The 57671-nt window shown below is 48.5% G+C and carries 56 protein-coding genes (2 of these 56 cut by a window edge); 22 read left to right on the forward strand and 34 right to left on the reverse strand.

Annotation, left to right across the window (positions count from 1 at the left end; translation table 11 throughout):
• The 10 genes from ABJO30_11665 to urtA all read right to left on the reverse strand — a co-directional run.
• Nucleotides 1-1452: the 5' portion of an ABC transporter ATP-binding protein gene (locus ABJO30_11665; protein ID MEP3233475.1), read on the reverse strand. Its footprint begins 96 nt before the window's first position; 1452 of the gene's 1548 nt are visible here — the first part of the coding sequence; its start codon is at nt 1450-1452; the stop codon falls past the left edge of the window.
• A complete protein-coding gene (locus ABJO30_11670) occupies nt 1442-2134 on the reverse strand; it encodes a glutathione S-transferase family protein (GenBank protein MEP3233476.1) in 693 nt (230 codons plus the stop codon). The genes ABJO30_11665 and ABJO30_11670 overlap by 11 nt, the downstream gene beginning before the upstream one ends.
• Nucleotides 2131-2973, reverse strand: a complete 843-nt coding sequence (locus ABJO30_11675) for an aromatic ring-hydroxylating dioxygenase subunit alpha (GenBank protein ID MEP3233477.1) — start codon at nt 2971-2973, stop codon at nt 2131-2133. Before ABJO30_11675 ends, ABJO30_11670 begins: the two co-directional genes overlap by 4 nt.
• Nucleotides 2970-3629 (reverse strand): Rieske 2Fe-2S domain-containing protein, encoded by a 660-nt coding sequence (locus ABJO30_11680; protein MEP3233478.1) that lies wholly within the window; start codon nt 3627-3629, stop codon nt 2970-2972. Before ABJO30_11680 ends, ABJO30_11675 begins: the two co-directional genes overlap by 4 nt.
• Nucleotides 3630-3705: 76 nt before the next feature.
• Nucleotides 3706-3996 (reverse strand): acylphosphatase, encoded by a 291-nt coding sequence (locus ABJO30_11685; protein ID MEP3233479.1) that lies wholly within the window; start codon nt 3994-3996, stop codon nt 3706-3708.
• 111 nt (nt 3997-4107) lie between these two features.
• Nucleotides 4108-4803 (reverse strand): urea ABC transporter ATP-binding subunit UrtE, encoded by a 696-nt coding sequence (gene urtE, locus ABJO30_11690; GenBank protein MEP3233480.1) that lies wholly within the window; start codon nt 4801-4803, stop codon nt 4108-4110.
• Nucleotides 4804-4806: 3 nt separating this feature from the next.
• Nucleotides 4807-5547: an urea ABC transporter ATP-binding protein UrtD gene (gene urtD / locus ABJO30_11695; GenBank protein ID MEP3233481.1), complete on the reverse strand. Its 741-nt coding sequence runs from the start codon at nt 5545-5547 to the stop codon at nt 4807-4809.
• Nucleotides 5544-6713, reverse strand: coding sequence for an urea ABC transporter permease subunit UrtC (urtC, locus tag ABJO30_11700; GenBank protein MEP3233482.1), 1170 nt, complete (start codon nt 6711-6713; stop codon nt 5544-5546). Before urtC ends, urtD begins: the two co-directional genes overlap by 4 nt.
• A 2-nt stretch (nt 6714-6715) precedes the next feature.
• The gene (gene urtB, locus ABJO30_11705) at nt 6716-8659 is read right to left on the reverse strand and encodes an urea ABC transporter permease subunit UrtB (protein MEP3233483.1); all 1944 of its coding nucleotides are present in this window, start codon (nt 8657-8659) and stop codon (nt 6716-6718) included.
• Between the two features lie 71 nt (nt 8660-8730).
• On the reverse strand, nt 8731-10020 hold the full coding sequence (gene urtA / locus ABJO30_11710; protein MEP3233484.1) for an urea ABC transporter substrate-binding protein: 1290 nt from the start codon (nt 10018-10020) through the stop codon (nt 8731-8733).
• 499 nt (nt 10021-10519) lie between these two features.
• Here urtA and ABJO30_11715 point away from each other — a divergent pair, with 499 nt between their 5' ends.
• Genes ABJO30_11715 through ureG form a run of 7 tightly spaced genes read left to right on the forward strand, consistent with a single transcriptional unit; the run spans nt 10520 to nt 15392 of the window.
• Entirely contained in the window at nt 10520-11356 is an 837-nt protein-coding gene (locus ABJO30_11715; protein MEP3233485.1) for an urease accessory protein UreD, read from the forward strand.
• A gap of 3 nt (nt 11357-11359) precedes the next feature.
• Complete coding sequence (locus ABJO30_11720) at nt 11360-11662, forward strand: urease subunit gamma (protein MEP3233486.1); 303 nt, start codon at nt 11360-11362, stop codon at nt 11660-11662.
• Nucleotides 11663-11671: 9 nt separating this feature from the next.
• On the forward strand, nt 11672-11977 hold the full coding sequence (locus tag ABJO30_11725; protein ID MEP3233487.1) for an urease subunit beta: 306 nt from the start codon (nt 11672-11674) through the stop codon (nt 11975-11977).
• A complete protein-coding gene (gene ureC, locus ABJO30_11730; protein ID MEP3233488.1) occupies nt 11977-13689 on the forward strand; it encodes an urease subunit alpha in 1713 nt (570 codons plus the stop codon). The genes ABJO30_11725 and ureC overlap by 1 nt, the downstream gene beginning before the upstream one ends.
• Before the next feature lie 2 nt (nt 13690-13691).
• Complete coding sequence (locus tag ABJO30_11735) at nt 13692-14135, forward strand: urease accessory protein UreE (GenBank protein ID MEP3233489.1); 444 nt, start codon at nt 13692-13694, stop codon at nt 14133-14135.
• On the forward strand, nt 14104-14784 hold the full coding sequence (locus ABJO30_11740; GenBank protein ID MEP3233490.1) for an urease accessory protein UreF: 681 nt from the start codon (nt 14104-14106) through the stop codon (nt 14782-14784). Before ABJO30_11735 ends, ABJO30_11740 begins: the two co-directional genes overlap by 32 nt.
• Complete coding sequence (gene ureG / locus ABJO30_11745; GenBank protein MEP3233491.1) at nt 14781-15392, forward strand: urease accessory protein UreG; 612 nt, start codon at nt 14781-14783, stop codon at nt 15390-15392. Before ABJO30_11740 ends, ureG begins: the two co-directional genes overlap by 4 nt.
• A gap of 128 nt (nt 15393-15520) precedes the next feature.
• Here the strand turns inward: ureG and ABJO30_11750 are convergent, their stop codons facing one another.
• Both ABJO30_11750 and guaD read right to left on the reverse strand, forming a co-directional pair.
• Entirely contained in the window at nt 15521-18313 is a 2793-nt protein-coding gene (locus ABJO30_11750; GenBank protein ID MEP3233492.1) for a bifunctional aconitate hydratase 2/2-methylisocitrate dehydratase, read from the reverse strand.
• Nucleotides 18314-18531: 218 nt separating this feature from the next.
• Nucleotides 18532-19908, reverse strand: a complete 1377-nt coding sequence (gene guaD, locus ABJO30_11755; protein MEP3233493.1) for a guanine deaminase — start codon at nt 19906-19908, stop codon at nt 18532-18534.
• Between the two features lie 208 nt (nt 19909-20116).
• Here guaD and ABJO30_11760 point away from each other — a divergent pair, with 208 nt between their 5' ends.
• The 3 genes from ABJO30_11760 to ABJO30_11770 all read left to right on the forward strand — a co-directional run bounded on the left by ABJO30_11760 (nt 20117) and on the right by ABJO30_11770 (nt 23503).
• Complete coding sequence (locus tag ABJO30_11760; GenBank protein MEP3233494.1) at nt 20117-21289, forward strand: CaiB/BaiF CoA-transferase family protein; 1173 nt, start codon at nt 20117-20119, stop codon at nt 21287-21289.
• Between the two features lie 5 nt (nt 21290-21294).
• Nucleotides 21295-22455 (forward strand): acyl-CoA dehydrogenase family protein, encoded by a 1161-nt coding sequence (locus tag ABJO30_11765; GenBank protein ID MEP3233495.1) that lies wholly within the window; start codon nt 21295-21297, stop codon nt 22453-22455.
• Nucleotides 22456-22516: 61 nt separating this feature from the next.
• A complete protein-coding gene (locus ABJO30_11770) occupies nt 22517-23503 on the forward strand; it encodes an SDR family NAD(P)-dependent oxidoreductase (GenBank protein ID MEP3233496.1) in 987 nt (328 codons plus the stop codon).
• Here ABJO30_11770 and ABJO30_11775 read toward each other — a convergent pair.
• The 7 genes from ABJO30_11775 to ABJO30_11805 all read right to left on the reverse strand — a co-directional run bounded on the left by ABJO30_11775 (nt 23500) and on the right by ABJO30_11805 (nt 32417).
• The gene (locus ABJO30_11775) at nt 23500-24831 is read right to left on the reverse strand and encodes a hypothetical protein (protein MEP3233497.1); all 1332 of its coding nucleotides are present in this window, start codon (nt 24829-24831) and stop codon (nt 23500-23502) included. The genes ABJO30_11770 and ABJO30_11775 overlap by 4 nt on opposite strands.
• A 130-nt stretch (nt 24832-24961) precedes the next feature.
• A complete protein-coding gene (locus ABJO30_11780; protein MEP3233498.1) occupies nt 24962-26020 on the reverse strand; it encodes a hypothetical protein in 1059 nt (352 codons plus the stop codon).
• A gap of 141 nt (nt 26021-26161) precedes the next feature.
• Entirely contained in the window at nt 26162-27016 is an 855-nt protein-coding gene (gene xdhC, locus ABJO30_11785; GenBank protein ID MEP3233499.1) for a xanthine dehydrogenase accessory protein XdhC, read from the reverse strand.
• A gap of 3 nt (nt 27017-27019) precedes the next feature.
• Complete coding sequence (gene xdhB / locus ABJO30_11790; protein ID MEP3233500.1) at nt 27020-29326, reverse strand: xanthine dehydrogenase molybdopterin binding subunit; 2307 nt, start codon at nt 29324-29326, stop codon at nt 27020-27022.
• Nucleotides 29327-29336: 10 nt separating this feature from the next.
• Nucleotides 29337-30809, reverse strand: coding sequence for a xanthine dehydrogenase small subunit (gene xdhA / locus ABJO30_11795; protein MEP3233501.1), 1473 nt, complete (start codon nt 30807-30809; stop codon nt 29337-29339).
• 4 nt (nt 30810-30813) lie between these two features.
• A complete protein-coding gene (gene uraH, locus ABJO30_11800) occupies nt 30814-31173 on the reverse strand; it encodes a hydroxyisourate hydrolase (GenBank protein MEP3233502.1) in 360 nt (119 codons plus the stop codon).
• Nucleotides 31173-32417 (reverse strand): urate hydroxylase PuuD, encoded by a 1245-nt coding sequence (locus ABJO30_11805; protein ID MEP3233503.1) that lies wholly within the window; start codon nt 32415-32417, stop codon nt 31173-31175. The genes uraH and ABJO30_11805 overlap by 1 nt, the downstream gene beginning before the upstream one ends.
• A gap of 120 nt (nt 32418-32537) precedes the next feature.
• On the opposite strand from ABJO30_11805, the gene ABJO30_11810 reads away from it, so the two are divergent.
• From ABJO30_11810 to ABJO30_11825, 4 genes are all read left to right on the forward strand, one after another.
• Nucleotides 32538-33440, forward strand: a complete 903-nt coding sequence (locus ABJO30_11810; protein ID MEP3233504.1) for a LysR family transcriptional regulator — start codon at nt 32538-32540, stop codon at nt 33438-33440.
• A gap of 91 nt (nt 33441-33531) precedes the next feature.
• A complete protein-coding gene (gene puuE / locus ABJO30_11815) occupies nt 33532-34959 on the forward strand; it encodes an allantoinase PuuE (protein ID MEP3233505.1) in 1428 nt (475 codons plus the stop codon).
• A 10-nt stretch (nt 34960-34969) separates the two neighbouring features.
• Entirely contained in the window at nt 34970-35803 is an 834-nt protein-coding gene (locus ABJO30_11820) for a bifunctional allantoicase/(S)-ureidoglycine aminohydrolase (GenBank protein MEP3233506.1), read from the forward strand.
• Nucleotides 35803-36309, forward strand: a complete 507-nt coding sequence (locus tag ABJO30_11825) for an ureidoglycolate lyase (protein ID MEP3233507.1) — start codon at nt 35803-35805, stop codon at nt 36307-36309. Before ABJO30_11820 ends, ABJO30_11825 begins: the two co-directional genes overlap by 1 nt.
• Nucleotides 36310-36315: 6 nt before the next feature.
• Here ABJO30_11825 and ABJO30_11830 read toward each other — a convergent pair whose 3' ends face one another.
• The 5 genes from ABJO30_11830 to ABJO30_11850 form a co-directional block, all read right to left on the reverse strand.
• On the reverse strand, nt 36316-37155 hold the full coding sequence (locus tag ABJO30_11830; protein MEP3233508.1) for a fumarylacetoacetate hydrolase family protein: 840 nt from the start codon (nt 37153-37155) through the stop codon (nt 36316-36318).
• Between the two features lie 12 nt (nt 37156-37167).
• Nucleotides 37168-37878 carry an SDR family oxidoreductase gene (locus ABJO30_11835; GenBank protein ID MEP3233509.1) on the reverse strand — a complete coding sequence of 237 codons (711 nt, stop codon included), beginning with the start codon at nt 37876-37878 and terminating at the stop codon, nt 37168-37170.
• 85 nt (nt 37879-37963) lie between these two features.
• On the reverse strand, nt 37964-38788 hold the full coding sequence (locus ABJO30_11840) for a phosphoenolpyruvate hydrolase family protein (GenBank protein ID MEP3233510.1): 825 nt from the start codon (nt 38786-38788) through the stop codon (nt 37964-37966).
• Nucleotides 38789-39079: 291 nt separating this feature from the next.
• The gene (locus tag ABJO30_11845; GenBank protein MEP3233511.1) at nt 39080-39700 is read right to left on the reverse strand and encodes a LysE/ArgO family amino acid transporter; all 621 of its coding nucleotides are present in this window, start codon (nt 39698-39700) and stop codon (nt 39080-39082) included.
• Nucleotides 39701-39754: 54 nt separating this feature from the next.
• A complete protein-coding gene (locus ABJO30_11850; protein ID MEP3233512.1) occupies nt 39755-40480 on the reverse strand; it encodes an SOS response-associated peptidase in 726 nt (241 codons plus the stop codon).
• An 81-nt stretch (nt 40481-40561) separates the two neighbouring features.
• Between ABJO30_11850 and ABJO30_11855 the strand changes: the two genes are divergently transcribed.
• The 8 genes from ABJO30_11855 (at nt 40562) to ABJO30_11890 (ending at nt 45261) form a co-directional block, all read left to right on the forward strand.
• Nucleotides 40562-41062 (forward strand): hypothetical protein, encoded by a 501-nt coding sequence (locus ABJO30_11855; GenBank protein ID MEP3233513.1) that lies wholly within the window; start codon nt 40562-40564, stop codon nt 41060-41062.
• A gap of 30 nt (nt 41063-41092) precedes the next feature.
• Complete coding sequence (locus ABJO30_11860) at nt 41093-41506, forward strand: NUDIX domain-containing protein (protein ID MEP3233514.1); 414 nt, start codon at nt 41093-41095, stop codon at nt 41504-41506.
• 33 nt (nt 41507-41539) lie between these two features.
• The gene (locus tag ABJO30_11865) at nt 41540-41938 is read left to right on the forward strand and encodes a TIGR02301 family protein (GenBank protein ID MEP3233515.1); all 399 of its coding nucleotides are present in this window, start codon (nt 41540-41542) and stop codon (nt 41936-41938) included.
• Nucleotides 41939-42090: 152 nt separating this feature from the next.
• Complete coding sequence (locus ABJO30_11870; GenBank protein MEP3233516.1) at nt 42091-42363, forward strand: hypothetical protein; 273 nt, start codon at nt 42091-42093, stop codon at nt 42361-42363.
• Nucleotides 42364-42477: 114 nt separating this feature from the next.
• On the forward strand, nt 42478-43284 hold the full coding sequence (locus tag ABJO30_11875) for a hypothetical protein (GenBank protein MEP3233517.1): 807 nt from the start codon (nt 42478-42480) through the stop codon (nt 43282-43284).
• Between the two features lie 23 nt (nt 43285-43307).
• Complete coding sequence (locus ABJO30_11880) at nt 43308-44123, forward strand: folate-binding protein (protein MEP3233518.1); 816 nt, start codon at nt 43308-43310, stop codon at nt 44121-44123.
• A 9-nt stretch (nt 44124-44132) separates the two neighbouring features.
• Nucleotides 44133-44747: an HD family hydrolase gene (locus ABJO30_11885; GenBank protein MEP3233519.1), complete on the forward strand. Its 615-nt coding sequence runs from the start codon at nt 44133-44135 to the stop codon at nt 44745-44747.
• Nucleotide 44748: 1 nt separating this feature from the next.
• On the forward strand, nt 44749-45261 hold the full coding sequence (locus ABJO30_11890) for a tyrosine protein phosphatase (protein MEP3233520.1): 513 nt from the start codon (nt 44749-44751) through the stop codon (nt 45259-45261).
• Here the strand turns inward: ABJO30_11890 and ABJO30_11895 are convergent.
• From ABJO30_11895 to ABJO30_11940, 10 genes are all read right to left on the reverse strand, one after another.
• The gene (locus tag ABJO30_11895; GenBank protein MEP3233521.1) at nt 45258-46469 is read right to left on the reverse strand and encodes an MFS transporter; all 1212 of its coding nucleotides are present in this window, start codon (nt 46467-46469) and stop codon (nt 45258-45260) included. The genes ABJO30_11890 and ABJO30_11895 overlap by 4 nt on opposite strands.
• Nucleotides 46470-46619: 150 nt before the next feature.
• A complete protein-coding gene (locus ABJO30_11900; protein ID MEP3233522.1) occupies nt 46620-48032 on the reverse strand; it encodes a cell wall hydrolase in 1413 nt (470 codons plus the stop codon).
• Nucleotides 48033-48256: 224 nt separating this feature from the next.
• Nucleotides 48257-50827, reverse strand: a complete 2571-nt coding sequence (locus ABJO30_11905; protein ID MEP3233523.1) for a putative PEP-binding protein — start codon at nt 50825-50827, stop codon at nt 48257-48259.
• 150 nt (nt 50828-50977) lie between these two features.
• On the reverse strand, nt 50978-53026 hold the full coding sequence (gene glyS, locus ABJO30_11910) for a glycine--tRNA ligase subunit beta (GenBank protein MEP3233524.1): 2049 nt from the start codon (nt 53024-53026) through the stop codon (nt 50978-50980).
• Between the two features lie 147 nt (nt 53027-53173).
• A complete protein-coding gene (locus tag ABJO30_11915) occupies nt 53174-53422 on the reverse strand; it encodes a CDGSH iron-sulfur domain-containing protein (protein MEP3233525.1) in 249 nt (82 codons plus the stop codon).
• Nucleotides 53423-53471: 49 nt separating this feature from the next.
• Entirely contained in the window at nt 53472-55133 is a 1662-nt protein-coding gene (locus tag ABJO30_11920) for a hypothetical protein (protein MEP3233526.1), read from the reverse strand.
• 126 nt (nt 55134-55259) lie between these two features.
• Nucleotides 55260-56207, reverse strand: a complete 948-nt coding sequence (locus ABJO30_11925) for a glycine--tRNA ligase subunit alpha (protein ID MEP3233527.1) — start codon at nt 56205-56207, stop codon at nt 55260-55262.
• An 88-nt stretch (nt 56208-56295) separates the two neighbouring features.
• Nucleotides 56296-56502, reverse strand: coding sequence for a hypothetical protein (locus tag ABJO30_11930; GenBank protein ID MEP3233528.1), 207 nt, complete (start codon nt 56500-56502; stop codon nt 56296-56298).
• A 5-nt stretch (nt 56503-56507) separates the two neighbouring features.
• Entirely contained in the window at nt 56508-57374 is an 867-nt protein-coding gene (locus tag ABJO30_11935; protein ID MEP3233529.1) for a S49 family peptidase, read from the reverse strand.
• 60 nt (nt 57375-57434) lie between these two features.
• Nucleotides 57435-57671: the end of a methyltransferase gene (locus ABJO30_11940; GenBank protein ID MEP3233530.1), read on the reverse strand. It continues 564 nt past the right edge of the window; only the last 237 of its 801 coding nucleotides appear in the window; the start codon falls outside the window, past its right edge — the gene reads right to left on this strand; its stop codon occupies nt 57435-57437.

Below are 57671 nucleotides of genomic sequence, written 5' to 3' on the forward strand. Positions count from 1 at the left end.
GTCAACAGACGGCGACAGGCGGCCACGGAAGATTACGTGAAGACGGTCGCAAACTTCTAACAGCTCACTTAATTCTTCTGAGATAATGATGAGAGCGACGCCTTCGTTTTTCAATTCCAAAAGCCGTTGACGGATGGCAGCCGCCGCCCCAACATCAACGCCCCAAGTGGGTTGTGATACAATCAGCACTCTTGGTTTCAGGCTGATCTCACGCCCAACGATGAACTTTTGCAAGTTACCACCAGAAAGACTACGTGCGTCACTCGCCTCCCCGCCACACCGCACATCATAGTCTTCAATGACCGATTTGGCGAAGCGCTTCATGGCGCCAAAATTCAAAAAGCCCTTCGAAGTCAGGCCAGCGTTATAGCCCGTCAAAACGCCATTGTTTGAAAGCGAAAGCCCCTGCACGGCACCGCGCCCGATGCGCTCTTCGGGAATAAGATGCAAACCACGTTTGCGCCGTTCTGCTGGGCCGAGCGAGCTGATCCCTTCGCCGTCCAATGTAATAAATTCATTGTGCGCTGTTGGCAGTTTGGTTTCACCTGAAAGCAGAGCCGCCAGCGTTTGTTGGCCATTACCAGACACGCCCGCGATACCGACAACCTCTCCTGCTTTAACCGACATATCAACTTGATCAAGCGAGGTCGCAAAGGGGTCTTCGGGCTTATAGGTCAACGCATTAAGGCGGATCATTTCCTTAGCCGTGGTCTTATCATCGCCCCGATCAATAATCGGGATGTCGTGGCCAATCATCAAACGAGTGAGCGATTCATTCGTCTCTTCTCTCGGGTTGACCCGCCCCATCAATTTACCACCACGCAAGATCGTCGCGACATCACAAAGCTCTCGAATTTCGTCGAGCTTATGGGAAATGAAAATGATGCCATACCCCTCTTTGGCAAATGCTCGGAGCGTATCAAACAACTGCTCAATGCCCTGCGGCGACAAAACAGAAGTCGGCTCATCCAGCACTAACAATTTGGGTTTACGCAAAATACTGCGCAAAATTTCAACCCGTTGACGCTCGCCCACAGTGAGTGACTGCACCTTTGCATCAGGGTTTATATCAAGTCCAAAGCGGCTTGCAGCTTCTTCGATGTTCTTCGTGAGTTCAGGTATTGAACCAGGCACGGCGAGCGAAATGTTTTCGACGACACTCAATGTTTCAAACAGCGAGAAATGCTGAAAAACCATCCCGATACCGACCGAACGCGCATGGGCAGGATTACGAATTTTGATCGACTGACCCTGCCATTTCATCTCGCCTTTATCGGGCGGGTGAACACCATAGATGGTCTTCATCAAGGTTGATTTGCCAGCCCCATTCTCACCCAAGACGGCGTGGATTTCACCATTATAAACGGTCAAATCAATATCATCATTGGCGACAACCGACGGGTAGATTTTCGTGACGCCTTTAAGTTCTAGCAATGGCACTTTACTCGTCATCAGCCCGCTCCAACTCTTTTTGCACCGAAGGAAGTGGCTTATCTGGGCTTTCGTGGATCGGATGAATTCCAGGCATTTCGATAAAACGATCAAGCTTGCGCAAGGTCACCATCCATCGGTTGATCGCAGGATAATCATCAAGCATCACACCACCATCCGGTGCGAGGGCCACGTAAGGAAAACAAGCAATATCCGCAATGGTGAGGTGCTCACCAACGAGGAAAGGTGAGCCATCAAACTCTTGTTCGCTCAAACGTTCCTCCAACAATCTAAGCGCTTGGTACGCGCCTGTCTGTGCGGCTTGAAGGTCCGTTTTGATGTCCAGCATTTCATGAACCCGCGCGGCACCTGCTGTCTTGGTGATCGCATTTGAAAACGACAACCAGTTCATCACCTCGCCCAAAAGAGCGCTTGGTTGCTTTGGAAAGAAACGTCCGCTTTGGTCGAACTTATCGGCGATATAAACCAGTATCGCAGAGGTTTCAGTGAGCACGAGATCACCATGCGTCAAAACCGGAATAGTGCCCGCCGGATTGATCTTCAAGAAAGCTTGGCTCTTATGCTCTTTACCCGGATAAAAATCGACGGGAACAGCGTCATATTCAACCGCCAAAAACGAAAGCAGCAAGCGCACCTTATAGCAATTGCCAGACAAGATATAATCATAGAGGCGAAGCGTCATGCGGCCTCCGTTTCTGCGCCATAATAAAGGCCACGTTTTTTCAACCAACGACGATAAGCAATAGAGGTTAGATCCGCTTTTGTTGGCACTTCAGATTTTGGATCAAGCGGCAGCAACTTGGGTATTTGGTTTTCCAAAATTGAACGATCTTGCAGAAAAATCGTCTGCTGAAAGTGGATCAGGTCAGTGTGACCATTTTCATCATCATAAAGCGACATCCAAGGCCAAACCGCGCATTCTTGTTCGCCAGTTGGTTGGACAAACAAAGTGATAATGTCCCACTCATCTTCCTTGGCTGGGCAGGTTTTATAAAGCACGGCAACCGTTGGCGCTGGTACGCGGTACATGTAATCCGTGATAATACCACCTTCAGCAGAAACGGCTGCTTGAGGTTGGAAGAATTGAACCTTCCTAGCCCAAATTTCGTTGTCTTCTTCGCTCACTTTATAAGCCCGCACTTCGGGATGATCTTCCTCGCCCAAAATGCCCGTATGCACATAGGGAAAATGCGCGATATCGAGGAAGTTCTCAACGGCACGAAGAGGTGAGCATCTCACCTTGATACATCCACACGGCACGTGTCTGCGTCCATCATGTAAGGCCTCAGGCATTTCGAATACATCGTGTACTGGTTTGCCGAGCGACGTCCATAGATGGTCAAAGCGGGTGCATGATGAAAGCTTCGAGCCATCAGGGCCAATGACCTCGGCATTCCCCTCATCCAATCGGGTGATGGTAATTTCCTGCCCCATCAAAACCGTCTCGCGCGGGGCATTTAACTCAAGCCCACCAAACCAAGCAACGGGATACCATTCATCAATAGAAGCCTGAGTGATCATGTCGTACCCTGCTCTAATTCAATTTCACGACGCGCCTGTTCAGCCCACCGCGATAGAACTTTCTTTTGTTCAGGTTCCATTGGTTCTTGTGACAAAATATGGAGATTAGTTTTGTTATCTGAAAGGGCCTGCAAGGCCAATATGGATGGAATTTTCTCAACATTAACCTTGGATGAAATAGCATCATCCATGCCAAGTGCTGATCTAACATTTTGTAAGGGCGCATTGATCACTAAACTGCGCACCCCATGACCTTCTGGGCCATTTAAAGCCGCTTTATTTGCATCTTCCTTTCCAACCCAGATTAATCCACCTTTTTGCACGCAATTAAATGCGGTCGCTTGGATTGTATCTGGCGGTGTTAATTCTGGATGCGCAGGGATGTATCGACACACAGTGTCTTCGCCGTAATGCCAACCGTGATAGATACAGGCCAGCATTTCACCGCGCACAAAGCCATAAGATAAGCGCATTCCACGATGGGGACAGCGATTTAACCACGCATGAACTTTACCTGAAAACGACCGCCATAATGCAATGTCATGGTCGCCGACAAAACTTCGAACAACCGCGCCTGCCTTTAAAAAATCATCAAGATAGACGGGCGTCCAATCATTCATCCCTTGTGTCTTGCTTTGAGTGGTCTGACCGGACATTTTACGCTCTTAAAAAATTACGGGCCGAGTTAACCACCTGCTTAAAGAACATACAAGCGAGCGAGTGCTAATAAGTTTAGCAGGCTGCCCTGATATTAAACTCTTCACATTTTTCTACGTCATCAGGTCCCACATAGGGGGTACGATTGATCTCCTCGACGGTCGAACTGAAAGGGCCAAGGCTACAGGCGACTTCCATCGCATCTATCAACTCTGGTTCACCGCAAACCGCTACTTCCACTTTTTGTTGCGATATTGCCCGAACCCAGCCAACAAGCCCCAAGCGGTCAGCTCGGTGTCTCACCCACTCGCAAAATTCGTTGGATGAAAAATCACCTACAAACTCTAATTGTTCTGCAATTTTCAAAATCAAACCTCATGGGCTTTAGCTGGATGAAACCAACATTAAAGCTTTGAACTGATTTATTGCAACACATTGGCATAGTATGATCGCAGTGCTTTCAACGGACGCCTTACATTACACCGAGACGCTGGCCAAAAGGTCTTTCTTATCGAGCGTTTGTTTCGACCCTGAAAGCTCAATGGCTCCGCGTTTCATAACGTAGAACTCATCCGCCAAACCGTAAGCAAATTCGAAATACTGCTCGACCAGCACAATTGCCATTGTACCTTGATCACGCAAATATTCGATCACTCGGCCAATCTGCTGGATGATGTTCGGTTGAATGCCTTCTGTCGGTTCATCCAGAAGCAAGAGCTTTGGTTTTGTCACCAATGCACGCCCAATAGAAAGTTGCTGTTGTTGCCCACCAGACAAATCCCCGCCGCGACGGTTTTCCATCTCTTTCAAGACGGGAAAAAGTTCGAAAATTTCGTCTGGAATAATCCGATCATTTCGCGGCAAGCAGGCAAAACCGGTTTCCAGATTTTCGCGCACCGTAAGAAGTGGAAAAATTTCACGCCCCTGCGGCACATAGGCAACGCCCTTTTGGGCCAACAATCGCGCCGGAGTTTTGCCGAGCGTCTCTCCATCCAGCGACATATCCCCACCTGAGCGTTGATGCACGCCAGCAATCGCTTTCAACAAGCTCGTTTTACCAACGCCATTGGTCCCCATAATACAGGTAACGGCACCGCGCTCTGCTTCAACGGAAACATCATAGAGAATTTGTGACTGCCCATAATGCAAAGTAAGATTATCGATATTCAACATGATTTAACGCCCTAGATAAACTTCAATTACGGATTCATTTGCGGTCACATGATCGAGGCTTCCTTCCGCCAAAACAGAACCCTCATGCAGAACCGTCACCTTGCAATCAAGGCGGCGCACAAATTCCATGTCATGCTCCACGACGATGACGGCGCGGGTTTCAGCTGCTTTTTTCAAAATGTCTGTCGTCTTTTCGCGCTCCCCAACCGTCATGCCTGCGGCTGGCTCATCGACCAACAAAACCTTCGGATCTTGGGCGAGCAGCATGCCGATTTCGAGCCATTGTTTTTGCCCATGGGAGAGTTCGCCAGACGCGCGGCGTAATTGGTCTGCAAGGCCAACTTGTTCTGCCAGCGCTTCAATCTTTTCCATGTCGTTTGATGAGCGTTTGTAAAACAACACATCCAAGGGACCACGTTGATTTGCGAGCGCCATTTGTAGGTTTTCAAGAACCGTTTGGTTTTCAAACACAGTGGGGCGCTGAAATTTGCGGCCAATACCAAGCCTTGCAATGGCACTCTCATTTTCGCGCAATAAATCACGCGGCGGCGAGCCATAGGAAACCACGCCTTCATCTGGTTTGGTTTTGCCCGTTACGATATCCATAAAGGTTGTTTTACCCGCACCATTTGGCCCGATAACCGCGCGTAGTTCGGCTTCATTGATTGAGAACGAAAGGTTGTTGATTGCCTTAAACCCATCAAAGGAAACGGATACGCCAGAAACTTCTAAAAGCGCACTCATGATGCTTCCTTTCTAACGAGTTTATCAATCAACCCACCGATGCCAGATGGCGCATAAAGCGTGACGGCGACAAAACCGAAGCCAAGCAGAACAAGCCACCAATCCACCCATTTGATTGTGTAGAACCCAAGCGGCACATCAGGGGCTTGGCCGCCAGTGAACCAACTTGAAAGGAGCGACACCAGCGCTGCTCCAATCACCGCACCATAAAGCTTGCCGCGCCCACCAATGGCGACCCAGACGGCCAGATAAATTGATGCAATAGGTGCTACTTCAGCAGGGTTGATGATACCCGCCTGCGGGTAATAGAGAGCGCCTGCAACAGCGGCAATGACAGCGGTGATGGTGAAGACGAAAAGTTTGTAACCTTCGACAGAATAACCCAAGAACCGCACCCGCGTTTCATCATCACGAATGCCTTCCACCACAGATCCAAATTTACCTGATGTGATGAAGGCTGCACCAATATAAACAAGGCCAAGCGTGACGGCGGATGCCCAGAAGAAAATGATAGAAATCGTCGCTTGAGGCACGGCGTCGAACCCTGGAATATTTTGCAAACCAGAAAGCCCATTATTGCCACGCAAGCCGCTATCATTTTGGAAGAGGTAAAGCGATAGCGCCAATGTCATGGCTTGTGTCAAAATGGAGAGATAAACACCTGTCACGCGAGAGCGAAAAGCAAGCCAGCCGAATACAAACGCCAACAAGCTAGGCACGAGTACGACCAGCAATAATTGCATCAACAGACTATCTGCGAAAAACCAAATTAGCGGTATGTCTGCGCCGCCAACAACACCAAAAATCTGCGTCCCAATCGCATCACTGACTTCTTGTGCCGTCGGTGGCAATTCGGCATTTTCAAAAGACGTAACAACGATGTCTTTCGTGCGCTCATACATCAACCACATACCAATCATGTAACCGCCAAGGCCAAAGAAAGCGAAGTGGCCCAGCGATAAAATACCGCAATAGCCCCAGACCAAATCCATGGCGATTGCGATGAGACAGAGGCACAATGTTTTGCCAAGCGTCTTGACGAAGCTCGTCGATAAGAACGCAACGCCAAAGGCTTCCGACATAATAGTCACGGCTACTGTGAAGACAGCGAGCAACGCGATGAAGATGAGGACCGAAGGGTTTTGAGAAATGAAACTTTTTTGCACGATCAATCTCCCGCCGCGCGACCTTTGAGGGCAATAATGCCTTTAGGTCGGAATTGAATGAAAATGATGATGAAGATGATCATATAGGTCTGGGCTGCCAGCGTGTTTGATGGGTTCAACCATTCCACCGCTTTTTGGAATGACCCAATCATGCCCGCCCCTGCAAGCGTGCCCCAGATGTTACCAACACCGCCGACCACAACGGTCATAAAACTCTGCACGATGTAGCTGGACCCAAGCTCGGATGTGACCTGCGCAAACAAACCAATGGCAACACCAGCAATGCCCGCAATGCCTGAGCCAAGACCAAAGGTCAGCATGTTGACGCGGTCTGTGTTGATGCCCATGGAACTTGCCATGCGTGGGTTCTGCGTGACAGCACGGACCTCAAGGCCGAGGCGGGTTTTGTTCAAGATGAAAAGCAAGAGGAACAGGAACAAGACGGCAAGCACGAAAATAGCGATGCGAATATAGCTGATCGAAATCACATCATTCACCACCCACGATCCATCCAACCATGCTGGTGATGTAAGGGGGCGCGCTTGTGTGCCGAAGATGTTTTTCGCAATTTGTTGAAGCGCCACCGATATGCCGAAGGTTGCAAGCAGCGTTTCAAGCGGGCGATGCATAAGATGCCGGATCACCAAACGTTCCAACGCCACACCAGCTGCTGCAGCAATAATAAAAGCAAGCGGCAAAGCGATGATGATGGAGGCGGTATAATTGGGCACATATTGCTGCACCACATAGCCTGTGTAAGCGCCAATCATAATGAACTCACCATGAGCCATATTGATGACACCCATCACGCCAAAGGTAATGGCAAGACCGATGGCTGCGAGAAAATAAATCGACGCAAGCGAAAGACCATCAAGGGATAGGTCAAGGAAGCTGAAGAAGCCCACTGTGTTTTCAATATCTTTAAGAGCCGTCGATGCTGCATCTGTAACGGCTTTGTTTGGCTCTTGATACGCAGCGTAAAAAACATGAGAAGCTAAAATCGCTGACTGCTCTTTTGTCGTTAGCAGAGCTGGAACCAGTTTTTGTTCTGCCAGCGTGTTATAAGCTTTGTCGCGTGCTGCTTGGTCTGCTAAATCGGCCACAGGAATACCCGCGACAGCGCCGTTTGAAATGTTAGCAATCAGCGCCTTTTTGCGGGCTTCAATGTCGGGGATTGCTTTGGCTAAATTAGCGGTCACGAGAAGTTCGTAAGCAGCTTCTCTCTCTATGTCTTCGCCGACCTTCAAAACCTTCGCGACATTAGCGTTCTTGTCGAGGGTTTTGGCAGCCTTCGTTTGTGATGTCAGAATGGTGTTCAGCATGGCGCGAACATCCACAGACACGTCATCTTCAAAGCTCTCAATAGCTTTCACTCGTGCAGCATTATCTTTATCAAAACGAGCTGTCAAAAGACGTTCCAGCCGCTCTTTGCGAACTTTCAAATCAGCTCGTGGTTCGCCATCAATAGAAGCGCGCAATGCGGTTAGTTGTGATGCTTCTGGGTCTCGCTCAATCGCGGTGAGTGCAGCAATGCGGCGCTGATCATTGGGATCGGATAATTGGAATTGCACGAGTGCAGCAGCGATCACGCCGCGCACGCCGCTGTTTGGTTTTAGTTGCTTGATGTCGCGCTTGCCGGCGGTTGCAGTGGTTTTTCCCGTTTCAATATCGATCAGTGCAAATGTCTTGGCATCTTGCTTATCTGCAAAGAAGAAAAGACGGTCCTCCTTACGCATATAGACTTCCTTATTGCGCCACTTTTCCAGAAAAGATGCAAGATTTGGATTGCCGCTCACAATAAGTCGATCAAGAACTGAGCCAACCGTTTTACGAGAAGCACGCTCTATCTTTTTGCTGTCTTCTTGCAGGAGGGTTTGCAGCGATTGTGCGCCAACTTGCGGTGTCCACACGAATAGCGCGAAAACGAAAATAAGATATCGAAGCATGAAATTTCAACTTGTACAGGGCATAAAAAGAGAGGCCCGAAACGGGCCTCTCTATCTTGCTTGGGAGGGGCTTAGTAGATTGATTTAATCTGAACGCAAGACTTCGTTTCGGTGTTGTACATACCGCAACCAAGGTCTTTCCAATCTGATTTCAAGATTTTTGATTCAGGAAGGAAGTCAGTCCATGCATCGCCAGCAACTTCTTTAGTTTGGCTGATAATATCAAACTGACCGTCTTCTTGAATTTCACCAATCAACACAGGTTTAGCAAGGTGGTGGTTTGGCAACATAACGGCTTTGCCGCCTGTTAGGTTTTCAAACTCTTGTCCGTACATGGCAGTGCGAACAGCGTCGACATCTGTTGTGCCTGCTTTTTCAACAGCATTCACCCACATGTTGAAACCGATGAAATGTGCTTCCATCGGATCGTTCGTCACGCGCTTTTCGCCCATGCGTGCTTTCCATGTTTTCACAAATTCAGCGTTCACTTCGGTATCTGCTGATTGGAAGTAATTCCAAGCCGCAAGGTGACCAACAAGGTTTGCTGTATCAAGACCAGAGAGCTCTTCTTCACCCACAGAGAATGCGACAACAGGAATGTCATCTGCTGAAATGCCTGCGGCTGCTAGTTCTTTGTAGAAGCCCACATTTGCATCGCCATTGATGGTAGAGATCACGCCAACTTTTTTGCCATCTGCGCCAAGAGCCACAACGTCTGCTACAATCTTAGACCAATCAGAATGACCGAATGGTGTGTAGTTGACGAAAATATCTTCTTTCTTGATGCCTTTGTCTTGAAGGTATTGATCAAGAATTTTGTTTGTTGTGCGTGGGTAGACATAATCTGTTCCAAGAAGCGCGAATTTTTCAACGCCTAGCTCTTCGAGGAAGTAATCTGTCGCAGGGATCGCCTGTTGGTTTGGCGCTGCACCTGTGTAGAAAACATTCTTTGAAGATTCTTCACCTTCATATTGAACAGGGTAGAACAAAAGACCGTTGAGCTCTTCGATCACAGGAAGAACTGATTTGCGAGACACAGAAGTCCAGTTACCAAAAGTAACATCCACTTTGTGAACGGATAAAAGTTCGCGTGCTTTTTCTGCAAAGAGCGGCCAATCTGACGCTGGATCGACAACAACAGCTTCTAGCTGCTTGCCAAGAACGCCGCCCTTTTTGTTCTGCTGCTCGATGAGCATCAGCATTGTGTCTTTTAGTGTTGTCTCTGAAATAGCCATAGTGCCAGACAAAGAATGAAGCACGCCAACTTTAATCGTGTCGGCTGCATGCGCTGCGAATGTAGCCATGGCAGTGGATGCCATTACCGCGCCAGCGATGAGAGATTTGCTTGGGAGTTTGAACATGATAATCCTCGTAATTTACTAAACGTTAAGGACTTAGCAGATTTCATGCCAGTTTCATTTTTCTTCATAAATCATTGTTCTATAATAGAAAAATTAATTTGTACAAATTCAGACTTCTTGCTTTTGCTTAAAAATTAATCGAGCCTATTTTTTGGGCGCTTATTTTTAGCGCACATCAAAACTCTGCTTCACCCCACATAGGGTGATCAGGATTTTTCAAATTTTTTACGTATAATTTTTGCCAAACAAACTTTGGGCTAAGGACAATAATACCAGCCAATGCCCCGCATTTGGTCGCTGCAATCCATGCTCAAAATATAGGCATTAGAGTAAGGGTGAGGCAGTTTTCGGCGTTTATTTTCTATACAATCAGGGAGTGCGATTATATTTTAGCACGTAGAAGGTCGATAAATGGTCTAGGCAAAAATGGTGTAGGAACTTTAATGCACCGCCATCGTCTACGCGCATTCATTCAATTCTAAATTGAGGAGTGACCACGTTGAATATTGCAGAAAATCCGGCAAGCTTCCAACAACAATCACGCCATCAGCGCGTTTCGGCATCCGCATCGATTTCATTTCATCATCGTGACACGCAAACGAGATTGGACACCTTGTATCAACAAGGAAGTGCCAAAATTCGATTTCCAAAAAACTATGATGACCAACTGGAAGCCGTTCTCATCAATACAGCTGGCGGCCTTACTGGTGGCGATCAAATTGATTGGGATTTACACCTAAAACCAAATTCAAATGTCGTGGTAACGACACAAGCCTGCGAGAAGGCTTATAAAGCCTCCGCAGATAGCGCTCATGTCACCACAACCATGCGGCTTGATCAAAACAGTGTTCTACATTGGTTGCCGCAAGAAACGATTTTGTATGATCGCTCATCGTTGAAAAGACGCTTTGATGTGGAGCTGGAAGCATCGGCAACACTGTTTGCTGTTGAGTGTCTTCAACTGGGCCGTGACGCCATGGGGGAGACAATCGAGCATCTTACCTTCCATGATCGCTGGCGCATCGAACAGGATGGAAAGCTCATCTTCGCTGATGATCTGCGTTTGAGCGACCATGAAGCATCCAATGCAAAATTGGGAAACAACCATGCTCTTGCAAGCTTGGTGCTTATCTCCCCGCTCGACACTGAACAACTCAATGGGCTGGCGGAAAAACTTCGCGAAATATGCCCTGCGGAAATGTCCGGCTTTAGTGTCTCAGGCAGCAGATTAACAGGGCGCATCTTGGCGCAAGATAGCTATCTGCTCAGACAAGCCCTCACCCCCATTTTAAAAGAAATTCGTGGCCGTGAATTGCCGCGTGTTTGGAGGATTTAAACCATGCATCTTACCCCCCGTGAAAAAGATAAACTGCTAATCGCCATGGCAGCAGAAGTTGCCAGAAAGAGGCTTGCGCGTGGCGTGGTGCTCAACCACCCTGAAGCCATCGCGCTGATTACAGATTTTGTGGTTGAAGGCGCGCGGGATGGGCGTTCGGTTGCTGACCTCATGGAGGCTGGCGCCCATGTCATTACCCGTGATCAAGTCATGGAAGGCATCGCAGAAATGATCCACGACATACAGGTTGAAGCGACGTTCCCTGATGGCGTGAAGCTTGTCACCGTGCACGAGCCAATTAGATAGGAGAATGTCATGATCCCTGGAGAAATCATCACCCAAGACGGTGACATCACCTTAAACGACGGCGCATCGACTGTGACGTTGAAAGTGTCAAACACTGGTGATCGGCCCGTGCAAGTGGGTAGCCACTATCATTTTTATGAGACTAATGAAGGCCTCTCGTTTGATCGCGAGAAAGCACGTGGCATGCGGTTGAATATTGCGGCTGGAACGGCTGTTCGGTTCGAACCGGGCCAAGCGCGCGATGTAACGTTAGTGCCTCTTGCGGGAAGCCGTAGAGTGTTTGGCTTCAATCAAAAAGTTATGGGAGACCTATAATGTCAGCCAAAATTTCCCGCGCTGCTTATGCAGACATGTTCGGACCGACCACAGGCGACAAAGTGCGTTTGGCCGATACTGAGCTTTTCATCGAAGTTGAAAAAGACTTCACCACTTACGGTGAAGAAGTGAAATTTGGCGGCGGCAAAGTCATCCGCGACGGCATGGGCCAAAGCCAGACGACGCGTGCAGATGGTGCTGTTGATACAGTCATCACCAACGCGTTGATTGTTGATTACACAGGCATCTACAAAGCTGACATCGGCCTTAAAGACGGCGAGATTATCGCGATTGGCAAGGCAGGAAATCCAGATACGCAGCCCAATGTCGACATCATTATTGGCCCCGGCACAGAAGTCATTGCGGCGGAAGGTAAGATCGTAACGGCTGGCGGATTTGATAGCCACATCCATTACATCTGTCCGCAGCAAATTGACGAAGCGCTAATGTCTGGCGTCACCACCATGCTCGGCGGTGGCACAGGACCAGCGCACGGAACTTTAGCGACAACCTGTACACCCGGCCCGTGGCACATAGGCCGTATGATCCAATCTGCGGACGCCTTCCCAATGAACCTTGCGTTCTCTGGCAAAGGCAATGCGTCGCAACCTGCAGCCTTAGAGGAAATGGTCAAGGGTGGCGCTTGTGCGCTGAAGCTGCATGAAGACTGGGGCACCACGCCTGCCGCGATTGATTGCTGTTTATCTGTTGCTGACGACTATGATGTTCAGGTGATGATCCACACCGATACATTGAACGAATCTGGTTTTGTAGAAAACACGATCAACGCCATTGCAGGCCGTACAATCCACGCCTTCCATACAGAGGGTGCGGGCGGCGGTCATGCGCCGGATATTATCAAGGTCTGCGGCCTTCCCAATATCCTTCCCTCATCAACCAACCCGACCCGCCCTTACACGGTGAACACGCTTGATGAGCATTTGGATATGTTGATGGTCTGCCATCACCTTGATAACAACATTCCCGAAGACATCGCTTTTGCTGAAAGCCGCATTCGCAAAGAGACAATTGCCGCAGAAGATATTCTGCATGATATGGGCGCGTTCTCGATCATTGCATCTGACAGTCAGGCCATGGGCCGTGTGGGTGAAGTTTTGATCCGCACATGGCAAACGGCTGACAAAATGAAACGCCAGCGCGGGAGCCTTTCAGAAGAAACAGGCGAGAATGATAATTTTCGTGTGCGCCGTTATATCGCGAAATATACGATCAACCCAGCAATCGCTCATGGCATTGATGAACACATTGGGTCGGTTGAAGTTGGCAAACGTGCTGACCTCGTCATGTGGTCGCCAGCCTTCTTTGGTGTGAAGCCCGATATGGTTTTGATCGGCGGCTCTATCGCCGCAGCTCCTATGGGTGATCCCAACGCATCGATCCCAACACCGCAACCCGTCCACATGCGACCTATGTTTGGAGCCTTCGGCAAAGCGCTCACCAATTCGTCTGTTACCTTTGTTTCCAAAGCAGCACATGATGCAAACCTTGCAGCCGCATTGGGAACGGAAAAAAAGATGGTTGCCGTTAGCAATACGCGCGGCGGAATCGGGAAATCATCGATGCGCTTAAACCATGCAACGCCTGAGATTGAGGTCCATCCAGAAACTTATGAAGTGCGGGCAAACGGCGAATTGCTCACCTGCGAACCTGCTGACGTGGTGCCAATGGCGCAACGCTACTTCTTGTTCTAGCCATGCTGACCGCAAACCGCATTCTTTCTCACACGCATCATCCAGCGGACACAATCACGCTGGATGAAACCGCGCGCCACCGTCGTCGTATCAAGCTGACGTCAGACAATGGTATCGCATTCCTCCTTGATCTTCCCGCTGCGCGTTTGTTGTTGCACGGCGAAGGGATCGAGCTTGAAGATGGGCGCGTGATTGAGGTGATTGCTGAGCCTGAACCGCTTTATGAAATACGCGCAAAGGATGCTCACCACCTGTTGCAACTCTCTTGGCAATTGGGAAACCGACACTTGCCGACACAAATTTTGCAAGACCATCTACGCATTCGGCAAGATCATGTTATCCGCGAGATGCTCTTAGGGTTGGGCGCAGAAGTGACTGACGTTGTCGCATCATTCAATCCTGAAGGCGGTGCTTATGGCAATCATCACGGGCATTCGCATGACTGATCTCAAATCCATGATCCGCCTGCAAACATGGCTATCACCCGCCTTTCCCATCGGTGCGTTCAGCTATAGCGGCGGCTTGGAAGCGGCAATTGATGAGGGCTACGTGGATGACGCAAAGAGTTTGACCACGTGGCTCACCGACATTCTGGAAAACGGCACGGTTTGGAATGATGCGGTTTTACTGGCTGAAGCGTGGCGATCAGCAACGGATAAAGAGGCGCTTAGTGAATTGGTTGATTTAGCGCAAGCGATGAGTTTTTCATCTGAGCGTTATTTGGAAACCATGGACCAAGGCAGCGCGTTTCTTTTGGCCTCTAAAGCGTGGCAGGAAAATGATCTATTGCCCGCAAAGTGCCCATTGCCAATTGCAATAGGTGTATTGGCAGCCCGCATGGATGTGGCACTTGAAGATACAGTGGCAGCTTCTCTTCATGCTGTTTTATCAAACCAGATTCAAGCAGCCCTTCGGTTGATGAAGCTTGGTCAACAAGGCGCACTAGACGTGCTTGCAAGCTTAGAAGGCAACATTCTCCAAGCAGCAGCCAAAGCCGCTAACTCTACCCTCGACGACCTTGGCAGCTGCGCCATCATTGCAGACATTGCCGCCATGAAACACGAAACAATGCAAAGCAGGATTTTCCGCTCATGAGTATAAATGGCCCTCTACGTGTTGGTATCGGTGGCCCTGTTGGGTCTGGCAAAACAACAATCACGGCAGCTTTGTGCAAGGCCATGCGTGATGAATATTCGCTCGGTGTTGTGACCAATGACATCTACACCCAAGAAGACCGCGATGCGCTGGTGCGTATGCAGGCGTTGCCGTCTGATCGAGTGATTGGAGTGGAGACAGGCGGTTGTCCGCATACGGCAATTCGCGAAGATGCCTCGATCAATCTTCGGGCCATTGCCGACTTAAACGAACAGCATCCTGATTTGGACGTGGTGTTTATCGAATCTGGTGGTGATAATTTGGCTGCGACCTTCTCACCAGAACTTGCCGACATCACGCTTTATGTGATTTCCGTTTGCCAAGGCGAAGAAATCCCGCGCAAAGGTGGGCCCGGCATTACGCGGTCAGATTTACTCATCATCAACAAGCAAGACCTAGCGCCCTATGTAGGGGCTGATTTGAGCGTCATGGACCGCGATGCAACGAAACAAAGAGCGGGAAAACCCTTCGTCTTTTCAGATGCCAAACACGGGCATAACTGTGCGGACATCGTCACTTTTCTAAAGGAGAGTGGTGGGCTTGTCTAAGAGTTAGCAGCCCTAATCAAGACGGAACGAACGCGCGTACGCCGCCCTCACTTTCACCAGCCCATAAAAAAACTCCCAACCATCACGATTATGAAGATTGGGAGTTTGTTTGTTTCAGACCTACCAAATTAGTAGTGAGTAGATCGAGCGCCTGCTGCTTTTTGAAGCGGTGGAGAGAACTTCGTTAGGTCAATTCCTTCCACAGCGTCTTTATATTCCTCAATTGTCGGCGTACGGCCTAGAATTGCGGACAAGACAACAACCGGTGTTGAAGCAAGCAAAGACTCACCTTTTTTCTCAGCGGAGTCTTCCACAACACGACCTTGGAAAAGGCGCGTTGATGTTGCAAGAACGGTGTCGCCTTTTTCAGCTTTCTCTTGGTTACCCATACAAAGGTTACAACCAGGACGCTCAAGATAGAGGATGTTTTCATACTCCAAACGCGCGTCATTTTTTGGCGAAACGTCATCAAACTCAAAACCAGAGTATTTCTGCAAGACGGCCCAGTCGCCTTCTTCCTTCAACTCATCAATGATGTTGTAAGTAGGCGCTGCAACAACCAACGGTGCTTTGAACTCTACGTTGCCAGATTCTTTTTCAAGGTTTTTGAGCATTTGAGAGACGATCTTCATGTCACCCTTGTGCACCATGCAAGAACCGACGAAACCAAGGTCAACTTTCTTATCAGCGTTGTAGTAAGAAATTGGACGGATGGTGTCGTGCGTATAACGTTTTGAAACGTCGATATTGTTTACGTCAGGGTCGGCAATCATTGGTTCGTTGATTGCACTAAGGTCGACGACCACTTCAGCAAAATATTTCGCATTGTCGTCTGGCACCAATGCTGGCTTTTCGCCGGACTTAATTTCATTAATCCGATTATCAGCAATATCAATCAAGCCCTGAAGCGTTTGAGCCTTATTGTCCATGCCTTTTTCAATCATGATTGCAATGCGGTGTTTCGCGATTTCCAATGATTCAATCAGGGTTGCATCTTCTGAAATACAGATCGACGCTTTCGCCTTCATTTCCGCTGTCCAGTCGGTGAATGTAAAGGCTTGGTCGGCTAGAAGTGTGCCGATGTGAACCTCGATGATACGGCCTTGGAAAACGTTGTCGCCAAATTGCTGTAGCATCTGCGCTTGAGTTGCGTGAACAACATCGCGGAAGTCCATGTGGTCGGCCATCTTGCCTTTAAAGGTAACTTTCACTGATTCAGGGATCGGCATGGTTGCCTCGCCTGTCGCGAGTGCCAAAGCAACCGTTCCAGAATCCGCACCAAAGGCAACGCCTTTTGACATGCGTGTATGGCTGTCACCACCGATGATGATTGCCCAGTCATCGACCGTAATATCGTTTAGCACTTTGTGGATCACGTCCGTCATGGCGTGGTATTCACCTTCTGGGTCACGCGCTGTAATCAGACCAAACTTGTTCATGAAGCTCATGAGTTTTGGAATGTTTGCTTGAGACTTCAAATCCCAAACAGATGCGGTGTGACAACCAGATTGGTAAGCGCCATCAACGATTGGAGAAATGACAGTTGCCGCCATCGCTTCAAGTTCCTGCGATGTCATGAGGCCTGTTGTATCTTGTGAGCCAACAATGTTGACCTGCACGCGAACATCAGAACCAGCGTGAAGTACTTTGCCTTTTGCAACACCCACAGCATTCTTGTTGAAGATCCGTTCAACGGCTGTAAGGCCCTGCCCTTCGTGAGAGATTTCTCGCGCACTTGCAAAAACTTGTGGTGCTTCAATGCCGAGTGCTTGTGCCGCAAAGTTTTGCAACTTCTTACCAAAGACCACAGCGTAAGAGCCGCCTGCTTTCATGAACTCAACTTTTTGAGCTGTGAAGGCTGAAGAAACGTCGACGAGTTCTTTGCTACCATCTTCGTTGTATAGCTTGCGTTCTTTCGTATTGATTTTAAGAACGGTGCCCGTCTCAACTGAATATTTTTGCTCCAAAACTGGATTGTTATCGTTATTCCGGATTGTGTTGCCTTCATCATCCTTCTTCTTGACCCAGTTCTTAAGGTCAATACCGATACCGCCGGTAACACCAACAGTTGTCAGGAAGATTGGAGAGATGCCATTTGTACCAGCAACGACTGGTGCAATGTTAATGAACGGTACGTATGGGCTTGCTTTTTTGCCTGTCCATAGCGCCACGTTGTTCACGCCAGACATACGGGATGAACCAACGCCCATCGTGCCTTTTTCAGCGATCAACATAACACGCTTATCAGGGTGCTGTTTTTGAAGCTCTTGAATTTCAACTTGCGCTTCTGGTGAGATCAAGCATTTGCCATGAAGCTCACGGTCAGCGCGAGAGTGTGCCTGATTGCCCGGTGACAATAGGTCAGTTGAGATATCACCTTCACCAGCGATGTAGGTAACAACTTCGATCTCTTCTTCAATGTCAGGTAGCTTTGTAAAGAACTCAGCCTTCGCATAGCTCTCAAGCAATTCTTTCGCGTTTGAATTGCCCGCTTTGTATGCGTCATCAATGCGGTCCATGTCAGCTTCATAAAGGAACACTTGGCCTTTAAGAACATCACACGCTTGGTCGCCAATTGCGCCATCATCGCTGAGAGCGAGATCAAGCAGAACTTCAACTGAAGGTCCGCCTTTCATGTGAGATAGAAGTTCGAAAGCAAATGCTACCGTAATTTCTTCAACTAAAGAATTACCCAAAATGATCTCTTTTAGGAAGCGAGCTTTCGCGCCAGCAGCACTGGTTGTGCCGGGCAGCGTGTTGTAGATGAAGAAATTAAGCGAATCTTCGCGATGCTCGTGCTTCGTATCCTTGATTTGAGCAATTAGCTCGTCAACAAGCGCACTGTCTTCAATTGGTTTCGGGTTAAGGCCCTGTATTTCTCTTGTTTCTATTTCATCTAAATAGGCTGAATATAAGCTCATTTTTGCCTCAACATTTCTCGTGATTTGGGAGTCTGGTGCCGAAAATCAGATTTCCTAGCGTTCCAGATAGCGCATTCAGGACATACATATTTCAGCTAGGCTTGACTTGCAAGTAAACTTCAAACATGTAAAACTTGACCATATTTATCAAGTTTTTATCAGATATCTTAGAAAAATAGCTTTTTGCTAGGCACTGAATGTACCCGAATATGACGACCTCAAGTCGCAGCAGATGAAACATTCTTTCCGCCAACATAGGTCTTGGCGATATTGGCGCGGGTTGCCAGCATGATGATTTTTTCGGCGATCCCTTCCAGATCAAAGAGACCAAAATCTTTGTAGATCGGCGCATTTTTGGCGAAAGGATCAATGAGGATTGCATCAAATTTGTAGCCAACCTCGAATTTGCCGACTTTCAAATCAAGTACATCAGCCCCGCCTGCTGTGGCGATATAAAGAGCTTCGCGAAAATCAACGCGACTGTTCTCAGTGCGCCTTTCAGAGCGATCAAGATCGGGTCGCACACCTTCTTCCAAAAGGCGCGAAGCATTGACGGCGTGACGGCAGCTTTCCAACATGGAAGCACTTGGGCCGCCAGAAATATCTGTACCAAGACCGACACGCACACCTTTTTCCAAAGCTCTACGGAGGGGGAAAACAGCGTTTGAGAAGAAATAGTTTGAGAGCGGACAATGAGCCACGCCCGCGCCCGTTTCTTTCACAACAGCCATGTCATCATCGGATAAGAAGTTCGAGTGTGCCAGAACCGTGTGGCGTGTCATCAGACCAAAATCGCGCAAGGCATTCGTGTCTGATTTCCCCGTGCGCTCGATTACATAACCGTGCTGCCAATCACTTTCAGAACAATGGGTCTGAACATGGCATCCTGTCTTTTCAACCAGATCGCCCAAACCACGCAAAGCGTCATCCGTACAACTTGGAATAAAACGCGGCGTGATGATTGGTTTCACCAAATCCTCATCGCTGTGTTGTGTTTGGACATATTCAATAAATTCTGCCGTCTCAGTGAGCGCGGTTTCCGTATCTTTATCGCGATAATAGTCAGGGCACTCGGCGGCGTTATCCATCACTACTTTGCCGACGAAAGACCGTTGACCTTTAGTGCTGCAGGTATCAGCAAGAATACGCGTGGCTTCGGCATGAATGGTCGCAAAATAAACCGCTGTCGTCGTACCATTTGCAAGTAATGAGGAGACGAGGTCAGCGTAAACCTCTCGAGCAAAAGCCGCATCCTCATATTTCGCTTCCAATGGGAACGTATGTTCTTGAAGCCAGATTTCTAACGGCACATCGAGCGCACTACCAAGTTGTGGCCATTGCGGGGCGTGAATATGAAGGTCCACAAAACCGGGGAACAAATATTGGTCTGGCCCAAATTCCACTAAGCTTTCCGCAGCGCGTGCAGTAGCAAGACTTTGCCGATAATCATCATCGCTGGGGTGCACAACAGATTGAATGACACCCTGATCATCCAACGTTATTAGCGCATCCTTCACACACTCAATTTCGCCGAGTTTTGGTGTATGGATAAACGTTGTAAGAACGCTCTTTCCAGCAAGAGATTGCTTCGTCATTTTTGCCCCTGAGAAACGCCGGAAAAGTCCGATGCCTTATCTTACAAGAACGGAAATATAAAACTAGCCTGAGATGCTCAATTCCGAGGGCAATTTGTACATCTGGGTGGCGTTCTTCATCTTTAAGGTTACAGTCATGTAATGAACCTGAGGAGACGGTGCTGATAAAGTCGGCCTTCCTCAATATCACGCTAGATGAGTTACCTGTATGCCAAGCCCACTAGAAGACACATTGGTCGTCAGTATTGAACAAGCAATAGCCGCCCCCTATTGCTCACGGTTGCTTGCTGACTTGGGTGCGCGCGTTATCAAAGTGGAGCGGCCAGACGGTGGAGATTTTGCCCGCCATTATGATACCCGCGCGCGTGGTCTTTCGAGCCACTTTGTCTGGACCAATCGCTCCAAAGAGAGCCTTGCGTTGGACCTTAAGGAGAAGATGGCAGTTGCAGCACTCAAGAAGCTACTTTCTAAGGCTGATGTGTTTATTCAAAACCTAGCACCAGGTGCGGCAAACAGATTGGGGCTTGGCCACGAACAATTGCGTGAGGAGTTTCCAAAGCTGATTACCTGTTCCATATCCGGTTATGGAGACGGAGGGCCTGACAGTGAGCGCAAGGCTTATGATCTTTTGATACAAGCCGAAGCGGGCCTGCTGTCAGTTACTGGTTCAGGAGAAGCACGAGCGAAATGTGGGATTTCCGTTGCAGACATTTCTGCTGGCACAACAGCCTGCAACGCGATTTTAGCGGCTGTCATCAATCGCTCTAAAACTGGCAAAGGTGACCACGTCGAAGTTTCGATGCTTGAAACCATGGCTGAGTGGATGGGCTTTCCCATGTATTTCTCGATGGATGGTGCAGAACCACCGACAAGAGCTGGTGCGGGACATGCCACCATCTTCCCTTATGGTCCGTATGATACCAGTGACGGAACCGTAATGCTGGGCTTACAAAATGATCGTGAGTGGGATGCTTTTTGTCGTACGGTTTTGCAAAATCAAGAGCTAGCCGATGACCAACGACTTAGAGGTAATGATGGTCGGTTTGCCCATAGGGATGAAATCAACGCGGTCATCTATGCCGTCTTCGAAACCCTCACCACCAACGAAGCAATCAAGCGCTTAGAAGAAGCAGGCATTGGAACAGCCAGCGTCAATACAATGGACAAGCTTTGGCAGCACGAACAATTAAAGGCGCGAAATCGATGGCAGGATATCGAAACGCCCGTAGGCCAAATGCCAGCCCTAAAACCAATCTCCGGCCAAGCTTGGCAACCCACTATGGAACCCGTACCAAGTTTAGGCGAACACACACGCTCTATTTTAGATGAATTGGGATTGGAGCCTCAAGACATTGAGTATCTGGCCCCTGTGAAGGATTAGACGACATGCAATCTGCAAGTGATAATTATATGGAATTGCGCGAGGCGATGAGAGATTTGTGTGGTCAATTCACGCCAGAATATCATCGCACCCATGATGAAAATGCGACCTACCCCGTCGAATTCATCAATGCATTGACCGAGGCTGGATGGCTGGCTGCTATGATCCCCGAAGAATTTGGCGGTTCGGGCCTTGGGCTCACTGAAGCTTCCATCATTATGGAAGAGATCAATCGCAGCGGCGGCAACGCGGGGCATTGTCACGGGCAAATGTACAATATGAGCACATTGCTGCGGAATGGTTCTGACGAGCAAAAAGCAAAGTACCTGCCCAAAATTGCCTCAGGCGAATTACGCCTTCAATCAATGGCTGTCACCGAACCAACAACGGGGACGGATACCACCAAACTGAAAACGACGGCTGTCAGACAAGGTGACAACTATGTAATCAACGGGCAGAAAGTTTGGATTAGCCGCGTCCAGCATTCTGATTTGATGATCTTGCTTGCCCGCACCACGCCGCTTGCTGAGGTGAAACGAAAATCCGAGGGGCTTTCTGTTTTCATCGTCGATCTGCGTGATGCCATTGGCAACGGCATGGAGGTCAAACCGATCCGCAACATGGTCAATCACGAAACCAATGAATTGTTCTTCGACAATTTAGAAATTCCTGCTGAAAATCTTATTGGCGAAGAGGGCAAGGGGTTCCGCTATATCCTCGACGGGCTTAACGCGGAAAGAACGCTGATTGCGGCTGAATGTATTGGAGACGCTTATTGGTTCATTGAAAAAGTCACGGAATACACGAAAGAACGCGTCGTGTTTGACCGCCCGATTGGACAAAACCAAGGCGTCCAATTTCCAATCGCCCGCGCTTACGTGAATACGGAAGCCGCCAACCTTATGCGTTTTGATGCTTGCAGAAAATTTGACGCTAACGAAGACTGCGGCGCTCAGGCGAACATGGCAAAACTGCTTGCAGCCGATGCGTCATGGGAAGCGGCCAATGCGTGTATCCAGTTCCACGGCGGATTTGGGTTTGCTGCTGAATATGATGTTGAGCGTAAGTTTCGTGAGACCCGCCTTTATCAAGTTGCCCCAATCTCCACCAATCTCATTTTATCTTATGTCGCAGAACACATCCTCGATTTGCCGCGCTCCTTTTGACGGATTTCGATAACTAGACAAGCTAGTTTCCTCGCTTTAAATGTTCTGCATTGAGACGGTTATGCTTAGAAGGAAATTCCACGCAATGAAGCCCGTGATCGCAATAACTGGTGGCACAGGTTTTCTTGGAAGGCATGTGATCCAGCATTTTCTAGACCAAGGGGCAACACTGAAAATCCTTGTTCGTAAGCCAGAGCATGTTGACTGGGATCTACCCCCAGAACAAGTTGAAGAACTGGAAGTGATAAAGGGGAGCCTCACAGACAAAGAGGCTTTAGCGCAGCTCGTTGATGGCGCCAATGTCGTTGTCCACATGGCAGGGCTTATCAAAGCAAGACGACCGATTGATTTTGAAACATCCAATGTTGGTGGCACGCGAAATCTCATTGATGTTCTCAAAGCCCAAAACCCTGATTCTGGTTTCGTCTTTGTGTCATCAATGGCTGCCAGAGAGCCAACGTTCTCCCCTTATGCAGCCACAAAAGCGGCTGCAGAAAAAGTGGTTCAAGAACTTATAGACCAACCAATCATCCTTCGCCCCTGCGCAATATATGGCCCTGGAGACGAAGAAACCCTCCCCCTTTTCAAAGCAACTCGCTTGCCGTTTCAACCAGCGCTCAATGGCAAGGAAGCCCGCGTTTGTTTGGTGCATGTCACGGATGTGGCTGACGCGATTGGGCGCTCAGCAATGGCGCTCATCCAAAAGAGCTCTCTTCAAGGAACTTTTGAGGTGAGCGATGAAAGGCACGAAGGCTATCTTTGGCGCGAGATCATTGAGGCTGCATGTCTAACGTGTGAGCAAAAGGCGCGGCCTTTTCATGTGCCACGATTGATCACGAAGACCCTCGGTCGGTTGGGTGACCTGCAAGCAGCAATTACCAGATCAGCGGTGATGCTCACCTCATACAAGGCAGTTGAAGTTCTGCATGAAGACTGGTCGTCAAATGAGAGTGTGCAATTGCCTCAAGAAGTTTGGCAACCGAGCATCACTCTTCCCGAAGGTTTTGAAAATACCGTCCAGTGGTATCGCAACCGCAAGAAGCTTTAATTCAAGAATATCGCAGCATGTCCCCACGCCGTTCCCGTTTCGCCATGCGGCCACGCAGGTCTGCTTAAAGAGATATAACCCGTATATTCCGTATCATAAAAAATGCCATCTCTGATGCCATTAAAATCAACGTCAAAAGCAAGCTGACCTTTTTCTTCATCAAAACGAAGCATGAAGAAGCCTTCTTCTCCGCCAAGTTCTGCACCAAGAATAAATCGATTACCCTTTGGCTCTTTCGCAAGCCAATGCGGACTAAAAAACTTTGGCGTTTTCAAGCGGAAAACTTCGCGTGGATTTGCGGGATCTTGAATGTCCAACACAACAACGGCATTGAGTTTCCCGACCGGCTGTATCCAATATTTTCCAGCGCGCACAGGCACACCACACGCACCGCGAATATGTCCAGGTTTATTGGTCGCTTTGGTTTGTAATGCGTGCACCATTGATATGTTAGGCGTGTCTGTCTCAATTTTTGTGACGTGATAAAACGCGCACCCATAGGTGTTCAGAAAAATCGACCCATCATCCAAAATACGCGGACCAAAACCAGCGGCCTGCGATCCTTCCAAGACAGTGCCGTCTTCCAATTTACCGACAGGCAAATCTAGTGTGTGCAAAAGTGAAAAGTCTGAGTAACGGTAGATTTGCACAACATCAGCCCAAGATGTTTCATGCATCGGTGCACTGGTGACCAAAAAGCGGTCTTTCTTAGGCAATTGAGCGAATGCATAAGGGCGAACAGCCTTCTTCAAACCTGCTACACCTGCAGAGGCCGAACGGATGAGTTCGCCGTCAATTGTGTATTCTGCGATGCCACCATGCCCACCGGGACTGGTGTCTTCTTCAGGGTCAGGGCTTGGGCCATCACTACGTAAAAAACCAACCAACCTCGTACCCTTGGTGGTGCGGCTATAATCATGAGGGAACCGCAATGGTTCTGGCGACTTGAAAGTCTTTTTGATCGTTGAAGACTTGGGATCAGAAACATCAACAATGTAACTCAGTTCATTGTGATGACTGTTCATGAAAAGCGGCTCACCGGCTGGCGGTGCCGCATATTCCATGTGGTGCGGCATCGTATCCTTATGGCCAATCGGTGTGGTTGTAAGAGGCTCGCCCTTTGTTTCACTCTTAGGGTCAACATCAAGCGTTACCAAAAAATCTGAATCTCGCTTGTTATTGTCACCAGCAAAAATCAACAAATGAGGAGATGCGCTACCCTTCAATGGAATATCGACTGGCGGTTGTGGTGCTTCAGAACATGACGCCAATGCTAAAGCTGCGATTGCAGCAAAAGTGACCCTTGTTATATATTTCCCATTGGTCATGACGACCTCTCCAATAAGTATCCGTGACTTTGTGAAGCGATAAGATCAAAATAAACTTGATCTTATTTCTTCTCTCAATTGCGATTATTCAGAACAACAAGCTTGCATGCTGTTTCACACTTTCAGAAAGCTACAACCCAAGGCGGCTTTTAATCATTCGATCAGAAAGGCTCTTCACCTTAGGTAAATTCAACAACGCCAGCATCGCGTTTTGGCGCGCCCGCACACCCTCTTTAAAGCTCGTTTGCTTGTCTTGTTCGTCGCTGCCGAGCAACTTCAACCAATACTGATGTTTCGCATCGCAAATACTCAGCACAGATTGGAGGTGTTCTTGGTTATGCGGTTCTGCTTCTTTTTGGTGGCGAAACGTTTCGGCGTCAACAAAACTATCAAGTTCAACAGTCAACAATGCGTAACGATACCAACTCTCTAAATCTGGAACGAATTTACTCAACACAGCCAGATGATCATCTGCTCCGTCCAGTTTCAATTTCGCTCTGTTTGGATGATTTCGCCCTTGGATGGCTATATCCATGAACTCAATAATTTTGCTGGTACTGCCCGCGCATACCATGCCAGCTTCAGATCGAAAATGATCGTTATCGTCGACAAAATTGAAGAGCTCTTGCGCTGATACGAGTGAATTAGTTTTGATCGCGGGATGTGCCGCATTCGTCATTTCGCGCGTTGTCACAAACAGGCCAGTAACAAACTTGAATTGGCTTGCTAAGTCATTCGCCAATAGTTCGTCTGCGGAAAGTTTTCCAGCACGATAGCGATAAGCAATGAGCGCCAATGACGCCCGTGAAATAACGTGCAGATCCCAAATTCCAGGATGGTCCTCTATCGACCGACCTGATTGGACCATATGATAATCTCGAACAGCAACGGTAACAGCGCAAGCTTCATAAAAATGAGACATCGCCGTTCGCAGTGCAGAGACATTAATCAAATCACCATTGCGGGAGCCTTCATATTTGCAAGCGCGGGTTTCAGCATGAACGTGACGATCAAAAATTACAGGACGCGTATTGCTCTCCCCCAATTGTCGTCCGTCTTCACCAAAAATTGACGACACACCAGCCCACAAACCGTAGCGGAACTCCATGCAGTCATGCTCCCATGGATTTGAGAACAACGGCTTTATCAGCGTTTTCAGCGCTTTTGATTTTAAGAAAATATTCTTCATGACTTCTGCAAATCTAGATTTTGACCTGTTGAACAAATCAGTTTTCATAGACAATAAATCAAATTTCACAGGAAAAAATTAAGAAAATGAACGAAGTACAACTTATTTTTTGTTAATTTAATTTAACTTTTGCATAAAAAATCAAGAAGCTGAATGAGACACAGGCTTGAGAAAATGGTTCTTTTCAGCATGTCCGTTTAAATATTCCATCACCTGCGAAGCAATAAGAATCGCGATCACTTCTGGCCGCTTATCTTTCAAAGTGGCGCTGCCCATTGGGCAAACAAGTTGATCCGTGTTCACTTCGCCACCTGCTTCGCGCCGCATCCAATTGCTAAAAGTAACCCGCTTAGTTTTAGAGCCAATCATGCCAGCGTAAGCCACATCCTTACGCCCCAGCACTTCGCGGGTAATTAGAAAATCAAGCGCGTGATCATGGGTAAGAACAACAAACGCACTGCCTGCCCTCGCCCCTCTCACTTCTGCTTCTGGCATGGCTGTTAAACGCTTTTCGATTGACTTGGGGGCGAGCGCTAACATGTCTGCTCTTGTGTCAATCAACACAGGATTAACCGGCAAGAGCAACAAGGCTTCGGCAAGGGCGTTGCCCACATGACCAGCGCCAAAAATATAAACGCTTGGAAGGTCATCGGCTTCTAGCTCTAAAGCTGTTGCACATTTTTCCATTTCGGTTGGGTCTAAACACTTGATGCTCAGATCCACTTTCCCACCGCAACATTGGCCAATATCTGGACCCAACGGGACCGACATTTCAACAGGCTCACCGATTGGTTTTGAAAGCAATTGGCGCGCTTTTTCTATCGCCATGTTTTCAAGTTGTCCGCCACCGATTGTGCGAAATATAGATGTTTCACCCACCAGCATCCATGCGCCCGTCTCGCGTGGTGTTGACCCTTGAGCCTCGTCGATTTCAACATAAGCAACGGCATCACACGCGTCTAAGAAGGCTCGAATATCATGGCGCTGCTTATACATGGTTCAACGCCCTTTCAATTGCTCGATCGCCATGAGAATCCGCTCTGGCGTTGCGGGCGCATCCAATCTTGGGCAGACCTTATAATCAGCCTCCGAAGCAACAGCCATCGAAAGCGCTTCTAACACAGACATGGCCAACATAAACGGAGGTTCGCCAACCGCCTTTGATCGGCGAATGGTCATCTCGCGGTTTTCTGACCAATCAGCCAAAGCCACATTGAAGATGCGAGGTCGGTCAGACGCTAAAGGGATTTTATAGGTTGATGGAGCGTGGGTTCGAAGCTGCCCTTTGTCATCCCACCAAAGTTCTTCTGTCGTGAGCCACCCCATGCCCTGCACAAAACCACCTTCGATTTGCCCTCTATCAATGGCGGGATTAAGCGAGCGACCAACGTCGTGCAAAATGTCTGTGCGGTCGACTTGGTATTCACCTGTCAGTGTATCAATGCTGACCTCAGAGACGGATGCTCCATAGGCAAAATAATAAAACGGTCGGCCTTTTCCTGCTTCACGATCCCAGTGAATGCCCGGCGTTTTGTAAAAACCAGTTGCCGATAATTGGACGCGAGCCATGTAGGCCATTTTGATCATTTCATTGAAGGCAATACGCTCATCGCCCACGCGAATGGTGTCAGGCTCGAAGGTTACTTGATGAGCGTCAACGCTGTATTTCTCACAAGCAAAGTCGACAAGTCTCTCTTTGATTTGCCGTGCTGCATCCGCGGCGGCCATGCCGTTTAAATCTGTGCCAGAAGAAGCCGCAGTGGCAGACGTGTTTGGCACTTTATCGGTTCTGGTTGCGGTGATTTTGACGCGATCAAGATCCACTTGAAATTCATCAGCGACCACCTGCGCCACTTTGGTGTTCAACCCTTGGCCCATCTCCGTGCCACCATGATTGAGCTGGATGGAACCGTCTGTATAAACATGCACAAGCGCGCCTGCTTGATTATACCACGTGGCCGTGAATGAGATGCCGAACTTCACGGGGGTTAGCGCAATGCCTTTTCGAATAATGCCGCGCTTTGCATTAAAATCGACAATCGCTTTTCGACGCGCTTGATACTCACTCGTTTCTTCAAGCTCTTCCACCAAACGACCAACAATATTGTCATCAATCTGCTGGTGATAGGGCGTTAGGTCGCGCCCCTCGCCTCCGTAAAAATTTGCTTTGCGAACCGCCAAAGGATCACGCCCTAGGGCATAGGCAATCTCTTCGATTATACGCTCACTCCCCACCATGCCTTGCGGACCACCGAACCCACGAAACGCTGTATTTGAAACCGTGTTGGTTTTAAGTGGTTCAGATTTCAACAAGACGTGTGGGTAGAAATAACAATTGTCAGCATGGAATAAAGTGCGGTCTGTGACAGGGCCAGAGAGATCAGCGGAGAAGCCACAACGTGCTGCAAAGGTCGCATCAACGGCATCAATCACACCATCATCATCAAAGCCAACATCGTACGCAACAAGGAAGTCATGACGCTTGCCGGTGGCGATCATATCGTCATCGCGATCAGGTCTGATTTTGACGGCTTGGTTGTATTTTTTCGCAGCCAATGCTGCCACAACGGCGAATATGTTGGACTGAGTTTCCTTGCCACCAAACCCGCCGCCCATACGCCGAACATTCACGGTGACTGCGTTTGATGGCACATCCAAAGCATGGGCCACCATATGCTGCACTTCGCTTGGGTGCTGGGTGGAAGAATAGACCAACACATCATCATCTTCACCCGGCACGGAAAGGGCGATGTGGCCTTCTAGATAGAAATGGTCCTGACCACCGATCCGCATTTCTCCCTTGATACGATTTTGGGATTGATCGAGTTGCGCCACCGCCTCACCGCGTTTCAAGGTCAGTGGTTCTGTGACAAAAGGCGCGGTTGCGGCCTGCGCCTCAGCCACATCAACAATGTGCGGCTTGGTATCATGCACGACTTGCGCTTGCTGAGCACCAGCCCTCGCAGCCGCTCTTGTGGTGGCAACTACCGCGAAAATGGGTTGTCCAAAAAACTCGACGCGGCTGGCAAAAACCGGATCATCTTTCTTACCCGTTGGGCTTACATCGTTGGGTCCGAGAATATCGTCAGCGGTTAAAACACCCACCACACCGTCAACAGCCAAAACATCGGAAAAATCGATCGAGGTAATCGTGCCACTAGCAAATTCAGAGAGCCCTAGATAGGCATGCAACAAGTCCGTTGGTTCGACAATATCGTCAATATATTCCGCCTCGCCCGTCACATGTTTATGAGCGGAATCGTGCTGTATATCTTGACCAGTTTGGGTGATGGCAGGTTTGTTCAATGTAACGCCCTCACCCTATAGCTTCGCGAGGAAGTCGGTTATCGTCTGCACCTATATCCGTTTCCAGATAGAACCGACGCAACAGGTTTTTTGTAACGAGTAAACGATAGTCAGAAGACCCACGCCAATCGCTTAACGGTGAAAAATCATCGCCAAAACTTGCCATCGCTGTTGTAACGCTCTGTTCGTTCCATGGTTGACCTTTGAGTGTTGCCTCGACATGGCTTGCCCGCTTCGGTGTCGCTGCCATGCCACCAAAGGCGATCACAGCATCTTCGACCACACCATCATTGATCTTCAGACGGAACGCGCCGCAGACGGTTGAAATATCTTCGTCGCGTCGCTTGGAAATTTTATAAACAGCATAGGCATCCCCTTCATCAACGAAGGGAAGCGTTATGCTCTCAACGAAATCGCCCTCTTGCCTGTCTTGCTTTCCGTAATCAATGAAGAAGTCTTCAAGCAGCATCGTGCGCCGCTCACCGCCACGGCGTAATGTAATGCTCGCCCCCAATGCGATGAAAGCAGGCGGCGTATCGCCAATCGGTGAGCCATTAGCAATATTACCGCCAATCGTCCCCATGTTACGAACCTGTTCACCACCAATGCGACTCCAGCATTCAGCCAATTGCGGGAAGTATTTTTGGATCGAGGGCAGCATCTCTGTATAGGTGACACAAGCACCGATGGTCAGGCCATCTTGAGACACGGTGATCTCGTGCAGCTCATCAAGGTGCCCGATGAAAATAACAGGCGAGATAGAGCGCATATGTTTCGTGACCCACAGGCCAACATCTGTTGCGCCTGCCACAAGAGTTGAGTTTGGATGAGCTTCACGAACCTCGGCCAGATCATCCAATGATGACGGCACGAACAGGCAATCATCACCGCTTTTAATCTCAACCCGTGTTTCATCTTTCAAACCCACAAGCTGGTCTTTAATGGCCTGCCGCTCAACAACCAACGGATCGTTTTTCATACCACCCATAGCAACAGCTTTTTGCGCCGCTTTGACAATTGGCTCATAGCCAGTGCAACGGCACAAATTGCCTTGGAGTGCTGTTTCAATATCGTGATTGCTAGGGCTTGGGTTGGACATCCACAGCGCATAAAGCGACATCACAAAACCCGGCGTGCAAAACCCGCATTGGCTGCCATGTTCATCAACCATCGCTTGTTGCACGGGATGAAGTGTACCGTCGGCTTTTTTCAAATGCTCGATGGTAACAACATGGCATCCGTCTAGCGAGCCAACAAAGCGAATACAGGAATTGACCGTTTCATAGATAAGCGCATCACCTTTGAGGCGACCAACAAGCACGGTGCAAGCACCACAATCCCCTTCCGCACAGCCTTCTTTTGTGCCGCACAACCTTTGCTGCAATCTCAGGTAATCCAACAATGTCGCGTCTGAAGAAACAGCTTCAAGCACGACCGCTTGATCATTGAGAAGGAACCGCAACTGGTTGCGAACCGACACCATCTATCTAGCTCCCGCGATAGGTTGAATAACTGAAGGGAGAGGCAAGCAATGGCACATGATAGTGTTGGTCAGCGTTTGAGACGATAAAGCGCACGGGCACCAAGTTGAGAAACCCTCCCCCATTGGAATCAGCAAAGTAATCCCCGATATGGAAGACAAGTTCGTACTCCCCTTTGGCAAAGGCATCACCTTCCAGCATCGGCCCATCGCAGCGCCCGTCGTCATTGGTGGCAATGGTCTTTACATGGTCGCGGGTTTCTCCCTCAATCCGGTAAAGCTCAATGGTGAGGTTTGCCGCAGGCACGCCCGCGACTGTATCTAAAACATGCGTCGTTAAACGTCCTTGATCACCGTTGGTGCTCATTATTGGACCTCCCCTTTAGTAGCGGACCGATACCATTCAACAATAAGCCTTCGCTCATCTGAATCAATATGAGTGATGTTTGCAGGCGGCATGGCCTTGCTCAATCCTGCTTGCAGATAAATGTCACGCGCATAACGAGTGATCTCTGCATCACTTTCAAGCTTCACGCCTTTTGGCGCTGTTCTAATTCCATCCCATGCCGGTTCTGCTGCATGGCACATGGAGCAACGACCTAGGATCGTATCTTTCACTTCATCAAAATGCTGGAAGCTTGCGAGCCTTACTTGCTGCGGTGTCATCGATTGTTGGGACTGCTCATCACTTGCGTTTAACTGGCTCGGTGCTGTTGAAAGCCACGCAATCAAAATGAATAGAATAGCCGTTGCAAGCCATGTCCAAGTGGGGCTGCCTTTGCCTGCATGTTTGGAATTGAAATAGTGGCGAATGGTGACGCCCATCAAAAACACCAGTGATGCAATGACCCAATTATACTCAGTGGCAAAGGCCAGCGGGTAATGGTTTGACAACATCAAGAATATGACAGGCAGCGTTAGGTAATTGTTGTGAAGGGAGCGCTGCTTTGCCTGCATGCCTAAGGCGGGGTCAGGTTGTTTGCCCGCAATCAAATCAGCGACAACTTTCTTCTGGTTCGGAATGATAATGAAGAACACATTCGCGGACATGATCGTGCCCGTGAAAGCGCCAAGATGCAAAAGCGCTGCCCGCCCTGTGAAGAGTTGCGTATAGCCCCACGCCATCGCAACAAGCACGAAATATAAAAACACCATCAAGCCTGTGGTGCTCGTGCCAATTGGCGACTTGCATAACAGGTCATAGATAATCCAACCGCCCGCAATAGAGGCAATCGAAATCATGATGGCAACACTTGGCGACACATCCAAAACATTGGGATCAACAAGGTATAATTCAGCGCCTGCGTAATAAACAATGCACAGCAACACAAAGCCAGAAAGCCATGTGCTGTAAGCTTCCCACTTAAACCACGTTAGGTGCTCTGGCATGGATGCGGGCGCGACCATATATTTTTGAATGTGGTAAAAACCACCGCCGTGCACTTGCCATTCATCACCAGCAGCCCCTTGCGGCAAGCCGTCATGTTTGCGCAGGCCGAGATCAAGGGCGATGAAATAAAACGATGAGCCGATCCAAGCAATACCGGTGATCACATGGAGCCAACGCGCGGCAAATCCAAGCCAATCCCACAAAATTGCCAGTTCAAACACTATCGTCTCCTTTTCACAATAATTTGGCAGCACTTGCATTCAATTGAAATATCAATAAAATTCAAAGACTTTCAAAAAAATTATGATAGTTCGAATCAAGTCTAATCGTTATGTGAATCTATGTCTTATGTGAAAAATCTCAAAACCTTTGTTCGCGTTTATGAACTGCGTAGCATGTCTGCGGCGGGTAGAGATCTGCGGGTTTCTCCGGCTGTATCAAGCAGCCGAATTTCGGAATTAGAAAAGCACTTAGGCATTCGCCTGTTCAATCGCACCACGCGCAATCTCACCCCAACACAACAAGGCGATGTTTTTTATAAAGGCGCCATCAAAATACTCGATACCATCAAAGAAGCAGAAGGCAGCGTCGCGGAGATTACCTCCAACCCAAAAGGCACTATTTTCGTTTCTGCCCCGCTTGGCATTGGCAAACAATTGATTGCACCTTTGGTGCCTCGTTTTCGCGCCCTTTATGCCGACATCAATGTGCGCCTCAGATTGTCAGACAGAAAAGTCGACATTACCAATGAAGGCTTGGATGCGGCATTTGTTTTAGGTGACCTTCCAGATTCTGAATTGCGGGCAGTTCCAATCCATGACTTTGAACGAACGCTGTGTGCTTCCCCTGCCTATATTGAGCGGCGTGGCTTGCCGAAAACGGGTGAAGATTTACTGAACGACAATCACGAATGCCTACTGCTTCGTTTCCCCGGATCAAACGAGTTCTTCTGGAGCCTTCATGTTGATGGCAAAGTGAAACGCTATGATTTTTCCAGTCCGCTTGAATCAGATGATGGTGATGTTCTCACCAATTGGGCACTAACGGGAAACGGTATCGTCAACAAGCCTGTGTTCGAAGTTGCCAACCATATAAAAAGCGGGGAACTTGTTAAGATTGCCACGAAAACGCCGCCTACCAGTCAGCCCTTTTCGTGCGTCTATCCACATAAGCGCCTGCAAGACCCAAAGGTACGGCTGTTCATCGAATTCATGGTCGAAGAATGCAAAGGGCAACTTGTATGATGTCTTATAAAGATAATGCCTTTCAAAAATTAAGAGATAATTTCAACCCGCTTTTGCGTTAACATCAACCAGCCCTATTGGAGGATTTATCCTGTCCCATCGTTATCCAAGAGATCTGCAAGGCTACGGCGCAACACCGCCTAAAGTAACGTGGCCGAATGGCGCTCATATCGCCGTTCAATTCGTCGTCAATTATGAAGAAGGTGGCGAGAACAATATCTTGCATGGGGACGCTGCTTCTGAGGCTTTTTTGTCTGAAATCGTAGGCGCCGCCGCATGGCCTGACCAGCGCCATTGGAACATGGAATCAATCTATGAATATGGTGCGCGCGTAGGGTTTTGGCGTTTGCATCGCTTATTCACCGAACGCAATATTCCGGTCACAGTCTATGGTGTTGCAACTGCTTTAGACCGCTCACCAGCGCAAGTGGAAGCCATGCAATTAGCCGAGTGGGAAATTGCTTCTCACGGCCTAAAATGGATCGAGCACAAAGACTTTTCCAAAGACGAAGAACGTGCGTCCATTGATGAAGCGATCAGAATTCACGAAGCTGTAACAGGCGAGCGCCCACGTGGTTGGTATACGGGGCGCTGCTCTGAAAACACGGTAGATTTGATCACCGAAAACGGCAGCTTAGACTATGTCTCTGATAGCTACGCCGATGACCTACCCTATTGGTATCATCATGCTGGGCGTGATCAATTGGTTATTCCTTATACGCTGGATTGTAACGACATGCGCTTTGCAACACCGCAAGGGTTTAACTCTGGTGATCAGTTCTACACCTATCTAAAAGACACCTTCGATACGCTTTATGCGGAAGGTGCTGCAGGTGTTCCCAAGATGATGAACATCGGTTTGCATTGCAGGCTAGCAGGCAGGCCCGGCCGTGCAGCAGCGATTGCCAAGTTTTTGGATTATGTGGCAAGCCACGACAATGTTTGGTGTGCGCGCCGAATTGATATTGCGGAACATTGGAAAACCGCGCATCCGCCAGCTAAGCATCAAAAACGTCCTGCCGAAATGGACAAAGAGAGTTTCGTCAAAGCTTATGGCAGCATCTTTGAACATTCTGCTTGGGTGGCTGAACGTGCATTTGAGGGTGAACTAGGACCAGCACACAACACAGCCGTCGGCCTTCATGCGGCGATGGCGAAACAGTTTCGATTGGCGAACGATGAGGAGCGTCTGGGTGTTTTAAATGCTCACCCTGATCTTGCAGGCAAACTGGCCGCAGCCAAAAGACTGACGCAAGAATCCACCAGCGAGCAAGCCAGCGCTGGGCTTGATGCATTGACCGATGATGAGCGAGCGAAGTTTACTGAGTTGAATGAGCGTTATACAGCGAAGTTTGGCTTCCCCTTTATCATTGCGGTGAAAGGTCTCACCAAAGCGCATATCTTGGAAGCCTTCGAGCAGCGCATCAATAATGACCGCGTGCAAGAATTTGCCACCGCATGCAAACAAGTCGAGCGCATTGCCCGCCTTCGCTTAAACGACATATTGCCAACTGGCTAAAGGAACCATCATGAGTAATCGCACCTATTATGCACCCCAAGGTGGCCTTCCAAAACAGACAGAACTGTTGACAGGTCGCGCGGTATTTACCGACGCCTATGCCGTTATTCCAAAAGGTACCATGCAGGATATTGTCACCAGCAAACTGCCGTTTTGGGAAAAGACACGCGCATGGATTATTGCCCGCCCGATGACAGGATTTGCTGAAACTTTCTCGCAGTACATTATGGAAGTTGAGCCTAACGGCGGTAGCAATACGCCTGAGCTTGAAGACAATGTGCAAGGCGTTTTATTCATCGTGGAAGGTGAATTGACCCTAACCATTGCAGGTAAAGAACATGTCCTCAATGAAGGCGGATATGCCTATCTGCCGCCCGCTGAAAAATGGACTGCATTTAACAAGAGCAACAAGCCTGTTCGCTTCCATTGGATTAGAAAAGCCTATGAGGCAGTTGACGGCATTGATACGCCTGAAGTCATTATCACCAACGACAGCCAAGTCGCTCCAACCCCCATGCCTGACACAGAGGGCAAATGGGCAACGACGCGTTTTGTTGAGCCTGATGACATGCGCCACGACATGCATGTGACAATCGTCACCCTTGCACCAGGTGCGGTTATTCCGTTTGCTGAAACGCATGTCATGGAACACGGCCTTTACGTGCTTGAAGGCAAAGCGGTCTACCGCCTTAATCAAGACTGGGTGGAAGTGGAAGCCGGAGACTTTATGTGGCTACGTGCGTTCTGCCCACAAGCTTGTTATGCGGGTGGTCCGTCGAATTTCCGCTATCTTTTATACAAAGATGTAAACCGCCATATGAAACTTTCGCTGAGCAAACTCTAATGCAGAAGATTTCTATTCAACCATTGACCAAAGCAGCCTTCGCCCCGTTCGGCGATGTTATTGAATTTGAAGGCGATCCGAGTTTTGCCATCAACAATGGCATGTGCGACCGCTATCATGGTCTTGCTCACCCCTTCTGCGCTAATGTCGACGAAGATGCTGATGCACACGTTGCCATCAGCCTTGGACGTGGCCGCCCTTATGCTTTGCCATTGACCCTTGAGATGATGGAACGGCACCCTTTAGGAAGCCAAGCTTTTATCCCGATGCAACCTCATCCGTTCTTAGTGATTGTTGCACCTGACGTTGATAACGCCCCCGGTACGCCCATTGCGTTTATGGCTGGAGTTGGTCAAGGCGTGAATTATCACTGCAATGTCTGGCATGGCGTTTTAACACCGTTAGACGTGCAGACAGATTTCATTATTGTCGACCGTTTCGGCGACGCTAATAACTTGCAAGAGCACCATTTTGATCAACCCTATTTGGTTGATCAAAACAGTTAGACCTAATTAGTCAGACACAACATTCTGTCGTTGTGAACCCAAGCCTTCAATCGCAACTTCCATCACGTCTCCCGCTTTCAAGTAGATCGGCTCAGGCTTAATGCCCATGCCCACACCTGGAGGCGTGCCTGTCGAAATCACATCACCGGGGTGAAGTGTAAAGAGGCTGGATAAATGTTCAATGATTTCGGCCACGCTAAAAATCATCGTCGACGTATTGCCATCTTGCATACGCTTACCGTTTACATCGAGTGTAAGCGATAGGTTTTGCGGGTCTGGCACGTCATCGCGGGTGACCAACCACGGACCTGTCGGGCCGAACGTGTCGCACGATTTGCCCTTGGTCCACTGACCAGAGAGCGATGTCTGAAACGAGCGCTCAGACACATCGTTACAAACGCAATACCCAGCAACATAATCGAGCGCGTCATCTTTGCTGACGTATTTGGCTTTCTTGCCAATCACAACACCAAGCTCAACTTCCCAGTCGCCCTTTTCAGATCCACGTGGAAGGCTCACATCATCATTAGGACCGACAACAGCAGACGTTGCTTTCATGAACAAGATTGGATGAGCAGGCACATCAAGGCCAGATTCTGCGGCGTGGTCTGAATAGTTGAGACCGATGCACATATATTTGCCGATATTGCCAACGCAAGCGCCAAGGCGAGGATTGCCATCCACCAAAGGCAGGTCGTTTTCATTCAGTCCTTGCAAGCGCTCAATGTCGCCCATTGTAGCAGCACTAATGTCAGCAACATGCGCAGACAGATCACGAAGGTCGCCATTGCTATCAATCATGCCGGGCTTTTCGCTGCCCTCATTTCCAAATCGAACTAATTTCATTTACTTAAACTCCTAAAGCGACCAGCCGCCGTCAATGATGTGGGGATGTCCTGTGGTGAACCCGCTCTCATCTGAAGCCAGATAAACCACAAGCGATGCGACTTCTTCAGACCCTGCAATCCGTCCCATCGGTTGACGCGCTATAAAGTCTTTCAGCGCTTTGTCATAGTCACCCGTTGCCCGCAAACGCTCATGCAGTGAAGGGCTATCAACCGTGCCTGGACAAATACAATTACAGCGTACGCCTTGGTCGATGTAATCACGGGCGACAGCTTTCGTCATGCCGATCACTGCAGCCTTTGTTGCACCATAAACAAAACGGTTCGGCGCGCCGATGATAGAAGATGCAGCTGATGACATATTGATGATAGAGCCTTTGCCCTTCTCCAACATATGAGGGAGAGCCGCGACTGTCATTTTCCACATGGCACGAACATTGAGATTAAAGGCAAAGTCCCATTCATCATCCGTACACTCAAGCGCCGTGCCTGCATGAACAAAGCCTGCGCAATTAAACAAGACATCTGGCTTGGTCTTATCGACCGCGGCTTTCACGGCGTCATCGTCCAGCACATCAAGATGAAATGTTTCGATCGTGCCCGTCGCATCCTGCTTTAGTTGCGCCAATGCCTCTTCATTAATATCGGTTGCATAAACATGGGCACCCTCTGCTGCCATTGCCAACGCAGAAGCGCGGCCAATACCCTGCCCTGCGGCAGACATAAGAACCTTCTTACCTTCTAATCTCAAACCCGTATCCTTCTTTACTTCTTATGATTTTCGGGTTTGGCTGCCCTCATTCAACACACTAGCGCCCGATCTGCTTGAACTTCCTCGTTTGTTCAGTCAGTGCCACTTCTGTCGGCAAGCGTTCCATAGATGATGCACCGTAAAAACCGTGGCAATTTTTCGTATTTTTTAACACGAAATCTGCATCTTCTGGCATGGAAACTGGGCCGCCATGCACGAGGATAATTTGATCTGGATTAACCGCTAGTGCTGCCGCCGACCATTCATCAACAAGAGCTGGAACGTCTTCCAATTTCGTTCCCGTTTCAGCGCCAATATTACCACCAGTGGTAAGCCCGATATGGCAAACGATAATATCTGCGCCCGCTTTTGCCATGGCCTCAGCATCTTCTGCTGAGAAGACATAAGGCGTGGTGAACATATCTTTATCGTTCGCCATTTTAACCACGTCGACTTCAAGCTGGTAAGACATGCCTGTCTCTTCCAGATTGGCGCGGAAGTTGCCGTCAATCAGACCAACGGTCGGAAAGTTTTGAATGCCGGAAAAACCAGCAGCGTTAATTTCATCAAGAAACTTATCCATCATCCGAAACGGATCAGAAGCACAGACACCCGCAAGAACTGGCGTGTCTTTAACAACAGGCAACACTTCGCCCGCCATTTCCATCACAACGCCATTGGCATCGCCATAAGGCATAAGACCCGCAAGCGAGCCACGCCCCGCCATGCGGTAGCGGCCTGAATTATAGATGACGATCAGGTCAATACCGCCAGCTTCCTCACATTTGGCAGAAAGGCCCGTACCTGCTCCACCACCAATGATCGGCACACCGTCCGCAATCATTTTTCTATATTTTGCAAGTAACTCACTTCTTTGGAACATATGTTCAACCTCCCGCCATTTTGTATTTCGCGCCGAGAAGAAGCCATAAAACGTTGCGCATTATGAAATAAACTAATTCTCGGTTATCAATGTTGTGAGGAACGCGGATAAGGTAACGTTCCCGTGATTTTATCATTGTTACTTTTGACGATTAAAACAAGGCTCATTGTACGTTCTGTACCAGAAAATGGGCCTAGTATGATGTTGACGTCATCTCGTCCCGCTAATTTGAGCGCTGGGTGAACTGCGTTATTTGGAGATAAGCCTATTGGCCTGGCTGAACACTTAACTTCACGCCCACCAACGAACGAAAAGACTTGCTGCAATCAGCCACATAATACAGCCGATTATAAAATCTAGAACCTGCCATGCTTTCGGGTTTTCAAAAACACCCACCAAAAGCCTTGCGCCATACCCAAGGGCGAAAAACCAAACGAATGATCCAGTGGCCGCTCCTACCCCGTAACCCACGCGATCCACCCCCTGATAATTTGCTGACAGACCACCCAATAAGACAACAGTATCTAGATAAACATGAGGGTTCAAATAGGTGAGCGCGAGGCAAGTGCCTATTGCCTTTGCAAGATTTCCAGCGCCTTGGCTTGCCGCCTTCATGGCATCCGGCGACATCACTCGGCGAAACGCCATGAAGCCATAAACAAATAAGAATATGGCACCGCCAATGGTGACGGCATCAATCAACCATTTGGCTTGGGACACCAATGTACCAAAACCAAAGACGCCGACAACGATCAACAACGCATCAGAAAGCGCGCAAATTAGGCAAAGAATGAAAACATGCTGGCGCAACAGCCCTTGCCGTAACAAAAAGGCATTTTGAGCACCAATCGCGACAATCAGGCTAACGCCCAGAAAAAAACCGGCACTTGCCGCAATGAAAAAATTAGTCAATTGCCCTCCAAAGCAATCCTACGCCTGACATCAAATGGCGAGGGTCAGGATCTATTAAAACAGAGATAACTGGTTGGACCCCTTATCTGTTTCTTCTTGGTCTAGTTCGATCTCCGCTTCAACACGGTTTTGTAAATCAGCATCATCATTGCGCACGGCATTCACGCGGTCAGATACAGGGACAATATTATAAAAATCATTACGTTCATTGCTATAAAGAAATGAAACATCACGCGGCGGATGCTCAACACAGTCTAACCAAACATCTGCAAGCTTTGGCGGCACCAAAACTGGCATTCGGTGATGTATTGCGGCAATATCAGAACTTGCCTCAGTTGTTAAAAAGCAAACAGTATCAATTTCGCTGCCATTGGCATGGGCATAGGTTTCAAACAATCCCGCATATCCCAACATTTCACCATTCTTAGGCGCAATATAATACGGCGTTTTTTGGTCGCCCGCGCGGTGCCATTCGTAAAAGCCAGAGGCTGGAATTATGCAACGGCGATGCCTGATGGCTGATTTGAAGGACGGTTTCTCCAAAACGCTCTCAGATCTTGCATTTATTATCAGAGAAAAATCTTTCGGATCCTTCACCCAGCCTGGCAAAAAACCCCAACGCATCAACCGCATTTCACGCTTATTAAACTCTTGAAAAATAACAGGAATTGGCTGTGTCGGCGCAATGTTATACCTGTTAGGCGCGCCCTCAAGATCATTGCATTCAAAAATCTCAGCGGCTTCTTTCAACGGATGAATGATCGCAAAACGTCCACACATAGAATTATTTCGTTTCGTTTACTTTATGTTTGCAAGACGGTGGCACACTAATTTTGGAATATAAAGCAGGAATGGTGGCTCATGGCTCTGGCTCAATATAACGATCTTGAAAACTATACAAATAATCAAGCGGTAGCGGAAGCTCTTACAGCTATTAATGTCAATATTTCAACTGGATTTGGCACTAATTACCTGAATCATTTTGTAGAAATCTTACTTTTACTTGAAATGCTGCCCTCTATGCCTGAATGCATTGAGGACATCGTGTTGTGGAAACCAATTAGTTATTCAGATCATGTGCGCCAAAGCGGATTGCCAAAGTCAGAATTAGTACTTGAAGCGTTTCAACATTCTGATGCTAAACGGCGCGACATGCTTGATCATGTTACCAATGAGGTCAACACAGAAGTCCATCGCTATATTGAGAAAGCGCAAAAAGCCGTTACTCTTGGCGACCAAGAACAAATCTCTGAGGTGGCATTGGAAGCCAAAGAAGTCCTGACACCAATGCTTGAAAAAATCTCAAATGTCATTTGTTCGCCTAATTTTTTGGCAGAAGAACCAGTGGAAGACTTTGCCTGATACACGACCTAATGCGTGTGATGCCACCCGATGACAGCCAACAAACCCATTTTAGGCGTAAGCTGCCTCTTGCTCTGCGAGGATAGCGCTCTGCTTATCCAACGTGCAAAGCAACCCGCCAAAGGTCTTTGGAGTCTCCCCGGTGGTAAGGTCGAATGGGGCGAAACACTTGAAGAAGCCGCCCGCCGTGAACTGCTTGAAGAAACAGCACTGATCGCTGATGATCTAGAGTTCAGCGAATTTGTTGAAATTGTTGAGCCGGACCACCATTTCGTTATTTCTGTTTTTGTTGGAAGGCTGAACAACCAACCAACGCCAACAGCAGGTGATGATGCCGCAGCAGCCGCCTGGTATTCACCAGCGGGCTTAAATAAGCTCGATGATGCGAACCAAATGACACCGACAACAAGACAACGCATTAAGCGTTTAACTAAGATATTTTGACAAAGGGCGCTTGTTTGCCTTAGTGGTTTGCTCATGAAAAGATCTATCATAGCATTTCTTTCTATTGCCCTCGCCTTTGCCGCGCTTACTTCAACAAGCGTTCGGCCTGCTTTTGCTCAGGCTCAAAAAATCCCGCCTTATGAAAATAGACTGTTACGGCTTTCTGAAATTATGGGTTCACTTCATTTCCTCACCCTCCTTTGCCGCGCAAGCGAAGGGGCTATCTGGCATGATAAGATGAATGAAATTTTGGATGTAGAAGCCAAGACGCAGCTTCGAAAGGCGAAGCTAACTGAACGCTTTAACGCAGGCTTTGGCAGTTTTCAGGCGACTTACAGAAAATGCACGCCGTCTGCTGAAACAGCGATGGCAAGATATATTACTGAAGCGCAAGTCATCGTGCGTAATTTGACGACAGACTTTTCTGGCTAAGCCTCTCTTAGAAAACGCGTTTCCCGCTGTTATCCCCGTTTATCTAAGCGCGTTAACCCTCTCTTCATAAATGCCGCACAGTGGCAAAAACAAGTGTTAGTGTCAGCTTGTTTGGGATGCATCGCATCGGCCTAATTGCTGGAATAAAGAAATTGACTAAAACAGATACAACAAATGCAGCAAGTGCTGATACTGATCTTACGATTGCTGAAAAAAAACGCGCTGCACTAGACCTTGTCTTAGATGCTTGGTGTACTGGCCTTGATAACGGTATCGACGGCGAGATTTTGGCACATGCGGCCCTGTTTGCCGCCCTTTCTGACATGATTGAGATTTATGGCGAAGATGCCGTTTCAAATCTTGCAGCTCGTCTGCCACAGCGTATTCATGATGGCGAATTTACTTTGTCGCGCAACATTCAATAACCCGCTCAAAACGCATTGAAGTCGCCCTCGAAACGCGTTCAATTTCTTTTGCGTGCTTAAATCCACCTTTGCATAGTCTTTTCGCCAGTGTTGGCGTAGGATGACATTGTTATTTTGGACGAGGGTTTGTTCTTGGGCATTGAGCGCTTGAAACCATTGCTGTTTCATTTTTTATACGTGATCGCGGTTCTTGCTGTAGCGAGCTTGCATCTTGAGACAACAGCATTTGCGGCCAAGCAAGTGCCGACTATTCGCATTGAACTTCCTAAAAAATCAGCCCCTAAAACCGAACCAACCCCAAATCTAGGGACAAACGGTTTGGGAACTGGCGATTTCACGCCGAAAATTCCGCTTGGCGAGAATGATCTCCCCTTTGACGGCGAAGACGATGAAACACAAGAAGCCGAAGAACCCGCTTCAGAGCCTGAGGCCGATACGGCAGAAAAACCTCGGGTACCGGCAAAAATCTTTTATGACACCAAAGCCTTGCCCGAAGCTGTCAAGAAAACACGCGACCGCCTTTTAAAAGCAGCGAAGGCTGGCAATGTTGATGAACTTCGCACGATCTTTAAAGGCTTTTCCGAGCCACCCATTGTTTCCTTTAATAGCGACGGTGATGCTGTTGACCATATCGTTGAAAACTCCGGTGATGGGAAAGGTCTTGAAACGCTGGCTATTCTCTTGGAAGTTTTGGAAACAGGCTTTATTCACCGCGATGAAGGCGACGAAAGTGAAGTTTATATCTGGCCTTATTTTGTCGATGTTCCACCGGAAGATTTAAAGCAAGGTCAGTTGATAGAGCTATTTCAAATCATCACAGCTGGTGATTATGAAGACATGCTTACCTACGGTACCTATATATTCTATCGAGCCGGCATTGCACCCAATGGCGATTTGAAATTCTTTGTCGCTGGCGACTGATTGATAAAAGGAAAAGCCTGAGAATGCCAAAAACCATTCTGTCTGACCGCGCTGTTTTGTCTTTGACGGGCGAGGATCGTATCACCTTGTTGCAAGGGCTTGTGACTGTTGACCTAGATCGACTTGAAACATCACCCAATGTATTTGGTGCGCTGCTTGCGCCGCAGGGTAAAATTCAATTCGATTTCTTTTTACACAAACGCGACCATGCAATTCTGATCGACATGGATGCCAGCCGTGCAGCGGATTTTCTCAAGCGTATGAAAATGTACAAGCTGCGTGCAAAAGCTGACATTGCTGATGTCAGTGATCAATATGACATTGCTGTTTCTTGGGGAGATGACGCATCGTCTGGTGATTATGATGCACGTAGTGAGGTACTTGGCGCACGCCAAGTGTTGGAAGGTTCTGCTGAGCAAAATGCTTCCCCTGATGAATATCATGCCCACCGCATTGCGCTCGGAATTCCAGAGGCCGGAAAAGATTTCGCCTTTGATGATGTCTTCCCACATGACGCAATGATGGATGCTTTGCGCGGTGTGGATTTTAAAAAAGGATGTTATGTCGGGCAAGAAGTCGTCTCGCGTGTGCAACACCGAAGCACCGCTCGCAAACGCTTCTTCATTTTGAAAAGCGCCACCCCACTTAAGAGCGATGAGACGGTTATGCTCGGCGATAAAGCTGTTGGCACCACAGGGACAACATTTGGCAATTCGACATTGGCGTTATTGCGCGCAGACAAATTGGAAGGGGCAACAGATCCCCTCACCGTTGACGGACAAAGTACTGAGGCTTTCGTCCCTTCTTACTTTACTGAATTTCAAAACAAGAACACTTAAAGCCGCCCTATGTCCAAACCCACCCAAACGCCAAAGACCCAACCTCGTGCATGGCAACGTATGCTGTCTGGTAGACGGTTAAACCTACTTGACCCATCTCCGCTTGATGTTGAGATATCAGACATTGCCCATGGATTAGCGCGGGTTGCCCGCTGGAACGGTCAGACCCAAGGCAAGCACGCCTATTCTGTCGCGCAACATTCAATCCTTGTGCTTGATATTGCACTTGCGATGGAACCATCGCTTAGCGCCGAAATGCAATTGATCGCCCTTTTGCATGATGCGCCTGAATATGTGATTGGCGATATGATCTCTCCATTTAAATCTGTGATGGGTGGTAATTATCGTGATGTGGAAGACCGCCTCACCAATGCTATTCACATGCGGTTTTCTTTGCCCGTAGATGTGCCTAAATCGAAACTGCGCTTGATCAAACAGGCAGACAAAGCATCGGCTTATTTGGAGGCAATTCACTTGGCTGGGTTTGATGAAGCAGAAGCGGAACAAATTTTCGGCACACCGAAACTGCATCCACTTACAGATTTTGATGTAACACCGCTTTCTACAGCAGACGCACAACGCGCTTTTGTTGAACGGTTTGAAGCTCTAGAAAAGGCGCTTTAACATGGCAGAAATTCACGTTTGTCCGCTCTCGCGATTGGTTGAGACAATCAATAAATCAGGCGCGAAACATGTGGCGAGCCTGATCAATGCTAATATGGAAGTGCCCTACCCTTTAAGCATCCCGTTGGAGAACCGATTGTTTTTGGGCTTCAATGATATCGTCGAAGAAACACCAGGCTTCACGCCGCCAGAAAAAACCCATGCTCAACAGCTGATCGATTTTGTTTCCAAGTGGGATCAAGCAGCTCCGCTTGTTGTTCATTGTTGGATGGGTGTTTCGCGCTCAACGGCAGGTGCTTACATCGCCCAATGCGCATTGATGCCTGATGCTGACGAGTATGAGCTTGCCAAAGAACTACGTGCCGCCTCACCAGAGGCAACACCCAACATGCGGCTCATTCACTTTGCCGATGAAATATTGGGCCGTGACAGACGAATGATTTTAGCAATCGACGAGATGGGGCGCGGTGCGGAGACATGGGAAGGCGTGCCCTTCGCGCTTCCCGTTCACTAAGCGCTAGCAGGCTCACCAACCCGTGCTTCTTTGATCGGCCAATGCAAGATCGCAGCAAGAACACCAAGCGCAATGCCGATATACCAAATACCGTCATAAGACCCTGTCTCATCAAAAATGCGACCGCCTAACCAGATGCCTGAAAAGGACCCTAACTGGTGGGACAAGAAGACAACGCCAAACAACATCGCCATATACCGAGTGCCGAACATGGCTGCCACAAGCCCTTGCGTTGGCGGGATAGTGGAAAGCCATAACAAGCCCATTGCACCCGAAAATAGAATGATCGTCGTCGATGTTACGGGCAACACAATGAAGATAGAGATCACAATTGCACGCGCGATATAGATGAAGGTCAACACAAAGCGCATCGGTAATTTCGCTGAAACCATGCCAGCCGTAAGCGCACCAATAATGTTGAAGAACCCAATCATTGCAATGGAATAACCACCCCATTTTGGATCAAGACCAAGGTCTTCAATGAAGGGGGGCATATGCACCGTGATGAAGGCCACATGGAAACCGCAAACGAAAAACCCAATCGTAAGCAACCAGTAAGATGGATGATTAAACGCTTCAGCTAGCGCTTGTTTGATTGTTTGATCCGCACGGCCTGGTTCAGCCTGCGCTTTTGGTTTGCCCTTTAATGGAATTGCTAAAAGCGGCACCAAGGCCACAAGGCACGCCATAAACAACAGCGTAAATTCAAAGCCATATGCTGATACGAAATTCTGGCCTAAAGGCGCAAAAATGAACTGCCCCGCAGAGCCCGCCGCCGTTCCTAGACCGAACACAAGAGTCCGATGTTGTTCTGGCACAATACGCGCGAAGGCTGCGAGCACGAGGAAAAAAGCAGAACCTGCAACACCCAAGCCAACCAAAACGCCCGCTGTCATTTGCAGTGTCAGCGGGTCTGTTGTTGTCGCCATTAAAACAAGGCCAACAACATAAAGAACCGCGCCAACGCTCAGCGTTTTCCAAGTGCCATATTTATCTGCAAGCATACCAACAAACGGCTGCGCTAAACCCCAAACAAGATTTTGAATGGCGATAGCAAGCGCGAACACTTCGCGGCTCCAATCATTTGTCTCCGTCATCGGCGTGACGAAAAAGCCCATCGTAGAGCGTGGACCAAAGGTCAAAATAGCAATGAGGCAACCGCATGCAACAATGAATGGAACGGATAGATTGGTTTTAGCGTGTGGCATGATGCCCCCTTATGAATCGGATTGAATAGTGGGCGACCAAGGAGGAGGTTTCAATTGATTATTTTTGATGAGCCCATCAAAAATGAAAATGGCCACACCCGAAGGTGTGACCATATAAATGTAATCTGGAGGATTTACATCTTAATCGGTCTAAGACCAACCACCGTTTTTAGTGCGGTAGAAGATATGGACACCAATGCGGGTTAGGACTTTCATAGTACGCCCCCACTTTGGACTGACGTAAGTTGCGTGATAATGGGTAGAATCCGCTACTTCATCGAGATAAATTTTGCCTTTTGATACATCACGGGCAATTCTAACCGCTGTCTTCCAAGACTTCTTGTCATTGACGCGGTCATAAATACCATCACAGGCAAATGAGAACTGGCAACGATTGCGCCAATGTTTGTTTTGATAAACCACACCGCAGATCGTGTTTGGATAAGCTGGTGCTTTCACGCGGTTCAAGATCACTTGAGCGACAGCTGCCTGCCCCTTTTCGATTTCACCGCGTGATTCAAAATAAATGCCCGCTGCAAGACAACGCTGTTGGTTCTTGCGGTAGACAGAGCCTGGCAATTTAAAGCCTGCCCAAAAATGCAATTTCTTGCCAGATTTTCTCTTTTGCGGTTCAAGACTTTCTGCGACTTCCGGCTTCAATCTTGGAACTGGAACATCCGCAAAACCTTCATAAACTGGCGTTAAGATTGCCTGTTGTTGTGGTTCAACAACTTTAACTTGACCATTTGGTGCAACCGGCAATACGGCGTGTTTACCGTCGCGGCGTGCAAGCACTGCTTCAAAAACAGCGCGTGGGTCGTTTGTTTTCGCAGCATAACCAGTTTGAACCTGAGCAACCTGCGGTATTGATGCCGTTACAGTTGTATCGATCTCAATATTTGCCTGTTCTGCTGCATCATTTTGAATGGCAGCAATCGCTGCTTCTGGAATAAGAGCTAACGGCGCTGATTTTGCTGCAGGCGCTGCCTCTTTTTTGGCAACCAGCACTTTGCGACGTGGCCGATCTTGTTTCTGATCAATCTTTGTCACAGCTGCAGGCGTAGCGACTGGCGCTGGTGTTGGTGAAACAAAGGCAACTGTTGGCCAAAGCTGAGCATTAGGCGCGCTAAGAATAGAACTGCCATCAAACATAACGCCAGCAGACAATGATCCAGCTTTGCGACCATATTTACCAACGGGCAAATCACCCTTAGCAGCTTGAACCGAAGGCTCTTTTGAAACTATCTTTGCAATTGCGGGCGTTGGTGCGAAGGCATAGCCTTTGAAGCTCTTACCAGAACCAATGTCCATGCCTTTAAGCAAAACACCGTTCTCATCCATGATCATAGGTGACGCGCCTTTGCGCTTCACGAAATCACGTCCAAGAGCAGCCGGACTTGTAACAATGGATGCAAGCCAGCGATCTTCGCCAAGCTTCTTACCGGCGAAGGCACTTACATCTTGAAAATCAATGCTATTTGGGAAAGCGACAGTGAGCGCCAAAACGGCAGCACCACACATGGCAGCAGAACTTAACTGGGCGGTTAGATTTTTACGCGACACAACACTTACTCACAACTCGATACAGATACAAACTTGTATTTCTATCGTCAGTTATCGTCGATTAACCTAAATCAACAGTTAACAGGCTCGAATTTCAGCCATTCTAACTAAAGAACGGCGATATATTTGATACCTAGTACAGAGTAAATTCGCTAAAATTTTAACAAAATCGGCGTAAATCCGCCGATTTTCAAAAAATTCTTATTGACGTGGTGAACAAAGTCTTAGCGCGAAGAAAGTGTCGCTTGTGCTGCTGCAAGCCGTGCGATTGGCACCCGAAATGGTGAACAGGAAACATAATCTAATGCTAAACGTTCACAAAAATGGATCGACGATGGATCGCCGCCATGCTCTCCGCAAATACCAATTTGAAGATGTGGGTTGGCCTCACGCCCTTTGATGGTTGTCATCTCAATGACGGCTCCAACGCCCTCTTCATCGATGGTGACGAAGGGGTCTTTGTCCATCAAACCCATTTGCTCATAGGTGGTCAAAAAGGCAACGGCATCGTCTCGCGAAATACCAAAGGTGGTTTGGGTCAGATCATTTGTGCCGAATGAAAAGAAATCTGCTTCTGAGGCAATTCGGTCTGCAATCATTGCCGCGCGCGGCAATTCGATCATGGAGCCGACCTTATAATGAAGCGAATAGTCGTGCTTATGCTCCACAATTTGCGCCGCATCATCAATCAACCGACTGATTGCAATAAACTCACGGTTCAAGGCCACCAAGGGCACCATGATCTCCGGTTTTACATCAATGTCATATTTGCGATTGATTTCGATGGCTGCCTCAAAAATCACCTCAACCAGCGTTTTGGCAAGTTCAGGATTACAAATCAACAAACGACAACCGCGATTGCCAAGCATCGGATTTGTTTCACTCAACTCATCTATCGTGAATTCCAAATCACTGGCTTTAAGGTCCAATGTTTTGGCGAGCTTTTTTATATCCGCTTTTGTTTTTGGCAAAAACTCGTGAAGCGGCGGGTCAAACAAACGAATGGTTGTTGGTCGCTCGCGCATAACTTCGAACAGGTGGACAAAATCTTGCCGCAGCAACGGCACCAATTTTGCGACACCTAAAAGGCGGGTGCGATCATCCGTTGCTAAGATAACCTGACGCATTGCCGCTAATCTATCTGGCTCAAACAACATATGCTCTGTGCGACATAGCCCGATACCCTCAGCACCGAAACGCACAGCAACCTCCGCATCACCGGGGCTTTCTACATTGGTCAGCACCTTCATGCGTCTAAATTCATCAGCCCATTCAAGCAAGGTAGACAAATCACCAGATACTTCAGACGGGCGCAATTGGCATTTGCCGTCATACATCATGCCCGTGGAGCCATCGACTGTAACATGATCGCCTTCTTGATAGATCTTACCATCAACTTGGAAGCTCTTAGCTTCTTCATCCACCATAATACCCGACATGCTTACGATGCAGGGCTTACCTGTGCCGCGAGCGATCACGGCAGCGTGGCTGGTCAGGCCGCCTTTGGTTGTTACGATGGCGGATGAGGCTTGCATGCCACGAATATCTTCCGGCGTGGTTTCTGCCCGCACCAAGATTACCTGCCAACCTTTTGACTTAAGCGCTTCTGCAGCACTGGCAGAAAATACGGCCCGTCCTGTTGCAGCCCCTGGTGAAGCAGATAGGCCATGGGCCAATTCTTTCAATTCTTGTCCAACATCCAAGCGGGCGTGAAGAATATCAATCAAACGATCAGGCTCAATGCGTTGGACAGCTTCTTCTTTGCTGATCTCTCCTGCTCTCACCATTTCAACAACAAAAGTTACCTCTGCCGCCGTTGTCAAAGGCAGTGAAGTGCCATCAACAATATAGGCCTCGTCGTTTGCGATAATGAAATCTAACCGCTCAGCCTTGGCGCTTTTCACTTCCCAAGAAATTGCCTGCCCGATGATGTCTTTTATCACCGCGTCAGATTTGCGCTCTGCAATCGGGATCGGCTGACTTGAACCATTATGTTCAAATATCTGACCCTCGAGACACCGTTCGCCAGTATTCTCATCGCGAGCAGCAATCCAACCAGTCGCCGTTGGTTGCACACCATTCCACGGCACACATACTTGGATAACGACACCAAGCCCGCCAGTATCTTCGATGTTATAAAGTTGTCGATAGGTTTGGGCGCGTGTCTTATTCCATGATTTCCACATCAACAAGACCGTCAACAAAAGCTGATCGGACGGATTGAGCGGCAAGGCATCATCAGTTTCTCGCTTGGCGATTTCCAGATAGGCCTTCAAAAGACCATACCAATCCACGTCACCTGCTTGTTCGGCAATATCTAGCTTGTCGTCAAACAGACTTTCATCAACGCCAAAAGACTGTGTTGCGATTTCCCGAATGGTACTGGCAAATTGTCGTGATGCGTACTGCTTGTCACCTTCATCCGCTAAATATTCAATAGCGTCTAATGTCCAACCAACATGCAATATATGAAGGCCAAACCCTGCTTGCGCCACAACAGGACTAACCCGCACAGCTAAGATAAGAGGGTTTTCCTTTTCACCTAGCCATTTGCGGGTGGTGCGTTGAAGGCCACGCACACCGCGCGAGATTTCAACCTGAAACGACGTCGATAATTCACCCTTATCATTCGAGTTCTGCGAATACGCCAAAATCGGCAATGCAAACGATGGAGCCACGCGTAAACCAGCAGAAGCCATCGCAGCCAATCGCTCAGACTTCGCGCCATAGCACTCAGCTGCAAGCGATGTTTTGCTGCTTCGCGATTGTCCAAAACCGATAACGTCTACAGACATTAAAACGCTGCCTCCTCGACAAACCTCATAAATCCAACCTAAGGGTGAACCTAAGTCATCCCTATTTGGTCATACAAGTACGAATTTGGCTACTTCTTATATTGCGCCGCAATATGGTATTTTTATCAATACCAATAAACCGTTACAGATTTAGCCCTCAATGCGGGTGAAATCTGCAACGAGCGATGTCGCTGATCTGATTTTTGCTAAAAGCGCTAGGCGGTTGGCGCGAATGTTTGGATCATCATCATTCACCAACACGCCATCAAAGAACGCATCAATTGGACCACGAATAATCGACACAGCCTGCATGGCCGCGCCAAAGTCTTCAGCGGCCACAGCAGCTTCTGCTTTTGTCGAGGCTTGGTCGATGGCTTCAGCCAGTGCTTTTTCTTCTGGGAGAACGAGCAGGCTTGCATCAATTGAAGAACCAACCGTCGCACCCTTCTTCTCTTCCGCTGCCAAAATATTAGTTGAACGCTTATAGCCCGCCAACAAGTTTTGGCCGTCATCAGTATTGAGGAAAGCAGTCAGGGCTTCCACGCGACGCGCAATCATTAGGAGATCATCGGCGTCAGAGGTAATGACAGCGTCAATCAAGTCATGGCGTGCATCTTGATCGCGCAAAAACACTTTGAGGCGGTCGTGGAAGAATGAAAGGAGGTCATCGCTGACACCTTCTGATTTCAACGCCAAGCGGAAATCATTTTGCAAAATAATGCGGATCACACCGAGGGCGGCGCGACGAAGTGCATAAGGGTCTTTTGACCCCGTCGGCTTTTCATCTATCGACCAGAAGCCCATCAACGTATCAAGCTTATCAGCCAGCGCGATTGTGGCAGCCACCTTATCAGTTGGCACATCATCACTTGGGCCCTGCGGCTTATAGTGATCTTCCATCGCAGTCACCACAGAAGCATTTTCCCCTGCAATCTCTGCATAATAGCGGCCCATCAAGCCTTGAAGCTCAGGGAATTCGTAGACCATTTCAGTCATCAAGTCGGCTTTGCAAAGACTGGCGGCACGCTCGCACAATGAAGCATCCGCCCCTGTCTTCTCGCTCAATTGAACAGCAAGCTTCTTGATGCGTTCAACACGGTCTGCTTGGCTGCCAAGCTTTTCGTGGAAGGTTACGATTTTGAGTTTCTTCGCACGCTCTTCAAGCGACACGTTCAAATCTGTTTCCCAGAAGAATTTCGCATCAGACAAACGCGCCCGCACCACACGGCCATTGCCTTTGGCAACTTCAACACCGCCGTCGTTTGGCTGGATGTTGGACACCAAAATGAACTTGTTGGTCAGCTTGCCAGTCTTTTGATCTTTCAGCACGAAACACTTCTGGTTCACGCGAATGGTGAGCTGGATCACTTCAGGCGGGATGTTGAGAAATTCCTCATCAAACTCACCCATTAAAACAACAGGCCATTCAACCAAACCGGAAACTTCTTCTAAAAGCCCTGCATCTTCTACAAGCTCTAACCCTTGTGCAAAGGCTAGGTCTTTGGCGTCGTGAAGGATGATGTCTTTACGACGTTCTGGGTCTAGCACCACATTGGCTTTTTCAAGTTCCGCCATATAGTCGTGCAAGCGGCGAACCGCGATTTCGTCTGGTGCATGGAAGCGGTGGCCACGGGTTTTATTGCCAGATGGTACGCCTTCAATGTCGAACGTAATCACTTCAGGGTCTTCAGTCTCTGGACCGAAGGTACAAAGGATTGATTGCAACGGACGCACCCAACGCATGGCACCCGCTTGGCTAGAGGCTTTGCCCCAACGCATAGATTTTGGCCACGGAAACTTCTTGACGATGTCTGGCACGAGGTCTTGCAAAATGTCTTCTGCATCACGACCCGGCTTGTTGATGACGGCGACGTAGAAATCGCCCTTCTTCGGATCGTTTTTAACTTCGGCCTCATCAATGGAGGAAAGACCCGCACCGCGCAGAAAACCAGCAAGCGCTTTTTCCGGCGCGTCGGTGCGTGGACCTTTGCGCTCTTCGCGAATATCAGCGGAGCGCTTGGTCAAGCCATTCACAGAAAGGGTCAAACGGCGGGGCGTCCAAAACTCTTTTGCACCTTCATAGGTCAGACCCGCATCCACCAAGCCGTCGGTGATCATCTTACGTAAATCACCGGCTGCTTTTCGTTGCATCCGCGCTGGAATTTCTTCCGAGAAGAGTTCTAACAATAAGTCTGGCATATCAGGTCTAAATTCTTGAATGGAAAGGTGAGACAGCGTTTAGCAATGAATGAGCGAAATGTCATCCCGTGTGAGCGCCCGATTGAGAGAAAGACAAAAGAAAAAGGCGCCCAAGCGCCTATTCCGGACCCCGCATCGCTCTAATCACTAAAGTTTACTGTGGGAACCATCGCAAAATGGTTGGCGCTTCGTTGCTTTACAACCACAAAAATATTTTGTGCCGCTGCTATCAGCCTCCCACACCAAGGGCGCGAAGCTTGTCTCTTTATGGCTGCCATCACAAAAAGGCTGCTTGGTCGAAAGACCACATGTGCACCAAAAATATTTCTTACCTTCTTCCACTTCCACGGCAAAGGGCTCTTTGGCTGCGACTACTGGTTTCATATCGTCCGACATAGTGGTTTACCTCTCGTTGATCCAAACACTCTCAAAACAAGAGCTAAAATTAAGAACGCCCCGAAAATGTTTCCCAAATTGAGCGCAAGTTTTTCTTACCGGCGCGGGCTGCATTCATTTCGGCTTCGGATTTTGTTTCAGCATTTTCCAAAGTCTCATCGACGCTATTGCCAACAGCTTCTTTCGCCTTATCAACAACTGTTGACGCCCGCTCAGTGGCTGTCGATACGGCATCGCCTGCAGCTGCAATTGTCTCTTCAACTTGTTCACTCGCATGATCTGCAAGATTAGAAGCTTCCTCTTTTAAAGAGGATACTTTGTCATTGGCCTCTTCAGCCAAATTGGAAGCTTTTTGCGTAACATCTTCAACGGCAGATGCTGCCATTCCCATCCCATTTTTAGCGGCAAAGGAATTTGCGTTGGCAAGTGCTGCAGCACCAGGGATCGTCGTGGCGCTTGATGCATCGTTGGTTTCGCCAGCTTGATCTGATGCGTCCTCGTCGGTTGCTTCACCTGTTGCGGCTTCATCATCCAAAGCTTCTAACGCATCGGCAACAACCGCCATTTCATCCGCCACAGCAACGGTTTCATCAGCCTCGACAGCCGCTTCATCCGCCACATCAATGGTTTCATCAACCTCAACAGCCGCTTCATCCGCTACAGCAACGGTTTCATCAACCTCGAAAGCCGCTTCATCTACCACAGCAATGGTTTCATCAACCTCATCTGCTGCCTCATCAGCGACCGCAATCGCTTCATCGTCCTCTTGAGGTTTCAACGCCACGCTATCAATCCTAACGCCGCTATCAAGCAACCCCATCACTGCGTTAGCCATCCACTTACTCGTGACGCGGTTTTCGCCATTTAAGAGCGACTTGATAAAGCTTCCTGCTTTGCTCTCGTCAAAACTACGAATAAGGCCCGTTTCCTCACCCAGTAAATCAATAACCTTATCACTCACACCAACATTTTTGAGGCGTTCGCTCGCGTTTTCGATCTCAGCAATATCTGATTTTGCAGATTTAACGTCGCTGATAATATTTTGCAGCTTATGCGCGCCCTCAGATGACAGGTCAGCCACAACAAGCGCATCGTCAGCCGCAATCATACGAATGTTCGCGCCGGTCTCATCACTTACACCGCAAAATTCAACGATTGATTGGAAGGACTGCATGCGTTCAACAAAGGCATCAACATTGCCACCTGCATCTTCGCCAGCTTCACCCTCAGGCATTTGAATAACGGCAATTGCATCCGATTCAAAATCATCACGGCTCTCAACGCCAAAATAATTGGCAACGGCCATCAGTCTTTCGACCTCATCTGTCAGCTCAGAGATCCCTTCCCCTTCGCGGCCAATTCGCACGAGGTTTGCAGAAAAATCATCGCCACTGCCATCGGCATCGCACATAGATTTGAGGCACTTCTCAAAATCACCACTCATGATGCTGGCAAAACCGAGCTGGTTGTATTCTGGAAAAATCTTCATTGCCGGATCGACAAAAAGGCTTTTGTCATAAGAGCAAAGCGCTTTCTTGGCGGCAGATGAAAGTTCATCAATGGTATCTTGAGACGCTTCACCACCATCAATAGTGGCGTCGCTTAAAGCGCTACCTTTGGCAAGGACATCGCCCAATTGGTCGATCAAGCCTCCTTCACCGACGCAGGACAAGAAACGTTCACATAACAAAGACGCCGTTCGCAAATTCATAAGCTGTATGCCCTCACAGGCATCTCCCTATTCGCTCTACATATTGCCGCACGCACTTGATCGTTTCTGAATGTTATCCCTTATTAACCATTCTTCGCAACCACTTAAGGCGCGAAATTGGTGAAATTATTTAGCTGCCACAAAGCCGCCAGCTTCAGTGTGCAAAAATGCTTCGCCGCATGCTTTAGAAAGGTTGCGCACACGCAAGATATAACTTTGCCGTTCAGTCACGGAGATAACACCGCGTGCATCCAACAAATTGAACGAGTGTGACGCTTTGATGCATTGGTCGTAAGCGGGAAGAACGCATTTATGCACCTCAGATGGGTTGCCGCGTGCAGCCTCGCCTGCTGCCAACAATGCTTCACATTCTGCTTCGCTATCTTTGAAATGCTGGAACAGTGCGTCTGTGTTTGCATATTCAAAATTGTGACGTGAATACTCTTGCTCTGCTTGCAAGAATACCTCGCCATAGGTGACTTTATCGTCGCCTTCTAAGCCGTTGAAGTTGAGGTCATAAACATTTTCAACACCCTGCACATACATAGCGAGACGTTCGAGACCATAGGTCAATTCGCCTGCAACGGGAGAACATTCGATGCCGCAAACCTGTTGGAAGTAAGTGAACTGCGAGACTTCCATACCATCGCACCAGCACTCCCAACCAAGACCCCAAGCGCCGAGCGTTGGGCTTTCCCAGTCATCTTCCACAAAACGAATATCATGCAGAAGCGGATCGATGCCGATGGCGCGAAGACTGCCAAGATAGAGTTCTTGCAAATCTGGTGGCGACGGCTTCAACAACACTTGGTATTGATAATAATGCTGCAAACGGTTCGGGTTTTCACCATAGCGCCCATCTGTCGGACGGCGTGATGGTTGAACATATGCTGCCCGCCAATGCTTCGGCCCTAACGCGCGCAGTGTCGTTGCTGGGTGAAAAGTACCCGCTCCAACTTCCATGTCATAAGGCTGGAGAATGACACAGCCATAATCCGCCCAATAATTGTGAAGTGCTAAAATCAGCCCCTGAAACGAATTTTCAGGTTTGAGGTGGGCTGGTTGTTCTGACATGGATCAATTTCCCGCTAGAAAGTCTTTGACGTTACTTACCGCTTGCTAAAGCACAGCCAACCTTGAAAAGGCAAGAGGCAGCGCTCGCTTAATCATCATCAAGCCGGTAGACGCCTGTTTTAGGGTCACGTTTTAACGTGTCTGATTTGTTTTGCTGCTTAGTGCGTTTTTGTGTTTTGGCAAGTTGAGCGCGCTTGGTGTCTTCCTCATCAAGGCGCACCAATTCCTGACGCAGCTTCTTAAAGGCGTAAAATCCAATGGCAGCAATGAGAATGAGGACTATTCCAAAAGGCATCTAGACTACAATCCGTAGCGCGCCCAAAGGGCCCGTTCTTCTGCTTGTGTTACCATGTGGTCTGCAAAGCCTGCACCGATAGCACTCATATCATTGGGCATGGATACACCATTTGATGGTGCACGCTTGAACAAGCCACCACCAGCGCCAATTACTTTAAGCTGTGTTTTTTCGCCGTAGCGTTCTTTCACGATGGAACGGATATCGCCAATACGGTCTACCAAGCCGAGGGATTGCCCTGTCGTTGCTGTCCAAAAACGTCCTGAGAATACTTCCTTCTCATCGCCGCTGATCACATCGCCACGTCGGTCTTTGACCATATCAACGAAGGTATCGTGGATTTCGTTTTGAATGCTGCGCAGATATTGAATGTCTGATTTCTTTTCTGGCTGGAATGGATCAAGGATCATCTTATTGGTGCCAGCGGTATAAACGCGACGTTCGACACCTAGCTTCTCAAGCAAATCGACGTAACCAAAGCCTGCTGAAATAACGCCGATTGAGCCGACAATTGAGGATGGGTCCGCAATGATCTCATCGCCTGCAAGCGCAATCATATAGCCGCCGGATGCTGCTACATCTTCAACAGCGACAATAACCTTTTTGTCGTTTTCTTCCGCTAATGCGCGAATGCGTTTGTAGATTAGATTGGCCTGAACGGGCGAGCCGCCTGGAGAATTGATAACAATCGCCACAGCTGGTGCCTCTTTGACGCTGAATGCTTTTTTGAGCCTGCCAGCAGCGGTTGCAATCGAAAGTGTCGGACGCATGCCCTGACTTGCCATGATCGCACCGGATAGACGTACGGTGGGGATGACAACAGGCTTATCGCGGAATTTCTTCGGCAAAATAGGGCGGATAATATCAACGATCTTAGACATGCATCTCACTTTAATAGTTTCAAATAGGGCAGCATAAACTGCCTTGTTCACTTATATGACCAAACCCGCCTCACCATTCAAGACCGCATTTGCTTCATCTGTCCACTCACGCCGCGAAACATCGCCCTTTTGCGCTTGATGAAGTACAAGACCTGAAAGCAAACGCATCGGCGCACGACTGCCCTTTTGACCGCAAACAATCACACGCGTCGCATCTTCGCCTGCGCCTTTATAAAGCGGAAAAACTGAAATGCCGCCAAATCGCCCTTCCATCAATGACAGAAGATT

The sequence above is a fragment of the Hyphomicrobiales bacterium genome, from assembly GCA_039973685.1.
GTDB lineage: Bacteria > Pseudomonadota > Alphaproteobacteria > Rhizobiales > JACESI01 > JACESI01.

What these genes read in the sequence shown, in the direction of transcription:
- ABJO30_11670 (MEP3233476.1), bottom strand. Translation starts at nt 2,134, where the DNA reads ATGACGCTTCGCCTCTATGATTATATCTTGTCTGGCAATTGCTATAAG.
- ABJO30_11675 (MEP3233477.1), bottom strand. Translation starts at nt 2,973, where the DNA reads ATGATCACTCAGGCTTCTATTGATGAATGGTATCCCGTTGCTTGGTTT.
- ABJO30_11680 (MEP3233478.1), bottom strand. Translation starts at nt 3,629, where the DNA reads ATGTCCGGTCAGACCACTCAAAGCAAGACACAAGGGATGAATGATTGG.
- urtE (MEP3233480.1), bottom strand. Translation starts at nt 4,803, where the DNA reads ATGTTGAATATCGATAATCTTACTTTGCATTATGGGCAGTCACAAATT.
- urtD (MEP3233481.1), bottom strand. Translation starts at nt 5,547, where the DNA reads ATGAGTGCGCTTTTAGAAGTTTCTGGCGTATCCGTTTCCTTTGATGGG.
- urtB (MEP3233483.1), bottom strand. Translation starts at nt 8,659, where the DNA reads ATGCTTCGATATCTTATTTTCGTTTTCGCGCTATTCGTGTGGACACCG.
- urtA (MEP3233484.1), bottom strand. Translation starts at nt 10,020, where the DNA reads ATGTTCAAACTCCCAAGCAAATCTCTCATCGCTGGCGCGGTAATGGCA.
- ABJO30_11720 (MEP3233486.1), top strand. Translation starts at nt 11,360, where the DNA reads ATGCATCTTACCCCCCGTGAAAAAGATAAACTGCTAATCGCCATGGCA.
- ABJO30_11725 (MEP3233487.1), top strand. Translation starts at nt 11,672, where the DNA reads ATGATCCCTGGAGAAATCATCACCCAAGACGGTGACATCACCTTAAAC.
- ureC (MEP3233488.1), top strand. Translation starts at nt 11,977, where the DNA reads ATGTCAGCCAAAATTTCCCGCGCTGCTTATGCAGACATGTTCGGACCG.
- ABJO30_11735 (MEP3233489.1), top strand. Translation starts at nt 13,692, where the DNA reads ATGCTGACCGCAAACCGCATTCTTTCTCACACGCATCATCCAGCGGAC.
- ABJO30_11740 (MEP3233490.1), top strand. Translation starts at nt 14,104, where the DNA reads ATGGCAATCATCACGGGCATTCGCATGACTGATCTCAAATCCATGATC.
- ureG (MEP3233491.1), top strand. Translation starts at nt 14,781, where the DNA reads ATGAGTATAAATGGCCCTCTACGTGTTGGTATCGGTGGCCCTGTTGGG.
- ABJO30_11750 (MEP3233492.1), bottom strand. Translation starts at nt 18,313, where the DNA reads ATGAGCTTATATTCAGCCTATTTAGATGAAATAGAAACAAGAGAAATA.
- guaD (MEP3233493.1), bottom strand. Translation starts at nt 19,908, where the DNA reads ATGACGAAGCAATCTCTTGCTGGAAAGAGCGTTCTTACAACGTTTATC.
- ABJO30_11760 (MEP3233494.1), top strand. Translation starts at nt 20,117, where the DNA reads ATGCCAAGCCCACTAGAAGACACATTGGTCGTCAGTATTGAACAAGCA.
- ABJO30_11765 (MEP3233495.1), top strand. Translation starts at nt 21,295, where the DNA reads ATGCAATCTGCAAGTGATAATTATATGGAATTGCGCGAGGCGATGAGA.
- ABJO30_11770 (MEP3233496.1), top strand. Translation starts at nt 22,517, where the DNA reads ATGCTTAGAAGGAAATTCCACGCAATGAAGCCCGTGATCGCAATAACT.
- ABJO30_11775 (MEP3233497.1), bottom strand. Translation starts at nt 24,831, where the DNA reads ATGACCAATGGGAAATATATAACAAGGGTCACTTTTGCTGCAATCGCA.
- ABJO30_11780 (MEP3233498.1), bottom strand. Translation starts at nt 26,020, where the DNA reads ATGAAGAATATTTTCTTAAAATCAAAAGCGCTGAAAACGCTGATAAAG.
- xdhC (MEP3233499.1), bottom strand. Translation starts at nt 27,016, where the DNA reads ATGTATAAGCAGCGCCATGATATTCGAGCCTTCTTAGACGCGTGTGAT.
- xdhA (MEP3233501.1), bottom strand. Translation starts at nt 30,809, where the DNA reads ATGGTGTCGGTTCGCAACCAGTTGCGGTTCCTTCTCAATGATCAAGCG.
- uraH (MEP3233502.1), bottom strand. Translation starts at nt 31,173, where the DNA reads ATGAGCACCAACGGTGATCAAGGACGTTTAACGACGCATGTTTTAGAT.
- ABJO30_11810 (MEP3233504.1), top strand. Translation starts at nt 32,538, where the DNA reads ATGTCTTATGTGAAAAATCTCAAAACCTTTGTTCGCGTTTATGAACTG.
- ABJO30_11820 (MEP3233506.1), top strand. Translation starts at nt 34,970, where the DNA reads ATGAGTAATCGCACCTATTATGCACCCCAAGGTGGCCTTCCAAAACAG.
- ABJO30_11825 (MEP3233507.1), top strand. Translation starts at nt 35,803, where the DNA reads ATGCAGAAGATTTCTATTCAACCATTGACCAAAGCAGCCTTCGCCCCG.
- ABJO30_11830 (MEP3233508.1), bottom strand. Translation starts at nt 37,155, where the DNA reads ATGAAATTAGTTCGATTTGGAAATGAGGGCAGCGAAAAGCCCGGCATG.
- ABJO30_11835 (MEP3233509.1), bottom strand. Translation starts at nt 37,878, where the DNA reads ATGTCTGCCGCAGGGCAGGGTATTGGCCGCGCTTCTGCGTTGGCAATG.
- ABJO30_11840 (MEP3233510.1), bottom strand. Translation starts at nt 38,788, where the DNA reads ATGTTCCAAAGAAGTGAGTTACTTGCAAAATATAGAAAAATGATTGCG.
- ABJO30_11850 (MEP3233512.1), bottom strand. Translation starts at nt 40,480, where the DNA reads ATGTGTGGACGTTTTGCGATCATTCATCCGTTGAAAGAAGCCGCTGAG.
- ABJO30_11855 (MEP3233513.1), top strand. Translation starts at nt 40,562, where the DNA reads ATGGCTCTGGCTCAATATAACGATCTTGAAAACTATACAAATAATCAA.
- ABJO30_11860 (MEP3233514.1), top strand. Translation starts at nt 41,093, where the DNA reads ATGACAGCCAACAAACCCATTTTAGGCGTAAGCTGCCTCTTGCTCTGC.
- ABJO30_11865 (MEP3233515.1), top strand. Translation starts at nt 41,540, where the DNA reads ATGAAAAGATCTATCATAGCATTTCTTTCTATTGCCCTCGCCTTTGCC.
- ABJO30_11880 (MEP3233518.1), top strand. Translation starts at nt 43,308, where the DNA reads ATGCCAAAAACCATTCTGTCTGACCGCGCTGTTTTGTCTTTGACGGGC.
- ABJO30_11885 (MEP3233519.1), top strand. Translation starts at nt 44,133, where the DNA reads ATGTCCAAACCCACCCAAACGCCAAAGACCCAACCTCGTGCATGGCAA.
- ABJO30_11890 (MEP3233520.1), top strand. Translation starts at nt 44,749, where the DNA reads ATGGCAGAAATTCACGTTTGTCCGCTCTCGCGATTGGTTGAGACAATC.
- ABJO30_11895 (MEP3233521.1), bottom strand. Translation starts at nt 46,469, where the DNA reads ATGCCACACGCTAAAACCAATCTATCCGTTCCATTCATTGTTGCATGC.
- ABJO30_11905 (MEP3233523.1), bottom strand. Translation starts at nt 50,827, where the DNA reads ATGTCTGTAGACGTTATCGGTTTTGGACAATCGCGAAGCAGCAAAACA.
- glyS (MEP3233524.1), bottom strand. Translation starts at nt 53,026, where the DNA reads ATGCCAGACTTATTGTTAGAACTCTTCTCGGAAGAAATTCCAGCGCGG.
- ABJO30_11915 (MEP3233525.1), bottom strand. Translation starts at nt 53,422, where the DNA reads ATGTCGGACGATATGAAACCAGTAGTCGCAGCCAAAGAGCCCTTTGCC.
- ABJO30_11920 (MEP3233526.1), bottom strand. Translation starts at nt 55,133, where the DNA reads ATGAATTTGCGAACGGCGTCTTTGTTATGTGAACGTTTCTTGTCCTGC.
- ABJO30_11925 (MEP3233527.1), bottom strand. Translation starts at nt 56,207, where the DNA reads ATGTCAGAACAACCAGCCCACCTCAAACCTGAAAATTCGTTTCAGGGG.
- ABJO30_11930 (MEP3233528.1), bottom strand. Translation starts at nt 56,502, where the DNA reads ATGCCTTTTGGAATAGTCCTCATTCTCATTGCTGCCATTGGATTTTAC.